Below are 57671 nucleotides of genomic sequence, written 5' to 3' on the forward strand. Positions count from 1 at the left end.
TATACACATCTTATTTAATTTAATAAAATAATAAAACGTAATATGTCAAAAGCAATTTCGCAAGTACCATTAGCGGTAAACGAGCCTGTAAACTCATACGAACCGGGATCTCCGGAAGTTAAAAGCCTGATCGACACTTATAAAAAAATGTGGGCTGAAAAGGTAGAAATCCCAATGATCATCAATGGAAAAGAAGTAAAAACTGATACAAAAGTACAGCTTCAGTCTCCACAGGATCATGCGCATGATTTCGGGTTTTACTATCAGGGTGGTATGCAGCATGTGGATGACGCTATCAACGCGGCATTGGCAGCTAAAAAAGAATGGAATGAACTAGGCTGGGAACAGCGTGCAGCAATTTTCTTAAAGGCAGCTGATCTTTTGGCTGGTCCTTACAGAGATGTAATTAATGCAGCAACAATGATCGGACAGTCTAAGAATGTTCACCAGGCTGAAATTGATTCCGCTTGTGAGTTCATTGACTTCTTAAGATTCAACGTAGAGTTCATGACAGAAATGTATGCTGAGCAGCCGGTTTCTGACAATGGAATCTGGAACCGCGTTGAATACAGACCATTAGAAGGATTCTGTTTTGCAGTAACTCCATTTAACTTTACCGCAATTTCCGGAAACCTTCCAACTTGTATGGCGATGCTAGGAAACGTGGTGGTTTGGAAGCCTTCTGACAAGCAGGTATATTCTGCAAAAGTAATCATGGATGTATTAACAGAAGCGGGTCTTCCTGCAGGGGTTATCAACATGATCTTTACTGATGGTAAAGAAACTGCTGAAAAAGTATTAGCGCACAGAGATTTCGCTGGTCTTCACTTCACAGGTTCTACAAAAGTATTCCAGGGAATGTGGAAAATGATCGGTGATAATATCCATAACTACAGAACATATCCAAGAATTGTTGGCGAAACAGGTGGTAAAGACTTTGTTATTGCTCACCCGTCCGCGAACGTAGAAGCGGTAGCGACTGCATTGGTAAGAGGAGCTTTCGAATATCAGGGACAGAAATGTTCTGCTGCTTCAAGAGCTTATGTACCTAAATCTCTTTGGGCTGATGTGAAAAAAGTAATGGAAGCTCAGATGAGCACCATCAAAATTGGTTCTCCGGAAGATACTTCTAACTTCGTAAATGCTGTAATTGATAAGAATTCTTTTGAAAAATGTAAAGGATATATCGACAGAGCGAACGCTTCAGGTGAAGCTACTGTTGCAATCGGTGGAAAATATGATGATTCTAAAGGATGGTTTGTACACCCAACAGTAATTGAAACTACAAATCCTCACTACGAAAGTATGGTTGAAGAGATCTTCGGCCCAATCTTATCAATCTACGTATACGAAGATCAGGACTGGAAAGAAACGCTGAAACTTGTAGATTCTACTTCTCCTTATTCATTAACAGGTTCTGTATTCTCACAAGACCGTTACGCAATCGCTGAAGCTTATAAAGCTTTAGAAAATGCATCAGGTAACTTCTACATCAACGATAAACCAACGGGTGCAGTAGTAGGACAGCAGCCTTTCGGTGGTGGTAGAGCTTCAGGAACCAACGATAAGGCAGGTTCTAAAATGAATCTTCTAAGATGGGTTTCTGTAAGAAGCGTTAAAGAAACGTTTGTTTCTCCAAAAAACTACAAATATCCATACCTGGGGTAATAATGATAAATGATCATTGATCAATGATTAAGCAGCCTCGGAATTTCGGTTTCGGGGCTTTTTTGTGGGGCTTAGGGTGCGAATACGAGGTGCGGGATTCGGGTTTTGAGAGTTTGAGGGTTATAGCGTTTGAGAATATTAGAGTATGAGCGTATTTTTGGTAATAAAATATTTTTTGGACAACATTAAACATTAAACATTAAACATTAAACTCGAAGCTCGAAGCTCGAAGCTCGCATATCCCGAAACCCCGTATCTCGAAACCCGTATCCCTCCACTAACATCTTTTAACAAACTTTACCGATATTTTACGATTCTTCAGACCCTGTTAGGAATAATTGTTGATTTTTTCATTATTACAACACCACAAAATAGAAGAATATGAAAAAGTTATTGCTAACAGCCGTTGGAATAGGAATATTTGCAGTGAGCTGTGGAACCAAAGAATCGACAATGTCAACAAGTAGCCGGGATTCAGCGGCTGTGGATAATACTCAAAAAAGTATCACGCCCACAACTACTGATACAATGACTACCAAAATGACGAATCCTGATACCATCAAGATGAAAAAGGATTCTATGGCAACGTCTCCTGTTAAATAGTAATGATAACATTCAATCTAAAAATGGAAATCTGCAGATGAAAGCTCTGCAGATTTTTTTATTTTCATTTTAGTAATTTTGAGTTAAAATTTATTTTAGGTTTTGACTAAAGCCACTGGCAGGGTGATTTATCATTAGCCGGGTTAAAACCCAGCCCTATTGAATTTTAATAATAAGATCTTTTATCTTTTATCTTTTATCTTTTATCTTTTATCTTTTATCTTTTATCTTTTATCTTTTATCTTTTATCTTTTATCTTTTAATTAAATCCTTATATTTGAGTAACATCAACAATCAAAATTAACGATTATGAGAAAATTATGGATAGGAGCAGTTCTTGGACTTTTTTTCCTTGGAAGCTGCGCTCAAAACAAAGAAAAAAGAGAGGAATATAAAGATGCCCATGATAAAGATTCTTTAAGAAACAGAATGGGTGATTCTGCTGTAGCGAACTCCATACCTTCCACCGGAACCTCCGATACTTCAAAAGTAAAAACCGACAGCGCGAAAATTAAATAAAATCACAAATCCACAGAAATTCTGTGGATTTGCACTTAAAAAAACTTGACTGAAAAAAAACCGGGCAATCAACCCCGATTATAGGATATGGCAGATATTCTGATGAGAATATTTCCTTATAAATTTAAAAATGGGAATTGCAGTTTCTCTTATGATGATCTTAATTCAGAAATGAAATAAAGTAATAAGCTGTAACAGAATTGTTGTGTACTTTGAAACTGTCACAAAGATATGATAGCAAAGGTTTTCTTTAAAACAATAGGTTGTTCATTTTCATGAAAATAGTAAGATAGAATCGAATAAAAAGCGGTTTTTTAATCATTTTCCGGAAAATGAACATTTTTATCTGATTGGCTTTCAGCATCGAGATATTTGATATATGCAGATGGCGAATAGTCTGTAACCGCTTTAAAGACAGCTGCAAATTTACTGTGTGAAGAGAATCCGCATTCGTCGGCAAGGATACTTATTTTATATTGTCTGTACTTCTCATCATTGATGAGCTTGTCTACAATATAATTGATCCTTAAACGATTTACATAGGTTTTGAAATCTGCATTTTTATGCTGATTGATGACGTAAGACAGATATTTTGTATTGGTGTTCAACTCACCTGCAAGAAAAGACAGAGACATCCCTTTATTGTTATAGAGATCACCTTTCTCAAAATCTTCAAGCAGTTCAAGTAATTTCGATTCGGTCTCGGAGGTCATCAGGGAATCACTCCTTCTCCGGTCTGCTTCAGAGTCTTTTTCATCAATTTCTTCTACAGATATATTGGAAAATTCGGAATCATACGATGGCTTTAAGGGATAATGACTCCTGTTCCCCATCACATTGAGCTGGGCTCTGATGATGTTTCTCAGTTTTGAACGCTGTTCTTTCTGTTTTCTTCTGATAAAAAGAAACAGACCAACCAGTGAAATGAACAGAATAACAATAGCCGCATTCTTTACTCCATTCATCTTCCCGCTTTTTTTGTTAGATTTTCCTTTTGAATTTTCAAAATCTTTGATTGCAAAACTCTGATTTCGCGCTGCAATACTGTCGTAAGCGCGGATATATTTCACCGCATATAATGAAGCTTTAAAATTATCCCCGATTCCTTCATAATAATCATTAATATTGGAATAGACAGCTTTTTTAAGCTTAAGACTCCGGGATGTATCGGCAATTTTTTCCGCTTTTTTAAGATACAGTTCAGCATCTTTCCAGTTTTTCTGCTTCAGACGAATACCTCCTAAACCGTTATATACTAATCCCAGTGTACAGCTTCCGTTTTTCAGCAGACTTTCTGCTTTCCGGTAATAGTCTTCGGAAACGGAATAATCGTTAAGTTTGAAATACACATCTCCCAACAGCTGATAAGAAGCTGCTGCTGTTCTGTTTTCGTTTTGGCTGTTTATTTTTCCAAAATATTTCAGAGAGGATTCAATATGCTGTATGGCATGGGGAAAATTCCCCATCTCCATTTCATAGAAGGCCATTTCCTGATTCAGCAGGCCGGCGGCTTCATTACTTTTCTGAAAATCAACAATCTTACCTGAAGCCTCCAGCCCTTTTACAATGTATTTTTTTGATCTTTCGTATAACCCTACCTGTCTATATTGCCTCGCAAGTAATCTGGTCACCACGGTCATCCATTCCGGATCATTGATCTGATTGATTACCGAATGTGCATTTTCACTGTAACAGATTGCTTTTTTAAGTTCACCTGCATGATGATATAGTTCTGAAGAGAGCACAAGACATTTAATTTTCTCTGAAGGTTTCTGTGCCTTCATATAGAGAGAATCCGCAGTTTTGATGGCTTTGGGTAAATCCTTATAGGCTTTAACGGCAGAGGTCCTCTCACAGATAAGGTCAAAATTATTTTTTTTCTGAGCGAATATAGGGACTGCTGTTGCCAGCAGAAATAAAAATTGCAAAAGACTTTTAGGCATAAAAAAACAAATTATTATTTTGATTTTATAATAATTCATCATTATTTTCACAGGGTGTCTTTTTGTTTTTTACAAAACTAGTGATATTTTATTTTTTATTAAAATATTATATTGAAATTTAATCATTTAACCAAAAACATCTATTTGCATTAATTTTAATAATAAGACTAAAATAATAGATGATTATCTTTAATATAACCTGATGCCTATTTTAAAACCAAAATTGCTTTATAATTATTTTCAATATGAACAGCCCATGTGTCATCATATTTATTACATTTGCAGGGAATAAAAAGTTTTATGAAAAAAATAGCAATACTTTCCTCAATTTTTATAGGAGCTCTTGCATGGGCACAGGGAATTAAATTTGAAGAGGGCAATTTTGCCTCTGTTATGGCCAAAGCAAAAAAAGAAAAAAAACTGGTCTTTATTGACGCATATGCTTCATGGTGTGGACCTTGTAAACTGATGGTTAAAAATATTTTTCCCCTTCAGTCTGTAGGAGATTACTACAATTCTCACTTTATCAATGCTAAAATTGATATGGAAAAAGGAGAAGGAATTGAGCTGGCCAAAAAATATAATGTAAAAGCATTCCCTACTTACCTGTTTATTGACGGAAATGGTGAAGCTGTACACCGAACTTTAGGATATGTGGAAGAAAAAGACTTTATCCAGTTTGCAAAAGACGCAGAAGATCCCAACAAAAGACTTACTTCTCTGAAGCAGCAGTTTGAAAAAGGAGAAAAAGATCCTGAGTTTTTAAAGAATCTTGCAGGTCTTACCATGTATAACGATGCTGAGTTTGCCGGGAAAGTTCTTAACCGCTATTTCCAGCAGAAAACAGGCTTAGACCAGGAAGATATCCAAATGCTTCTTTCAGGAGTACAAACTACAGACAGTCCTTTATACAAAATTTTTCAGGATAAAAAAGCTGATATCGTTAAGTTCTTCCCGGAAGATAAATATGAAAAGTTTGATAAAAATATTAAGCTGAACACGGTTTCTAAAAAAGCCTATAATCCGGATACAAAAAAATGGGATGATAGCTATTTTATGGCTGAAACCCAGAAATTTCTAAGCAAAGAGGAAGCTGACAAGATCTTAAAAAGAATGAAAGCCAACAGAGCTTTAAAGAATAAAGATATTGCAGAGTATGAAAAGCTAATTCTTGATCTTTACAAAGATTATTCAGCGGCTGGTTCTGAAGAACTCAATTCCCTTGCATGGAACTTTTTTGAAAATGTAAGCAATAAAACCTCTCTTGAAAAAGCCATTGCATGGGCACAAGAATCTGTAAAGAAAGATCAGAACTTTGCTAATACTGATACTTTAGCTAATCTTTACAATAAGGTTGGTGATAAGAAAAATGCAAAAATGTGGGCTGAAAAATCTATTGAACTGGCAAAAAGCACAGGACAGGATTCTACAGACACGGAAAAGCTATTGAAGAATCTTTAATAAACCTCCTAATAAAAAATAAAAACCGCAGAACTTCAGTTTTGCGGTTTTTTGTTTTTAAAAAAAGTACTTAATTATTATATACCAGAATCTGCATCTTGGTAAGCATTGCTTCTGTATCACCATTATATCCTGCATAACCAGAAGGAACAAAATTTACTGTCGCAGCTCCGGACCATGCTGCATACTGTACTTTAAAAGTATAAGTTCCCGCCGGGAGGGTTACTGATTTCAAAAATGTTACCGGAACAGGCATACTTTGTAAAGCAGTTACTCCAGGAAAGTTTCCTGCTTTAGAAGCAAAGGCTGACGAAATTTTCGTTCCATTTTGTAAAAGGGCGAAAACACCTTGACTCGAACTACCATCTGTTAATGTTGCATATCCTAAAATAGTAAATAAAAAGGTCTGAGTTCTTCCTGTAGGAACCGTCAAAGTAATTGTTACGCCAGGAACATCAATTGTTGCTCCCTGAGCAGCGGTAGCAGCAGTAGTTCCCTGTACATAGAATGCGCCGTTAATTGTTCCGCTTATTGTATTTAGTGTCTGCCATGAGGGAGCGACTGCAGCCCCATTGGATGTCAAAATCTGACCGGTTGTGCCCGCAGAACCTGCCGTTGTGGCATTTCCTCCTACATTGATTTCATTAACTACTTGTAGAGAACCATTAACGTGCAACGTTTTCTGAGGAGTCGGGGTTTCTATTCCAACTTGGGCCAACGAAAATAAGGGAACTAAAAAAGCCCCAGGTAATAAATAGTTTTTCATGTTTGTTTTTAGAATTTTTAACAGAAATAAAATTACAACAAAAAAACAATCAAATAATTTACGCAACAATGAATATTTTCAATTAAAAATGACAAAACATTTTATAAACTCTATAATTTTTCACACAATGTTAAAAATCAACAAAAAAAATACAACAAATTGATAATCAATAAAAAAATCAGCACCATTATCACAATAAAAAGATACTTAAATCCTCTACCAAATAAAAAACCATAAACTAAAGCTTATGGTTTTTGACTTATTTTTGTCTCGTTATGATATACTAGAATAAAACTAATTGGATATTCTCAATATGGAAACCTGTGTAGATAATGGATAAAGGGTCATTCCTGTTCCTGTACAATTTCCTGACTGCCCTCTTCCCAGCTCAATATTCCATACATAATTGGAAGTAATTCTTGCAGTAAAGGTAATACTTCCTCCATGGTTTGACGAACCACCGGATACGTGAGATGCAGTACTATGTACCCTTTGAGTACCGCTACTCCCAACCGGAAAATCTACAAAATAAGAAGAAAGACTGCAGGATCCATTATTATGGTCTGCTTCATACGTAAAAGTAATCGCATACAACCCCGGAGTAAATGTAATCTGAGAAGCTCCGGCATAAGTAATCCCGCTTCCCGAACTGTTGGCTATCTCCAATACAGGAGCAAGAATCTGTTTTTGCCCAATACCTTGTGTACTTAAAAAATTACCCATAGTAGAATTTAATTGATAAATGGCCGGTCTCGGGATCCCCAGAGTATTCAAAGTGGAAACATTCACAATACTACTCCATTGGGTGCCATCGTTATAATACGGGCCAGGGCTTACATTGTTGGGAGAAGTGCCCGCTGTTGCCGTATTATAAACTATCATACCCGCCACATGTGCACTAAGTGGTGAAGGAGAGTTGGTACTTGTAAGGGCAACCCGTGGAGGTAAAAGCCCTTTGTTTGTCGAAACAATATCCAATGCTGCATTGGAATTCGGATTTGGAGTATTGATACCTATACCTCCCGTTTGAGCAAAAGCACGGGCTGATAATGATAATACTACCATTGATAAAATAATTTTTTTCATCATCTTTTTATAATTTAAACGTTGTTCTTTAAAATTGTGTTTAATATTGACTTCATTGTAATACATACCTGAAGTTCTTTATGTTGATGTAAATTTTAAACAAATCAAAATCAACAGCACAAAGATATTCAATAAAATACATTACTCAAAGTATTTCATTGAATATCAATTAATTAACAAATAATGATTTAAAAAAAACCGTTTAATTTATTAAATGATGAAAAAAATTAAAAATTAAACAAAACACTCCCCCAGGTGAATCCGCTTCCGAATGCTGAAAGAAGTACAAGATCTCCTCTTTTTATTTTTCCCTGCTCGATCGCTTCACTTAAAGCAATGGGAATAGAAGCAGCGGTTGTATTTCCGTATTTCTGAATATTATTAAAGATTTTTTCGTTGGGTAGTCCGAATTTTTCCTGTACAAACTGAGCAATTCTCAGGTTCGCCTGATGTGGAATAAACATGTCAAGATCTTCAACTGTTTTTCCTGCTTTGTTCAATGCTTCCATCATCGTTTCCGGAAATCTTGTTACGGCATGTTTGAATACAAAGTTTCCGTTCATAATAGGATATACTTCTTTATTCGTTACATTTTCAGGATCTTTTCTCATTCTGTCACTCCATCCGAATTTTGAGCCCGGAAACTGAGTACAAAGATCATCTGCATATTTTCCTTCGGAATGCATATTCATCGCTAAAATATCTCCTGAATTTTCATCTTCTGATGCAGAAAGAACAATTGCTCCTGCTCCATCCCCAAAAATAACAGATACTCCCCTTCCTTCGTCAGAAAAATCCAATCCGAAAGAGTGAACTTCAGCACCTACTACAAGAATATTTTTATAAGTACCTGATTTGATAAATGCATTAGCCACACTCATAGAATATACAAATCCTGAACACTGATTTCTTACATCCAATGCTCCGATGGTATCACATCCCAGCATGTCCTGAAGCAATACGCCACATCCTGGAAAATAATAATCCGGTGAAAGTGTGGCAAAAACAATATAATCGATATCTTTTGAGGTAAGACCAGCATTCAGGATCGCTTTTTCTGCGGCTTTAAAGCCTAGATAAGCACTGGTTTCCTGAGCGTCGTACCTGTTTTTTCTATGTCTTCTTTCCTTGATCCCTGTTCTTTCCGTTATCCATTCATCATTAGTATTCATTAGTTTTGCTAAATCATCATTTGTAACAACGTTATCTGGAACATAAAATCCCACCCCTTTTATGGTACTTTTAATCATATAGTTTTTTAATTTTGGCAAAGATAAAACTTATTTAACACATAGTTTTTCAAAATATTAGTATTTTTACTTTATGCCAATTGATACGATATACAGAACCTCCCAGTGCGAATGGGTAGATGTAGAGGCTCCTACTTTAGAAGACCTGAAATTTCTTCATGAAAGATATGAAATCAATAATCTTCTTCTGGAAGATACGATGGATCCTAATCACCTTCCGAAATATGAAGAAGACGGGAATGTAAAATTCTTTTTACTCCGTGAAAGCACAGAGCTGGAAAGAAAAAATCTCAATACCATCAGTGATATCAGCACCAAAATCGGAATTTTTCTGGTGGAAAATACCATCATCACCATCCATAGGATGAAGACCAGAAGCATCACCGAGACTAAGAAAAAAGTTTCTTCGATTCAGCAAGATGTTAGTCCTCAGCAAATCACACTGATGATTGCTATATTGATTATGAAAAGTTTTGATGATGAATCTTTAAGTCTGTTTGAAACAATGGATAATATTGAAAATGAGATTTTCCTTAAAAACACCAATCATACCAGCCAGATCCGCCGTCTTTACAAGCTGAAACGAAAATCCGGATTAAACTCCCGTGTACTGGTAATTTCTACAGATGCTATTGATAAATTTAAATTACTGAATTTACAGGACTCTGAGATTGTCGATTTAAAAGATAAACATAAAGATGTGGTTGCCGATTTTGATCATTTAAATATTCAGATTACCAACCTTATTTCCATGTTCCTGGCACTTTCGGACCAAAAGGCCAATCAGGTGATGAAAGTTCTGGCTATTTATTCGGTGTATTTCTTACCCATCACCTTTATTGCCGGGGTTTATGGGATGAATTTTGATAATATGCCTGAGCTTCATCATAAGTATGGCTATTTTATCACATTGGGAGCTATGGCAACCGTTGTGATCAGTACATTTATTTATGTGAGACGAAGACAGTGGTAATTTAATATAAGGTTGTAAAATCTTTTATTCAACAGAATACCATCAGTTGATTACTTTTTGTCTTTCATCTGAAAACCACCAAAACAAAATACCATGAACCCTGAAAACCTCAACAAAATTCTTGAAGATTCATCTCTTTCACAGACATCCAAAGATAAATTGCTTGCCTTACACGAGCTCATTTCTGCGAAAGAATTCTCTGATCTGCTGGATCAGTCCGGGAATCAGTATGTAGAATTTGTACAGGAAGGCGGTGGTGTCTGGGGAAGCGCGCTGGTAGGCTATCTTTATGGGCTGGAAATATTTGGCATCCGTTTTCTGAAAGTGGCCGGAACGAGTGCAGGAGCGATCAACACCATGCTGATCGCGGCTTGTAAGACCAAAGAAGAAGCTAAAAGTGAGCTAATCAAGGATATTCTTTTCAGCTGGAATTTTGCAGATTTTATGGATGGGAAAACCTATGTAAAGACCACTCTCCATGCCATGCTGAACAACAAAGATTTCTTTAAGATTAATGCAATTATTGCGGTGATCCTCTTCATTATTCTTCTGAGTATTCCCTTTCTCGCTCCTCCCACAACAATACTCAATGCCAAGCTGATGTTTCTGATTCCCTTGATTCCGGCTGTCATTCTTTTTTTCTGTGTTAAAAAGCTGTACAATAATTTCAGGAAGGAAAACAGCGGACTGAATCCCGGAAATGTTTTTCAGAATACCATGCAAAATGCACTGGATCAGTTCGGGATAAAAACAGTTGCCCAGCTCAACAAAAAATTCATTCAGAAAGAGGGTGATCTCAATCTCAACTATCGTTATGGGAACGGGCAGGAATATTATCAGGTGGCTTTGCAGAGCATTGAAAAAATTAAAATCAAAAATCAGGTACATATTGATCAAACCCGATACAGAATTTTCTATGAAAGTGCCGCCAATAATGATTATTATAAAAACAATCCTTTCTACCTTCTGAAATCTGAATATGTAGTTATTACCACTGATATCAATGCGAAAATTAAAGTAGAACTTCCTACAATGGCCAATCTTTACTGGTCTGAAGAGGAATTAAAACACATCAGCCCGGCTGAATTTGTAAGAGCCTCTATGGCGGTTCCTTTTTTCTTTGAGCCTTTTCAGAAGCCCATCGATAAAGACGATGATTCTGTAAAATATGCATGGAGATACTGGATGAATACGAAGCCCGAAGACATCTATCCTGCAGGAATTTTCATTGACGGCGGCAGTATTTCCAACTTCCCTATTGACCTGTTTCATGCCGATGAAGTTTTTTATCCAAGAATGCCTCTTTTCGGAGTTCAACTGACAAGTGATTCTGCTATTCTTTCTGAAAAAGGCAAAACCAGTGAAGAAATTATGAAAACACCCTTCAGCTATGCCGGAAATATCATCAGTACCCTGAAAGGTTTTAATGATAAAACATTCCTAACCAAACATACTTTCTATCGTTCATACAGCATACAAAGTGTAAATTGTGGTACCAGCAGCTGGCTGAATTTCTTTATGAAAAAAGAAGAAAAAGAAGAACTTTTTAACCGAGGGTTTCAGGCTGCCCTTGAATTTCTCAATACATTTGATTGGGAAAAGTACAAATATGAAAGAATGATGCTTACCATGAAGGAGAAAAAAATACTGAAGGAAGAGGATACGCCTACGGTGGGATAAGGTTTTTTAAATTTAAATAATGAATAAGTGAACTGGATTATCAGAAGTACAAAAAAGGTAAAATTCCATACAAATCTTCATGAGGTTTTGAAACCTATATGGAATGATCTTGCCATTTATAAGTGGATTTTGACGGATTTAGATTTTATATCTGATCAGACTCTTTCCATTAATTTTGATGAAGAATATTTTGTGTTGGATCATCCGGAATTTGAACAGCTCTATCAAAGCAATACTCAGATCATTTGGGGGATCATTTCAGCCGTTCCAAATACTATTGAACCCGATACTTCAGCCTTTTCTATCTTATCTGTTGAAGATACAAATGTTTGGGAACCGGATCATTTTTTAATTCAGGAAAGTATCTTAGAAATTGTTGCGTTTGACAGTGGGTATACAATTGTAAAATGTAAGGATCAAAATCTTTCAGATAAGTTTAAAGAGTATTTTCAGGAACAGGCAATAGATCTGCAGAAGTTCAACGAGAAATATAGAACTGGAACATGAAAAAATTGATCTCAGAAAAGTTTCACATTATTATTTTGACAGCTACTGTAATTTTTATCATATTTTGTTTAATTAGTGCCCATTTAGGAATAAACAATATACTCAAAAGCCCAAAATACACCATTGGAGAAGCTATATCAGACTGGCATCACAAAAACAGTAATGGCGTAGGAGTAGATTATAAATATCATGTGAATGGTATTACCTATTCTAAAACGGCTAATGTCTCTTATCAGAAAGGAGATAGGTTCCTGATTATTTTTGATTCTATAAATCCTGATAATTCGGCACTACTTGACATCTACTCTATTGAGAATTATCTCATAGATTTAAAAATTCCCGCAAAGGGTTGGAAATATCAGGATGTTCCCTTTAATATTGATAGTAACACCATAAAGAAATATATTCAGGACTGGAATGTGGAACCTTTTGAATACATACAAAAGTAAGTTGAACTCATTTTAATTCAAGTCCAACTTTACTTTTTATTCTGTTATAAATTATCCAGAAACTCCAGATACATCGGAACGCTTCTGTTGATCCATTCATCGGAAGAATCTCTTTCAATCCCGTAATAGACGAAAGGTTCCTTATAATCGGCTTTTATATAATCAAAAGTCAGTTCATAAGGTCGGAAAAGTTCCTTCATCGTGTATTTGTATTCTCCGGATGTGGAGTATCCTTCTTCATCTATTCCTGCGGTTACAGCCAGTGACATTTTCTTTCCGGCCAATTTGAAACCGCTGTTGCTTCCGTACGCCCAGCCATACAAAACCACCTCATCCAGCCATTGCTTTAAAAGTGGTGGACTGCTGAACCAGTAAAAAGGAAACTGAAATACAATGTTGTCATAAGATTCCATCAGCTTTTGCTCTTCCGCCACATTGATTTTTCCATCAGGGTAAGCTTGATAAAGTTGATGAACCGTATATTTTTCGGGGTATTTTTTTAACTCGTCGATCCATCTTTTATTGATTACAGATTTTTCAATATCAGGATGCGTTACAATCACTAATGTTTTCATTATGCTTAAATTTCTATTACAAAATTACAACACGTTACTTACATTTCGTACATTAGCAACCTATTGTATGGTACTATAAAAAATGTAAGTAATGACTAAAATAAAGGAAACTTCAACCAATTTTGCCAATAAAAAAGCACTTGCTGATGAATGTCCGGAAATCTATGCTTCCAACATTATCGGAGGGCAATGGGCATTGGCCATCTGTTGCTATCTGATCAACGGGAAAATGAGATTCGGGGAACTAAGAAAGAAGCTTCAGACCATTACCGAACGTATGCTTACGCTGCAGCTCCGCAGACTGGAAGAAGACAAAATTATTACCAGAACTGTATATGCAGAAGTTCCTCCAAGAGTAGAATATGAACTTACAGAAATCGGCTATAAATTGAAGCCCGTCATTCTTGAGTTTGAAAAATGGGGTAATGAACATAAACAGATTATGGAAAAGAAATAAAAAGGGTTTGGTTAAAAGATTTTCGCAAAGATCTTACATTAGCGAAGGCAGGCCCCTAAAATGATCTGATCAGTTCAATAGAAATAGACTTTCTTTTTCTATTCTTAATTTCGGAAGCTGGATTCCTGCGGAATGACACAGTGTATGCATAATGGCAACCAATTCTATATGTCATTCCATAGAAATCCAGGCTTATTAATTGAAAGAATAGTTGTATTCTACTTCCCCTCAGCCTCCTTCCACAAAGGCTTTTGAGCCAATACTTTTGCGTGAATCGGACAACTTTTATGATGAGCACCTTGCAGATATCCGGTGCTCATAAGAAATTCGTTTACAATTTCCCCGCCAGTGAATTTGAATGTTTTTTTGAAAAGCTTCATCCATTTCTGCAAAGTCATGGGATGATGATGCTCCAGCCATTTTTCAAAAGAACCAAATTCCTTTTGTAATACAATGATTGTTTTAGCATTTTCGATGGCAGCATTCACTTTTAGTTTATTCCTGATAATTCCCGGATCGCCCAGTAATCTCTCACGGTCTTCTTCTGTATAACCGGCAATTTTCTGAATATCAAATTGGTCATAAGCTTTTCTGAAACTGTCTTCTTTTTTCAGAACCGTTTCCCAGCTCAGCCCTGCCTGATTGATTTCAAGAATGAGTCTTCCAAACAATTCATTATCATCGTGAATAGGAAACCCATAATAATTGTCATGGTAATTTTTATGCAGTTCTTTTCTGCTTTCGGGCTGCATTCCATCTATTGCTAAACAATAACTCATTACAATATATTTTCTGTTGTTACGTAAGATTTTTCGATTTGTAAAGATAAACCGGAAATGTGACAACTGTCCGTCAGTAGTGATTTTTAATTTTTACATTTTAACAGAACAAAATAGTTTTTAGTTAAAAGTTTGCTGAACCCTATTGAAATAAAGTGTAGTTTTGTAATCATGCACAATTCAGGAGTCCATATGAAAACTTATAAAGCGATCATTACGATGCTTATTTTGGTGTTTTCACTATCTCCCTGTTCTGTAAAAAGAAATGTTCTTGATATTTTTGACATTCAGTTTATCAGCGGACTGAATAAGGTAAAAACAACCTCATCAATTTCCTATAGCTGTGATCTGGCATCTGCTTCTTCCGGAATTTCGGTTTCAAAAAACAAAACTCAGAGCCAATACAAAGATTCTTTTTCTTATTTTTTTTCAACAACCGGCAATTCTGCTGAAAAAAGGATTTCTTTCAATAACTACTCGGGGTATTCTACAGGAAACAGCCCTCCGAAATATATTCTATTCAAAAGACTGAAGCTTAATCTGGGTTAAAAATTTTTAAGCCTAATTAAAAAATCAGTTTTTACAATACAATATTAATTTCAATGAAACATATTACAAACAGCCAGTCTTCGGACCTGGCCGGATTATATACTTTATCCCTCCGCATGGTTATCGGATGGACTTACTTTTCAGCATTCTGGCGCAGATTAATCCTTGAAAACAAGCTTATTCCTGATGAAAAGGGATACATTGGGGAAAAATTCAATCATTTCTTACCCAATGCCCTGGGAATAAAACCAGTTATTGAATACCTGGTGACTCATCCCGATGCTTTGCAACGCTCCATGATGATTTTTACCATTATCGAAGCCATTGTTGGATTGTTCATTATCCTGGGATTATTGACCCGCTTAATGAGTATCGGAATTTTCAGTCTTGCGCTCGGAATTTTACTGGGTTCCGGCTGGCTGGGAACAACCTGCCTTGATGAATGGCAAATAGGTGTTTTAGGTGTTGCAGGCGGCTTTGTTTTGTTTCTGACAGGAAGCGGAGCTTATTCTCTGGACAATTATTTCATAAAGAATAACAAAAAATTCACTCAGAAAAGATGGTTTCAATGGTTGGGATCAGGGAGTTTTCCTATTTCAAATCCGAAGGTTTTTGTATTGGGAGCTTCACTCATTATATTTGGATTAACCCTTTTTACCAATCAATATTTTCACGGTGGTGTATGGGGAACACTGCATAATAAATCGGTAAAGCCTAAGCTGGAAATTTCAAACATCTCTCATAATCATTCAAAGTTAAGCTTTGAAGTCTACAGAACAGAAGGTGCTGACGTGTATGGGTCTTTCCTCATCGGTATTCATATTCTCGACAAAAAGGGAAAGATTTTAAAGGAATTTGATCATAAAGAACTCTCCGGAATTTCTAAAGAAAATATTCAAAATCATTATGTCGCCAAAGTGAAACCGGGAAAACACAGTCTGGTAATTCCATTGGGAGCCAAAGCAGATGTGACACTGAATATTGATGATATTTTCCAAAAAAATGATATCCACAGTCTGAAACTGATTGATGTAAGTGGTATTGAGTGGATAGAGAGGGTTGAATAAGGTTTGGGATGCGGGATACGGGGTTTGGGATTCGAGGATTGGAGTTTATTATTTTAACGTTTTATATTTGGACTAAAGCCGTTGGACTATGTATTTCTTATGAATTGGGCTTCCTTCTTGAACTAACGCTCGTAACCTTTCTGGTTATGCTCTGGATTATAGCCCTTTCTTGTTGATTTTTTTTCTACGATTAGAATTCTGTTACAATTAAAATCTGCAGAATCAGCAAAATCTGCGAGATGCTTTATACGCATCAGTCAAACCATAGATATTCATTTACACAAAAAAGCGGACTAAAGTCCGCTTTAATTCATATTTGATATTACTTTTCTGAGACAAAGACATGATAGCTGCAAGAGCTGTCCGGATCAAGCTTAAGTACTTTTATATCCAATAAAACATCCAGTCCCATAGTGTCGCAAACGCCCTGTATGAAAGGTTTTATGACTGGCCACTTCAGCAGACCTGCAATTTGCAGGCTATGAGTGATTTTATGGTAACGGTCTACTCCTTTAATAAGCAATTCGCATTTGTAGTCATTTAATTCTTTAAATTCAAAATTGTATTCGGGACTGGATGTAAAAACTGCTCCTATCAATATTTTGGCAACCGCTGGAATTCCGGGCTGCAGATTAGGTTTTGTTTCAAGATTCCTCAGAGCCATTCTTGATCCGAGGTCGTACATAAAAGTACTGGAAAGCTGTTCAATAGCTTCTGGTCCGTAAAGTTTTCCGATCTGTTTAAGCATACCACCATAAAAAGCTCCCGTAATATCAGACAGACGCTGGGTAAGCTCTGTAAAAGTTCCGGGAAAGAAATCTGCAATAAGCTGAGCCTGATTCATTTCAGGGAGATAGATATCGTTTTTTCTGAAATCTGATAATGCCAGGTAAGTTTCCGGCAGTTGAATTTGATTCATATGTAATACGTTATTAGTGTTTTGAAATCATGGTTTAGTGTAATAATGAAATAGAATACTTCATACAGTTTTCAGATGTTGAAAAATTGTCTTTATGAAATATAAAATAATATAAAGTGTAATTCGATCAGTTAATTTTATTACCCTAGATTCAGATAAAAGACCGACATAATATTCCGAAAAACCCTTTTTTGAAAAAGATTTTAAGAGATGAGGGATTGTATTCATATTTTTTTCATTTGGTACTGTAAAGCTAGAAAAAACAAATAAACTCTCCAATAAGTGATATTATTTTTTGTTTAATAAAATGAAAACTAAAAGTTATTGACTTTTACTATTTTACAGAAGACACAGCATAAAAAAAACCTTCGAAATTCTCGAAGGTTTTTTATTTAAAATTTAGTGCATGGCTTCACTCAAATCTATTTTTTCTTTGCTCTTTCTTTCCTTTACAAGTAAGATAAACGGAATACATATCAGGAATATGATTCCAAGGTAAAGAAAGACGTCCATATAAGATAAAACAGTTGCCTGCTTCGTTACGGATAGATCTAGCATTTTATACGCTGCATTCATTGCGGCATCAGGTGTCATTCCTTTGGCTACAAAATTCGCTTTAAGAGCGGCTAGTCTTTGCTGTACATCAAAACTGTTTTCGTCCAGATGGGAAATTAAGTTATTCCTGTATTTCTGGCCTGCATTGGCAATAAAGGTTGTGATCGCTGCAATCCCGAAAGATCCTCCCAGCTGTCTCATCATCCCTGTAAAAGCGGCTCCCTGGCCAATCTCCTGCCCTTTCAATGTACTTAATGACAAAGAGGTGATTGGAATAAACAACAACCCTAAACCTGCTCCTCTTACGATCAGCATCCAGAAGAAAGCTTCTTTACTGGTATCCGGTGTCAGAATTTTGTATCCCCAGAAACTGTAAACAAAGAAGATAAAGAGTCCTAATGAAACCAGAATCTGCTGTTTTGCTCCTTTTGCCAATAATCTACCAATGATAGGCATCATGAAAGCCGTCGTTAACGCCGCCGGAATCATCAATGCTCCTGACTGAAGTGCCGTCCAACCCAAAATACTCTGAGTATAAAGAGGAACGATGAATGTAGAACCATACAATCCGAATCCAAGCACGAATGACATCATGGTTCCGATTCTTAGATTGCTGTTTTTAAGTACTCTGAGCTCAACGATCGGATATTTAAAGGTAAGTTCCCTCCAAAGGAATAAAATAAATCCCAAAACAGCAGCTACGGTAAACGCTACAATCATTCCGCTGGCAAACCAGTCTTCTTCATGACCTCTTTCCAGAATGAATTGTAATGATCCCACTGTTACTGCCAGTAATGCAATTCCAAGCCAGTCAACATCCGAGACTTTACGTTTTTCTGCATATTTCGGACTTCTTACAAACTGCAGCGTCATCAATGTTGCTGCAATTCCAATCGGAATATTAATATAGAAAATATAGGGCCAGCTGAAATTATCAACGATATACCCTCCAAGTGGCGGACCCAATGTAGGACCGATGATTACTCCCAGACCATAAATCGCCTGAGCCATACTTCTTTTTTCAATCGGATAAGATTCCGTAATGATCGTTTGTGAAGTTACCAGTAAGGCTCCCCCACCGATTCCCTGCATCAATCTGAAAAACACGAGTTCCCAGATATTCGTCGCATTTCCACATAAAAATGAAAATATGGTAAATATAATGATGGATGCCGCAAAGTAATTTCTACGTCCAAACTGTTGGGAAAGCCAGCTCGTCATTGGTACTATAATTACGTTACCAATGGCATAAGCCGTAATTACCCAACCCACTTCAGAAAGTGTAGATCCAAGATTCCCCTTCATTTCATTCAAGGCAACATTAACAATCGTGGAGTCTACAATTTCAAGAAGGGCACAAAGGATAGCCGTAATCGTAATGATTACTCTACGCGCTCCATATTCTACTAATGAATCTTGCATAAGTTTTTTTCGATGTAAAAAATCAATTGTGAATTTTGCTTCGCAAGTGAATGATGAATTGAAAACAGTCTATTTTAAATAGGAGAACAAAACACATTCACTCTTAACAACGAAGTTCATTGATTTTTAACAATTTTAAATATTATTTCAAAGCAACTTCAGCTTTTACGTTCATTCCTGTTCTCAGTCTTTTGGCAATATCTTTATCAAGATTTACAAAATCGATTTTTACAGGAAGTCTCTGAACTACTTTTACGAAGTTACCACTCGCATTATCCGGAGGAAGAATAGAGAAAGTAGCTCCTGTAGCCGGAGAGAAAGAGCTTACTACTCCTTCAAATTCTTTATCAGGGAAAGCATCAATCTCAATTTTCACTTTCTGCCCTTCTACCATTTTATCTACCTGTGTTTCCTTAAAGTTAGCCACCACCCATTTCTGGTCATTTTTAACCAAAGCAAACAACTGTGCACCAGCCTGCAGATACTGACCTGCCTGTGTAGGTACTTTTCCTACATACCCATCTTCAGGGGCAAGGATTACGGTATATGATAAGTTTAATTTTGCATTTTCTACATCTACTTCTCTTTGTTTAGCCACAGATCCTGCCACACTGATTTGTTGTGAACTTGCTGCTGTTTGAGAAGATGCAATGTGAGTCTGCTGAGCAATTTGGTTTCTCTGGTCCACCAAAACCTGTAACTGTCTGTCTGCAGATTGTTTCGCTGCCAAAGCCTGCTCATATTGTTGTTCTGTAATAGAGTGGTCTTTTACAAGATTAGCATATCTCTTCAAATCCTGAGAAGTTTTCCAAACATTTACTTTTGCTGCTTCTATCTGCGCATTAGCCGTAACTACTGCTGCTTCTGAAGAACCGATATTTTTTGAAGTCGCTGTGGTAGTAGCTTCTGCATTGGAGATATTGCTTTTAGCAGTAGATAATGCTGCCTGAGCCTGATCAAGAGCCATTTTCTGATCTCTGTTATCCAAAATCACCAAAGTATCACCTTTCTTTACAAACTGGTTGTCTTTTACTTTTACCTGAGCTACATATCCTGAGATTTTAGAAATTACCGGTGCCATATTGGAAGCAATCTGAGCATCGTCTGTCTCTTCATGATACTGTCCATAAGTAAAGGCTCTGTAACCGTAGATTCCTCCTCCGATTACTACTGCTGCTAAAATGATAGGAAAAACTAAACTTTTTTTCTTTTTAGGTTCAGCTGCCTGTGTATTATTATTTTCCATTTTGGTTTCGATCTGATTATTTAATTGTTAAAGTTCCTGTTGTCTGTAATAGTTTTCTGTATGCCAGTGCAGCATCTGCCTTAGCATTGATCACTCCAACGTTGGCAGCAATCTGTGCCGCGTCTGCATCCAGTAATTCAGTCATGGTTGCAAGGCCGTTGTCGTATTTATTTTTTGTTATTCTGTAATTTTCATTAGCCTGCTCAGCAGATTTTTCAAAAACAGCAATTCTCTTTTTTGAATAATCTGTGTTCTGGTATTCTCTGTTGACATCAAGCTTAATATTATCATTCAGTAATTCATCGGTTGCAGCAAGCTGTTTTTCTCTCGCCTGCGACTGTCTCAATGAAGAATTTTCTTTCCACAGGTTGGACAAGTTGTAAGAAACTCCAATCCCTACATTAACCGCATTGTATACGGTAAGAAACTTAGGAATATCTGCCGCTACATAACCTCCTGTAAAAGCGATGGAAGGAAGGTTTTCTGCTTTTGCTGCTTTTGATCCCAGTTCTGCTGCTTTTCTCTGCTGTGCTAAAGCTTGTAAATCTTTACGGTTTTCTCTGGCTTCAGTAACATAAAAATCAACAGGTTTTACGTCTGATCCTTCTTCAATATAATTTTCATCTACTGCAAGTTCCGTAGTTTCAGGAAGGCCTAATAAAAGGTCCATATTGATGTTGGCAATATTGTAGTTATTCTTAGCTTCCAATAACTGAAGTTCAATATTTGAAGTCTGAAGATTTGCCTTTAATCTATCGTTTCTCGCAATCAAACCGTTGTTTTCCATCTTAAGGAAGGTTTCATCTCTTTTTTGAGAAGCGGCAAGATTTTCTTCAAAAACCTTGATAGACTGGTTCGCTTTAAACAGATTGTTATAAGCCTGGGCAACGTTGTAAGCAATGGCAATTTTATCATTCTCAGTGCTTAGTTTAGAAGCTTCTACCAGATATTTAGCAGACTGAATTCCGTATTTGATTCTTCCACCGCTGTAGATCGGAACACTAAGATTAGCTGAACCGTAAAGTACCTGATGTATTTCAGGTCCGCCAGCTCCACCGGCAAGACCAGGAAGTTTGATATCAACATTCGGTTTTATCGGAAGGTACATATAGCTACCTGACACTTTTAATTCCGGTAGTTGTCTGTTTTTAGCTTCCAAAAGGTCAGCTGTAGCCTCTTCGATCTTGGCTGCATCGATCTTGAGATTCTTGCTGTTCTGGATTCCCAGCTGCACGGCCTCGTCAAGAGAAAGTGTTTTTTTCTCCTGAGCATTTACATTTGCTATTCCTACGAATAGTGATAATGCAATCACTGAGTTATTTATTCTCTTCATAACCTAAAAGGTCTTTTAGTAAATATTTAATATGTTTATTAAGTTCTGTGTAGTATTTTTCATCAAAAGCTTCTTCATCTTCTGTTTCATTCAGGAACTCTTTATACATTTCTTTCGCGTTGAATGCATAAAACAAGGTTCCGCTTACGGTAGAATGCAGGAGATAAATGGGTGGATTTTTGGTGAAAATTCCATTTTTAAGGCCGCTTTCCAATATTTGTGAATACATGGAAAGAAATCCCATTTTGGTTTGCTTCAAAAATTCTACAATCTGAGGATTTTTGGTATGCAGCTGTTCTCTCTGCATAATCCTGTAGAAACATTTTTGAGTCCGGATCTTGTGAGAAAACTGATCGATTACTCTTTCAATCTTCTGCCACTCATTGATGTCTGTTCTTCCCAAAAGATCTTTTGAAAAAAACTGACCTTCATTCATTCTGTATTCCACTAATTTCTCATAAAGTTTTTCCTTAGAGCCAAAATAATATGAGATCATAGAGATGTTTACATTAGCCGCCTTTGCAATTTCCCGGGTAGAGGTTCCTTCGAAACCCTTTTCTGCAAAGAGCTTCTCGGCAGCGAATAATATATTTTCTTCTTTTGAAATCATGCTAGTGTTCTTTTTTCAGGGCGCAAATGTACACAAGTTTCGCTTCAAATCAAACGATTGATTGATTTTTTAATATAGATTTAATTTATTGCAATGAAAAGACATTTTCTATAATAGATGCTAAAACCGAAGGAAAGGAGCTTTTTAATGAAAAATACTTCAGGGAAAGTTGATATTCATTTAATAATTGAGAAAAATTTCAAAGGAAAAATTTTAGTTTTCAACCCCTTTTATATTGAAGTATGCATAATAAAAAAGGGAAAGTAAGAACAAAATGACAATCCTTTTATGGTAAAAAACATAAACTCCGGCTTTACCCGGAGTTCTATTATTTATTTTTATGAATATATCTGGATAGTTTTATTCCAAGATCCGTCCAGACAATTTTGGGATTTCCGTTTCGGGTCAGGTGAAGATCGGCGGTATTAATTTCTTCTAAAATACTCTCAATATTAGCTCCACTGATAAATTTTGAAAAACCGGCCCAATTGAAACCGTTCGCATTGATTTTTTTATACACCAGATTCTCAGACTGGTAATTCTGAAGCAATGCCAGTCTGAAAATTTCAGAACAATAATTCAGGAAGTTCTTCTGCTTCTCCCTGTTCCATCCTGCAATTTCTCTTGCCCAGACAATAATACTTCTGAGATATTCCGGTTTCTTTTTTACCATAAATGCATCTCTCACCCATTGTACAAAAAGCTTTTCAAATTCGTTGCTTTTATCTCCTGAATTCAGCAGTTTTATAGCATCATTAAGATCTCCCTGAGCTTCATGAACAATCTCTCTCACTTTTTCTTCAGAAACGGAGAAATTCTTTTTAAGATGATTTTCGATATCCTCATCATTAATTCTCGGAATTTCTACAATCTGTGTTCTGGAAAGAATAGTAGGAAGAATATCGTTGGTACTTTCGGCCGTAAGAAGAATGACAGTTTTTGCCGGCGGTTCCTCCAAAAATTTCAAAAACTTATTGGAAGCGGCAACATTCATTTTATCTGCTCTCCAGACGATAAGAATTTTGGTTCCTCCTTCATAACTTTTTAAAGAAAACTTCTGGTTCTGGTCATCCACTTCATCTGCAGAAATAAATAGCTGTTTATTCTCTGATTCCAAAAATGCAGTCCAGTCATCATAGCTTGCATAAGGGGAAGCCAGGATCATTTCTCTGAACTCATCAAATTTATTTTTACTTAATGAGTTTTTGTTATCCGTAAAAACCGGAAAACTGAAATGCAGATCCAGATGATTGAGATGATCTACCTTCGCAGCAGCATGCTCATTTTCCTGACTGAAAATTTCCCGTGCATAGGCCAATACCATAGGCAGTGTTCCGTATCCCTCCTTTCCTACAAAAAGTTGGGCATGGCTCACTCTGTTTTCGGCAATGCTTTCTCTAAGAAGTTTTTTCAGATTCGTCTGTCCGGCGATGTTCTCCCAATTCATGTTTCAAAGATAAAAAATCTTATTTCATTTCATAAAATTAAGTCTGCTTAAAATGGATAAAAATATAGATCATCCATTTTGAGTTTCCTTACATCTGTAAAAATACAGGACATAATACAACCATTAAGAAGGATTGAAGAAATAAAGTATAGTTAAGATGAATTATTCTGTTTTTAGCTTAAAGCGAAGCTCCTTACTACTCTTAACACCTACATACAATCTTAATGGTTCAAAAGAAATACATTCTATTATAGGTAATATCAATAATTGAATTAGAATAAAAAATAAATTAAATTTTACACAATTTAATTTCAAACAATACATTTGTAGTGTGAAATTATTCGTAAATTCATTACCATTTCACACCAAATATTAAAATCATAAACCAATGGATACCAACCTGGAACAAAAAATTAAAGGGATATTTCAGCAGCAGAAGGCCTTTTTCAAAACCAATCAGACTAAAGATATTGAATTCAGAAAAGCACAATTAAGAAAATTCCGTGATGTTTTTCTTCAGCATACCGATGCGCTTTGTGAAGCTTTGGATACAGATTTGGGAAAAAGCAGAAAAGAAGCAGAATATGTGGAGATTCAAATAGTGATCAGCGAGCTTGATTATTTGCTGGAAAACATTGATGAATGGGCAAAACCTACTTCTGTACCTTCAAAACCACATCCTTCAGGCGCGGAAGTGGAAAGTAAAATAACCTACCAGCCTTATGGAGTTACTTATATTATCGGACCTTTCAACTATCCTGTTCAATTGACATTCAGTCCGCTTATCGGAGCTTTGATCTCCGGAAATACGGCGATCATAAAACCTTCTGAGAATACACCACATGTTGCACAGGTTCTTGAAGATATTGTCAAAGAATCATTTGATGAATCTTATGTAGCCGTTATTCAGGGTGCTATTGAAGAAAACACCTTATTATTAAGTCTTCCTTTTGATTATATTTTCTTTACTGGAAGCCCCAATGTTGGTAAAATTGTCATGAAAGCCGCTGCAGAACAATTAATTCCGGTTACGCTGGAACTTGGAGGAAAATCTCCTACGATTGTTCATAAGGATGCAGATCTGGATAAAGCGGTAGCCAGAATATCTTACGGAAAATGGATTAATTGCGGACAAACCTGCGTGGCTCCAGACTATATTTATATCCATGAATCTGTAAAAGATGCTTTTATAGAAAAATTCAAAGCTCATTTACATACAGCTTATGAAGGTAGTTCTTTGGGGAAAATCGGGAAGATTGTAAGCCAGAACCAAATTAAACATTTGGCAGGTTACCTGGAAGCAGCTCCGGAAAAAGTAATCTACGGAGGACATTATGATCTTGAAACCCGTCACTTTGAAGCTACTATAATGGATAATGTGAACTGGGATGATCAGGTGATGCAGCAGGAGATTTTCGGCCCTATTCTTCCTGTTATGACCTATAATGATATTGAAGAAGCTCTGGAAGAAATCAATAACCGTCCTAAACCTTTAGCATTATATGTTTTCACGGAAGATCAGGAATTTGCAGAATATGTTTTAAACCATACCACAAGCGGAGATGCTGAGATCAATAGTGCTATTATCCATGTCGGATCGCATTACTTACCTTTTGGAGGGGTGGGAACTTCGGGAATGGGAAAATATCACGGAAAATTCAGTTTTGAGTGTTTCAGCCACAGCCGTTCTGTTCTTCAGGTAAAATAAAAGGATTAATACATAATCATATACACCAGGACTGTTCATCATAGAACAGTCTTTTTTGCAGCACAGAATAGATATTTGTATTACAGAAAATTGGCATTTTTCTTGTAAAGAAAAGCCCTTAACAAACTTTAACCACATATAATTTTTACAATTCATTAATATTTAAGATATTTGCGCATTGTTTTAAAAATAAAGAATGAAAAAAATCTTTGTAGTATCATTCATATCAGTTGGATATTTTCTGAATGCACAGAGTCTAAGCAACTCTCCTTATGCAACTTATGGAATTGGAGATGTGAAATATGATAATACGATCGAAACTGCTTCTATGGGTGGTATATCTACTGCTTTTATTAGTGATTTTACCAGCAGTTTCAATTTTGCCAACCCGGCAAACAACGCCAATTTCGAACTTACGAGTATCAGACTGGAAGCTACCAACGAAAACAATTATTTCAAATCGAACTATAACGATATGAAATCTACAAAGCATTCTACGTATCTTTCCAATATTTCGATTGCCTTTCCATTATCTTCAAAAGTGAAAATGGGAATCTCTTATCAACCCTACAGTTCTAAAAGTTATGACATCGTAACGGAGCAGTTTGCCAGTGATAACACGACCCCACTTTATAAAAACAATTTCAAAGGAAGTGGAACTTTGAATACGGCACAGCTTGCTGTTTCTTATAAGATCAATCAGGAATTATCCGTAGGAGCAAAAGCAAACCTTTATTTTGGAGATCTTAATGACCTTAATGAATTTCGTGCTTACAACAGTAACCTTGGGACTTACGTAGGGGAATATGTTAATGGTTATGAGACGAAAAACAGAGTCAGAAACTTTAATTTTACGCTTGGTACAAGCTACCAGACTTTAAATACACGTACTGATAAGAAGTTCACTGTAGGTGCTACTGCTACTTTTGGTAATACAAGTAATATGACGACTCAGTACACCAACAGTACGTACAGATATTCTGATGCTCAGGAGACGACTAAAGTTAGCGGATCCGAAACAATCATCGAACAAAAAGAAACAAAATCCAAAAACCTTCTTCCATTACAGGCATCTGTAGGGGTTGGATACGGAAGTGAGAACCATTGGTTTGTATCAGGACAGGTAGATTATAAAAAGGGAGAAGATATCTCTTATTTTGGTAAAAGCTTTAGTTTCCAGGATACCTATAGAATTTCTGCCGGTGGATGGTACCTTCCTAACTATAACAACTTCAGAAGCTACTTCTCAAGAGTAATCTATAGATATGGAGCGTTCTATGAAAGAGGAAATCTAAACCTAGAAGGAAACAGTATTAACAAATTCGGTATTTCTGCCGGAGTTATGCTTCCGTTCAAAAACAGTAGTATCACCAGAATGAGTGGTCTTGAAATCGGGTTAGAAGTGGGTAAAAGAGGAACTCTTCAAAACAACCTGATCAATCAGAATTTCGTCAACCTGAGAATCGGCTTCAATTTTGCTGATAAGTGGTTCAGAAAGACTCTTTATAACTAAAATGAACTTTTCAAAAAAAATATCATATAAAAATATAGCATGCCTTTTTAGTTGTGCTATATTTTTTATATTGACATCCTGTGAGGAAGATCTTACCAAAAGAAACGGTAGTCAAAGCAAAAATTTCCCTTCACAGATTATCAACAATGCTAATATTATCCAGCGTGATTCGGGCTTTGTCACTTTAAAAGCCAAAGCACCCATCATTGAAAAATACGAACTGATAGACAGCCCATATGTAGTAGCCAGAAAAGGAATTGACATTGAGTTTTTTGATAAAAAGAAACCGAAGGTTCCGGGAAGAATTACAGCTAAATATGCCCGTATTTTTGAATACAAAAAATTCTACGAAGCCAAAGGGGATGTAAGAATAAAAACCAATGAAGGCCAGAGATTTGCTATGCAGAGTATTTATTGGGATCAGCGAAAAAACAGAATCTATACCAAAGATACGGTGTATGTAACCATGGAGGATGGTTCTACACTGGTAGGAGCCAATGGAATGACTGCCAAGGATGATTTTTCTGAATACACCTTCTATAACAACTCAGGAGATTTCAGTTCAAAAAGAATTTCTGAAAATAAAAAATAATTCAAAAATAATGAAAGCGCTGGCTATTGGATTGATGTCCGGGACAAGCCTGGATGGTCTGGATATCTGTCTTGCTGAATTTGAAAAGCAGGACACGTGGACTTTTAAAATCCTGAAAGCCGAGACACTCTCCTATTCTGAGGATTGGGAAACCCAACTCAGAAACTCCATTCATCTTTCTTCCGAAGACTTGCTGGAACTGCATTCAGCGTATGGTTTTTATCTTGGTCAGCAGGTTAAAGCATTTATTCATCAGCATCAGCTTGAAAACATCGACCTGATTGCTTCTCACGGCCATACGGTTTTTCATCAGCCTAAGAGAAAATTCACCCTGCAGATCGGTGACGGCAGAGCCATAAAGCTGGAAACCGGATTACCTGTTATCTATGATTTCAGAAGTCAGGACGTGTTGATGAAAGGAAACGGAGCTCCTCTGGTTCCTATAGGTGATGAATTACTTTTCTCCGGATACAGCGCCTGCCTGAACCTGGGTGGATTTTCCAATATTTCTTTACGTGCTGAAGGAAAAAGAATTGCCTTTGATATCGCTCCGGTAAATATTGTTCTGAATCATCTAGCCCAACAGCTTCATAAAAATTTTGATGAAAACGGAGCATTGGCAGCAAAAGGAAAAACAGATGAAACTTTACTCCATCAACTTAACGCTTTGGATTTCTATCAAATTTCCCATCCAAAATCATTGGGAATAGAATGGTGTCATCAGCATATATTTCCCCTTCTTGAAAATATTGAAACATCCGATGCACTGGCCACGTTTACAGAACATGCTGCCCAGCAGATTGCCAATGTCATTAATGAGTATTGTATAAAAGACATCCTAATCACCGGAGGAGGTGCTTACAACACCTTTTTAATTGAAAAAATAAGAGCGAAAACACAAGCCGAAGTGATCATCCCCGAAAAAGAAATCATCGATTATAAGGAAGCCCTGATTTTTGCCTTTATGGGCGTTTTAAAGATAAATAACGAGATCAATGTGCTGTCTTCTGCAACTGGAAGTACAGCAGATCATTGTTCGGGAGTGATTGCTTAGAAAAACACTTTCCTGTAAAATAAAAAAACCTTCAAAACTGAAGGTTTTTATTATTTATAAGCTTCGATTTTATCGGTAAGCGTATTGATAAAGTTCTGTAAAGGCTTTTCTACCATCATTTTGATGAATGGATTGAATTTCCCTTCAAATAACATCTGAACTTCAGTCTGGTTTTCACCGATTGGGTTCAATGTAGCTGTTAATGAGAAGTCCAAACTTGAACTTGCAGATCTTAAAACAGCTTTCTGATCATCTACTTCATCAATTTTTAAAGCGATTTCAGGCATTCCCTGTAATCCAAATTTAAATCCGTTATCTCTTGTTTCAAATTTCTGAAGACCATCCGGCATAAAATCTTTATAATTTTCAGGAGATTTCAGCAACTCGGTAAGTTCTTTAGATGATTTATTGACAATAATCTTTCGTCCTTCTAAATTCATTTTTTATTTTTGTATTTAAATTCTTAACTATTACAAATGTATAAAGTTTTTGTCAACGAAAAAAAATTATTACTATCTAAGCATCCTGAAGAACTTGAAAAAAAGCTTGGATACGAAAATTATACAACTTTAGAGATCGCATTGGATCTTCTGGAGAATACCTCTGTACAGGAACTGAATGTATATGGAGAGAATTTGGAAGAAATCTGGCAGGAATTTCAAAAGCTATTCAGAATTATAGAGGCTGCAGGAGGTCTCGTTAATAATCCCGAGGGTAAAATTCTTTTCATCAGAAGACTGGGTAAATGGGATCTTCCCAAAGGTAAAATGGAAAAAGGAGAATCCAGGGAAGAGTCTGCAGTACGGGAAATAGAGGAAGAAACTGGCCTGAGCGATGTTGAACTTTTACAATTCATCAATACCACTTATCATATCTACATTGAAAGAAATGGTGAGAAGATCTTGAAATGCACGCATTGGTTTGAAATGAACTTTGACGGGGAAGACACCTCCAAACCGCAAATAGAAGAAGGTATCACTGAAGTTGCCTGGAAAACGACATCTGAAATTGAAAATGAAGTGTTCCCGAGTACTTTTAAAAATATCAAACTGATCGTAAAAGAATTCTGGGACCTGAAGAAATAACTAATAAGCCTGGAAGTTGGAAGAGTGAAGCTGGAAGTTACGATCCGGCAGCCCTCGTTTCCGATGATCATTGTAACAATGATAATTTATATAAAAAAGAGAATACCCGTTGCTTGTCTTCAAGAACTTCCCTCTCCCAACTTCCAGCTTCCTTACTTTAAATAAAGTCGATCACTTTCTCCAGGGCAATTCCTCTGGATCCTTTTAACAATATGTTTTCAGAATGAATTGGATTCTGTTGTAAATATTCTATTAATGCTGCTGTATTTTCAAAAGCAAAATCTGAAGCATTCACAGCTTTAAAATGTTTACCAACTGTAATAATCTCGTCGAAATGAAGGTCCTGAGCCAGTTTTAAGATGTTCTGATGCTCTTTCTCACTCTCATCCCCCAGTTCCAGCATATCACCGATAATAATGGTTTTGCTGCCTTCAAAACTGATGAAATTATTCAAAGAAGCGCTCATAGAACTTGGATTGGCATTATACGTATCCAGAACCAAAGTTCTCCCCTCTTTTTTCACCACCTGAGATCTCATATTCGTTGGCGTGTAAAGTTCCAACGCATGTTTTATTTTTTCAAAGCTGATTCCGAAATGAAGTCCTAAACTGGCAGCTGCACAAAGATTGGTAAAATTGTACTCTCCTGTCAGTTTTGAAACGGCTTTTACCCCCTGATACGTCAATCCTACAAAATGTTCTGCAGAAAAAGATTCAAAATTATAGTCTGATGTCTCTTTTCCAAAAGTAATTTTAGGTGAATAGTTTTCAATTTTTTCAGCCTGGATAGGATCGTTTTCATTCACAACAATCGTTCTGTTGTTATTTTTAAGATAATCATAAAGCTCAGATTTTCCTTTGATTACTCCTTCAAAACCTCCGAATCCTTCCAGATGAGCTTTTCCAAAATTGGTAATATAACCGAAATCAGGTTGTGAAATGGTACACAGAAATTCAATTTCTTTCTGATGGTTAGCTCCCATTTCAATCACGGCCATTTCATGTTCCGGTTTAATGGAAAGAATGGTCAATGGAACTCCGATATGATTGTTCAGATTTCCGTATGTGTACTGAACATTAAATTTTTCAGAAAGAACAGCGTGAATCAATTCTTTGGTGGTGGTCTTTCCATTACTTCCTGTAAGCCCTATAAAAGGAATAGCCAGCTTGCTTCTATGATAGATGGCCAGTTGTTGTAAAAACTCAAGGGTGGATGGAACATAGAAAATATTTTTATCTCTGTTTTCAAATTCCGGAAGTTCAACAATCACTGCCAGAGCTCCGTCATCAATGGCTTTTTCTGCCAGCGTTGCTGCATTGAAATTCTCACCGGAAAAAGCAAAGAAAATATCATTCTCTGCTATTTTTCTGCTGTCGATGGTTACTTTTGCCGCCTGCAGAAATAAAGGATAAAACTGTTCTATATTCATGTGGAAATATATATATATCTTTTTTTAAAATCGCATGCAATCGCTCAATCTATACGAATGTTTTTAGACTTTTTAGCCAACGCGATTTCATGGTTCAAAAATAAAAAAACCTTCCGAAAGTCCGGAAGGTTTTTTGTAAGTATTTTTTGATAAATATTATCTTCTAGTTCTACTCTTATCGCTGGCTTTAGCATCCTGTGCAACACGGAATCCTACCCAACCATAAGCTCTGTTTTGATTTTTATATCTTCTTTGTCCCGGATCCAGCCAATATGCTGTGTCCTGCCAAGAACCACCTTTTACCACTCTAACCTCGTTAGAAATTCCGGAAGTTCTTTCTTTAGTATCTTTTTGTAGTTTCACTCTACCGCTTCCATCGACAACAAAGCTTGTTTTAGGAGCGTTGTACATATCGAATCCTGAAGCAGAATCAGAAGCTCTGTAATATTCTAAAGAAGACTGTCTGTCACCATCTCTGTAGTTTCTGTAGTCAGCGATAGTTTGTCTTTCGAATTGTCCAGGAAGTCCTCTGTAAACTAATCTTCCATCCGCTAACGTATCATACTTGATAGTACCTTCGTCGATCATTTTATAAGTTCCGTCACCGTTTCTTACGATCGCCTGAGGCATGTTTCCTCTGTAGTAGTTGAAGTCGTTGTAATCTTCATCGATGATAGGTCTGTAAACGTCAGCCGTCCATTCAGAAACGTTTCCGTACATACCGTAGATTCCTAAATCGTTAGATGGATATTGTCTTACGTCAGAAGTCTGAGCTGATCCGTCGTTTTTCCAACCTGCAATACCGGAATAATCACCTCTACCCATTTTGAAGTTTTCAAGGAACATTCCTCTGTCTCTTCCTTTGGTACCTCTTAATCTTTCAATTTGAGGTTTTTTACCCAGATATTGGTTATATTCTCTGTTTTTAGCCATACCTAGAGCTGCATATTCCCATTCTACTTCGGTAGGAAGTCTGAACTTCTGTACCATTGCAGAATTCGGAGCTCTGTTAGCTGCAAGCAATCTCTGGTTTGTAGTTTTCATACCAGTTTTCTGCTGCATTCTTTTCTCGTTGATATATCCCTGCATTTCAGGATCATTCGATTTGAATTTATCCATGTTGAAAGCAGTTCCTCCCTGGTTGTTGGATTCGTTGATATACAAATCTTTGGCAATAATACCAGCCTGCATCAAAGCTTTTTCGTTCGCTCTGTCAGACAGCCATTCACAGTATCTGTTTGCCTGAGTCCAGGAAACTCCTACTACCGGATAGTAATCAAATTCCGGAGAACGCAGATAAGTTTCGTTATAATCGTTTCTTGCTAATTTGTTGTCCCATAATAAGGTATCCGGTAAAGCACCGTTATAGATCTCCTTAAAACTCGGGTCACTTGGTGGGAATACATACTTCAACCATGTAAGGTATTCGCGGTATTCGTAGTTAGTAATTTCAGTTTCTCCGATAAAGAATGAACTTACCTGCATTCTGCGCGGTGTGTTATTCCAATCGTGCATAACATCATCTTTCACTAATCCCATTGTAAAAGTTCCACCTTCTACATATACCATCCCAGGCCAACCCTTCTGCTTCTGTTGCTTTCCTGCAAAAAACCAACCCTGTTTTTCGTTTGGTTTCCAACCTGTTTTGCTGACAAATTTTTTGGTACCGCCACCTTTGCTGGTTCCTGATCCGCCACAGCTGGTTAATGCAAGTGTAGAACTTAATGCTATTAATGAAAACAACTTTAGTTTTTTCATAGTCGATATAAATATTTTCAAAGTACAAAGAAAAAATAAATTATTCAATAAATCAAGTAAACATTTGATTTTTTTGAAAAACGTTAACAAATTAATTTTATTGTATCACAATTTAATTCTAAAATTTTCATTTATTTTGTAATTTAGCAATTTCAATAGTAAACATGAAACGAAAAATTACGATTTTATCTTTAATCGCTTTTGCATCAACACTTTACGCCCAAAGAAACACCATAGAATGGAATGGTTCTAAAATTCAGGATTTTGGTGACACAAAATTAAATCTTCCTAATTTTAAAAATGAAGGTTTTTCTTACAGCCAAAATAATGTTTTTATCGTAAGCAAGCAAAAAATCGGAGAAAAGCAATTAAAAATCTCAGACCTTGTTTGGGAAAGCGTTTCTAACCAGGAATTGTTTGAGCTGGATAAAGGCAGACTTCCGGATTATGATGTAGCAGATGTTTCCTATTATACTTTAGAGGGTGAAAGCTATGCCAGTATTAGTATTGCTTTATTTAAAAATGTAAAAGGGCGTGTTCAGAGATTATCTTCATTTAATGTTTCAGAAGCTTCTTCTTTTATCAATACAACAGGAACGGTTAATAAAATAGGTACCACCGGTAATCCTTTATCAAGTGGAAATTTTTATAAGATAAAGGTAGACAAGTCCGGAGTATTCAAAATCACTTCCCAGTTTTTAAAAGACAACGGAATTAATCCGAGTTCTGTAAATCCTAAAAACTTCAGAATTTATGGAAACGGAGGTGTTATGCTTCCTGAATACAATCAGGATGCAAGATACGGAGCTTTACAGGAAAATGCCATTCAGGTAGTAGGTGAAGATGATGGGGTATGGAATGACAATGACTATGCTCTTTTCTATGCACAAGGTCCGGACGGATATAACCTTTATGATACAGGCAATGGAAATGGCTTTAAAAGACATGATACCCGATTCAGTGAAAGAAGTAATAATGTAAAAAATATCTACGAAGACTTCTCGTATTATTATATCAACTTTGACAAGGGCGCAGGAAAAAGGGTTCCTACTGTAGATGGAAATCTTCCTGGCCAGCTGATTACAAGATATGACAGTTACCAGGTCATTAACAAGGATCAGAAAAACCTGTTAAAAGTAGGAAGAACATGGGTAGAGGATGCTCCTTTCTCCAATGAAAAGACCATAACACTGACTACGAATTCTCCTATACAGGCGAATGACGTAGTACGATACAGAACCCAGGTAGTGGCCTATAATTCCCAGCAGAATACGATAGATTTTAAAATCAACAATTTAAATCCACACCCGCTGCAGGTAATTCCTACGGATACTTCTTCCTATCAGTATACTTTTTATCCTGTAACGTACACAGGAACATTAACAAATCTTACCGGAAATCAGTTTACATTGGTTTATAATCCTGACATTTCCAAAAATCCTAATGGAACATTCTATTTTGATTATCTGGAAGTTCAGTATAAGGAAAACCTTGCATTCAATGGTTCACAAATGAACTTCAGGGATTATTCAATTGTAAGTGGAAGCAATACAGACTATGGTTTCAGCATCAGTAATGCCAATAATATAGAACAGGTATGGGATGTAACAGACATTACCAATGCTAACAGAAGAGTGAATAAAGCAGGAGCCGGTTCTTTCAACTTTGCCTATACTGCTGCTGATCAGAATTTCAATAATGAATTTGTAGCTTTCCGTGCTGATGCAGCTTTCAGCCCGCAGTTTGTAGGAAGAATTTCCAATCAGAATTTATCTGCAATACAAAACGTAGACTATCTTATCCTTACCGTTCCCGAAATGATGGGCCAGGCACAGAGAATTGCCAACTATCATCAAACGAAGAATAACTATAAAGTAGAAATTGTTGACATCAATAAAATCTATGAGGAATACGGCAGTGGAAGCAAAGATCTTACTGCGATAAGAGATTTCGTAAGCAAACTCAATACTCCTCTGGGAAGACTTCAGTATGTATTTATTCTTGGGGACACTTCATACGATTATAAAAACAGAGTTCCGAACAACTCAAATGTTGTTTCCAGCTACCAGAGTGAGCAGTCTTCAGATTATGTATCCTCTTTTGTGACGGATGATTATATTGTGATGACCAAGCCGCAAACCGCATTATTAATTGAAAACAATTTACCAGACCTGCCTGTTGGTAGAATTCCTGCCGCCAATGTAAGTGAAGCCGGAGATATGATCAACAAAACGCTGGCTTATTATAATTCTCTTCAGGGACAGTCGAGTCCTTTCGGAGACTGGCGTATGAGGCTTGACTTTGTGGTAGATGATAATAATGAAGGAGGCGGGCCATTTCATAATGTAATGAACGCATCCCTTGCCAGCATATTTGAACAACCGGGCCAGCAGGAACTTAAAGAGTATAATGTTAAAAAATTATACATGGATGCCTTTACCGCTCAGAGTACATCCGGAGGACGAAGATATCCGCAGGTAAACCAGGCCATTTCCAACGCTATCGGAAACAGTTTGTATCTATTCTATTTCGGACACGGAGGAATCAACGGATGGGCGCAGGAAAGAGTACTTACCAGTACAGAAGTTCAGAATGCCAACAATTTTTCCAATGTATACAGCAGATTCCCGTTTGTATCTACCATCACTTGTGAGTTTACATTATGGGACGAACCTTCAACCAATTCTGTAGGTGAGCAGTTTATTAAAATGAAACAGGGAGGTGTTTCTACCATGATTACTTCCAGCCGTGCTATCGGAGTTGATTATGGACGTGATTTTACCAATACTCTTACTCAGAATATTTTTAAATTAACCAATGATGACTTCAATACATTGGGGAATGCTCAATTGATTGCTAAAAAACAAAAGGGTCCAAACAGTAACCACTTAAAAGTAAACTTATTGGGTGACCCGGCAATGAAATTAAGCAGACCTCAAAGACTTCTTGTTATTGATAATATTGAAACTCCGGTTCCCGGATTGATCAGAGGTTTGGATTTTGTGAAAATTAAAGGACACATCAATAATCCGAACGGAACCCTGAACAATACCTTCAACGGAAAAGTCAGCATCAATATTTTTGATAAGAGATTAAATAAGAAAACACTTAATAACAGTGGAATTTTAACTCCGGTTTTAGAATATACTGAAGAAGGAAGTGCGATTGTAAAATCTGCAGGAACTGCGGTAAACGGAGTTTTCACTGCTGAATTTTATGTTCCTAAAGACATTAACTATGCTGTAGGACAAGGAAGAATACTAGCCTATGCTGACAACAAAGCAACAGATGTTTTCAATAACCAGGCAGTACAGGTAGGTGATATTAATCCTAATGGAATCAATGATAATCAACCTCCAAAAGTAAAGCTGTATATGAACAACACCAACTTTGCAGATGGTGGAATCACCAATCAGAATCCTATGCTTCTTGCGTGTCTTACCGATGACACAGGAATCAACTCAACAGGATCCGGTGTAGGACATGATATTACAGTATATCTTGATGGTCAGATTATCAATACTGTTGTTTTAAATGATTTTTATGCTCCCGGAGAAGGAAACGGATGCTTAAATCCTAGTCTTGCCGAATACCAGAAAGGAAATGTAACCTACCCTTTCAGAAATCTGGCAATAGGGCAACATCAATTAACATTTAAAGTTTGGGATATAAACAATAATTCGACAACTGCTACGTTAAATTTTGAAGTTAAAGATGAGTCTGACCAACACCTGACGATCAACCGTCCGCTGAACTGGCCAAATCCATTTACCAATAAAACCTATATTCAGTTTGAACACAACTGTGATGATATTCTGGATGTGAACGTACAGATTTATACAATAACCGGAAGATTGGTAAGAACTTTATCGCAGCCGGTGGTTGCAGAACCGTTCCTGCAGGGCTATAGAACCCCACGCCAGGCCATAGAATGGGACGGAAGAGATGATTTTGGAGCTACAGTAGCAAAAGGTACGTATATTTTTAAGATATTTGCAAAAAGTCAAAATCAAGAAAAATGCAAAGGAAGTGCTACAGCTGTAGAAAAAATGGTACTTTTGAAATAATTAAACAGAACAATAGATAATAATATTAATAAAAAACTGATAATATATAAAAGACAACATATGAATTTAACTACTAAACTGCTATTAGGATTTGGTTTGAGTGCTGGTTTTTTAGGCTATTCGCAAGATTTAGGTAAAGTAAACCCAGTTCTTACCGGAGCTCCTTTCTTAAGAATTGCACCTGATGCAAGATCGGGAGGTATGGGAGATCAAGGGGTGGTAACCTCTCCGGATGCATTTTCCCAATTCTGGAATGCGGCTAAATACCCTTTCAGCAGGACAAGTTCTTCCGTAGGTCTTAACTATACGCCTTACATGGGAAAACTTACCAATGATGTATTCTTATTATATGCTTCGTTCCATAAGTTTTTAGGGCAGGAAGAAAGATCTACAATCTCCGCGAGTATCTATTATTTCAATATGGGACAGGTAGACCTGACTCAATTGGTGGGTACGGAAATCGCTTCTATGGGTACATCAAAACCAAACGAATTCTCCATTGACGTTGCCTATGCTTTGAAACTTTCTGATTCATTCTCCGGAGCTGTTACCGGTAGATTTATCCGTTCAGACTTAGCCGGAGGATTCAATACAGATACAACACTTAAAGCTGCAAACAGTTTTGCAGTAGACGTTTCAGGATACTATACCTCTCCAAGATTCTCAAGTATTGGTGGATATGATGGTAAAGTGAATGCAGGTCTGGCTATTCAGAACTTAGGTCCGAAACTGGATTATACAGGAAATGAAGAATCAAGATCTTATCTTCCTACGATGGCAAGATTAGGGGTTGGATACGATATGTACCTGGATGATATGAACAGAATCGGAATTTCTGTGGAAGGTTCAAAACTATTGGTTCCTGGATCTGAATATGCAGGAATAGACCCGAATACAAGACAGCCTATTTATCAGATCCCGAATGTAGGACCAATGGCTGGTATCGGAAAATCTTTCAAAAATAAAAACAGTATCATGTACAGTGGTGCTTTAGAATATTCTTATGACAATGCATTTTCTGTAAGAGGAGGTTACTTCCATGAAAGTGAAGAGCAGGGAGCAAGACAGTTTGCTACTGCGGGGGTTGGGTTAAGATACCGTTCTTTCGGACTTGATCTTTCTTACCTGATCAACATGTCTAAGATCAACAGTGCTTTGGATAACACGCTACGTTTCGGTCTTACATGGAACATTGGAGAAGAAACCTCCAACAACGACCGTTAATAAAAGCAACAGCTCTATAAAAGAAGCCTCATACATTGTATTGAGGCTTTTTATGTCAATGGTCACTCGTCAATGCGCTCTGCTTGTCAATTTATTTTCACACTAAACCATTACCATTCACTTTGCAAAGCAAAAATTCACTATTGACCTTTAAATAATGCCATAGTATAATCAAGGAGCTTTCCGTCGCCATACTCTCCATGTCCGGTAACTACAATTTTCACATCCGGATATTCTTTTTTTACTTTTTCAACGGTATTGGGCCAGGCAGAAACATTAGCATCCCCCAAATATCCTTTGCCCGCCTCCAGCTCTTTTAATAAACAGCCTCCAAATAAAATATTCTCACTAGGAAAATAGCCTACAGCATTATCTTTTGTATGTCCTTCGCCAAAAAATTTTGTCACAACAGCGTTGTCTCCCACTTTTAAAATAACAGAATCATTAAAACTGTTTTCAGGAATAACAAAATTATTTTCTTTAGCTAATTCGATGGTTTTAGCATACGCATAAGAGGGGATATTATGTTTATGAAAAGCCATCAATCCTCCTAAACTATCATCATGAAAATGGGTGGGAATAACAGCCTTAACTTTTGCATCGAGCTTTTCATTAATCCATTGTATCAGCTCTTCTGAACTTTTATCGTTGGTAGTTGTATCAAAAACAACGGTTTCATGATGATCTTTTACAATCAATCCATTACACGGTACATTCCCGAAATCATTGGTTTGTTTAAAGGAAGTATGAATAAAAGAATTTTCCGAAATCTGAGTAATGATCAGGGCTTTTGATTCATATATTTTCTTTGCTTTAAAACTGTTTTTGCCCTGTGAGCTACAGCTTACGATAATCATAGAAAACAAAATAGCCAATATATTTTTACTGATGAATTTCATAAAATAATTATTTATAACTGATTTAAGCTAAGGTAAGGATTCATGGAACAAGATTTGTTAGCTGTTGTGTTAAAAAATGACTAATACGAGCTGTGAATCACTGGTATGTTTCTTCTGTCAGTTTATTTTAAATAATAGTAAAGACTAATTAAATAAAATATAACATTAAGTCGAGAAAAGTCTTTTTTTTATGGCGATTTTCTTAATTTCAATAGCTATTTTTGTAATATGAACTATTCGGCGGAACTAAAAAAATTTGTAACCAGTCAGTATGTATATTCTGCCATCAGAATTACATTAGCTACTGTTCTGCCTTGTTTAGTCCTTGCCCACTTCGGGATTTTGAAAGAATACTTCCTTTTCCCACTGGGAACCAGCTTTGTAGCTCTTACCGACCAGCCCGGTCCTTTTATCCGAAGAAGAAATGCCCTTACTTTTGCGATCTGCTGTTTTGTTTTTGTAGCACTCATTGCCAGCCTTGTAATGAATATCAAAGTACTGGTCATTCTGGAGGTGATTGTCTTCGGGATGTTTTTCTCCCTTATTGGCGTTTATGGTCAGAGATTAGCAGCCGTCGGCTCATTATCCCTTGTGGTACTGGCGATCTTTATTGACGGGCATCTTACGGGAAGTAATATCTTTAAAAGTTTATTGATATTTGCTTCCGGCTGTATATGGTTTCTGCTTATATTTCTTATTGTAACCACCATTCGTCCTTATAAGCTGGCAAGCCAGATGATTGGTGAAAATTATCTTCAGCTGGCTGAGTTTTTAAAGATTAAAGCCAATTATTATCAGAAAAATCCGGATTTTAATAAGCTGACCACTCAGGTTATTGCCAAGCAGATTGAAATAAAAAATCTTCAGGAAGATACCAGAGAAACGGTTTTTAAAACCAGAACCATCGTTAATGAATCTACGACAACCAGTCGTTTATTAATGCTGATGTTCCTGAACTCGATGGACCTTCATGAAAAACTGATGACTTCTGAAAGTGACTACCAGAAACTGCAGCAGAGTTTTGAAGAAAGTATGATCCTGGTGAATATCCATGATTATCTTAACCTGTTAGCTGAGGAAATCACCAATATCGGTATCGCCCTTCAAAGTGGTACCAGAGCAAAGCCAATGTTTAACCTGGAACAGGAATTAAAAAGCTTAAATTATAATTATTTCGAACTCAGAAATAAACAGCTGTCACCGGACAACCTGGAAAATTTCATGATTCTGCGCCAGATCCTGATGCGAATCTATGAAATCACAAAAGAAATTAACGAGATCTATAAGGTATTTTCGCAGGATATCAAACTGGCAAAAAGTTTATCCACCGGGTTAGACCTTAAAAAGTTTATGCCGAATGAGCCTAAACTGAATGCTAAGGTGTTAAGAAATAATATTTCCTTATCATCTTCCCATTTCCGTCATGCTATAAGAATTACAACAGCTTTGCTATTGGGATATGTTTTTTCGATGTTTGATTTTCTGGGACTGGGACACACGTATTGGATCTTAATTACCATTACAGCGATCTTAAAACCCGCTTATTCCATCACTAAACAGAGAAACCTTCTGCGTCTCTATGGAACGATTGCAGGGGCAAGTATTGCGTATGCGATTCTCCATTTTGTACATATAAACGGTGTTTTATTTGCGATTCTTCTGATCAGCATGATCATGTGCTTCAGCTTTCTGAAAGGAAGGTATTTCTGGGCGGTATTATTCATGACGATTTATGTTTTCCTCAGCTTTAATTTTTTAAATCCGGGGAAAGTTAATATTATTTTTAAAGACAGGATCCTGGATACCGCTATTGCCGGAATCATTGCTTTTGCAGTATCCTATATTGTATTGCCGGTTTGGGAACATACCCAAAATCTGGATCTGATGAAAAAGTCTGCCGCAGACAACCTTATCTATTTCCAGAGTGTGATTTCCAAATTCTTACAGGGAAATTTCGACCTTGAAGATTATAAGGTAAAACGAAAAAATGCCATCATTTCTTTGGCTAACCTTTCCGATAATTTCCAGAGAATGATTTCTGATCCTAAAAATCAGCAGAAAAAACTGGAAGTGGTTCATCAGTTTGTGGCAACTTCTCATCTGATTACTGCCTATACAGCTTCCCTATCCCAATATGCAAAAAGTAATGAACAGTATCCTGAAATAGATGCTGAAAGCTGGAGCAGAAAGATTGAGGCAGAAATGCAGCAGACCTCTACCCTTCTCAACGGAAATGATATTAATGAAACCCTGAAAATGGAAAGCCGCCTTGAACCGGAAGATTCATCCATTGAAGATATGCTTCTGAAAAGAAAGACTGAGATTGAGGAAAACGAAATTGTAGACCGAAGAGATCCTGATAAAATTTCACATTTAACGGAGCTTAAAAATATCCACGATATCCTGGAGCTGATCTATGATGTCGCAAAGGAGCAGAGAAAGGTGATTGAAAAATATAAAAACGAAACAGAGCCTACTCCTCCACAATCGTAAAGCAGTAATCGTCAAAAAACTCTACTCTGGCTTTGAATTCATCGGAAAATTCATCGTCATATACCCTACAGCTTATTTTATGAAGATGCTTCAGCTCAAAAGGCTTTACTTCATAATTTTTCTTTAATGACCAGTATTTTGAATGATGGATTTTGTACATACTCTCCTTCACACTCCATATAATAGTATAGAAAGTATCCGCTTTGTCTTCCGGAATAAATCCACGCTCATTTTCATAGGTGAATTTATCAATTACCCTTAAAATTTTAGGATTGAATTTTTCAACATCAATTCCTATTTTATTTTTAGAGATAGCAATGGCTGCAAAAGGAAAAGAATGCGTAATGGAAATCTCCGCATCCTTGGGAGAAAGAAAAGGTTCTCTTTCTTTATACAAAATTTTAGAATTTGGTTTCAATCCTTTCAGGAGCTTACGCACCATCAGGACTTCCAGTAATTTTTTAGGATGATAATCCTTTACCTTCTCAGCATTTTCAGGCTCCAGAAGCTGATTGATATCAAGCTCTTCACTTTCATCGTACTTCCAAACCAGAATGGTGGCGTTATCATCTGAAAAATCTCTGTAGAGGGGCATTCTTTTTTTATTGGACAAAAATAGTGAAAAGATGCGGAAGTTGAAAGGAATAGAAGATGGGAGCTGGAAGATGGAAGTTACTATTCGTGGTAAAAAGAATTTTCAGACTGAAAAATCCGTTGAGAAAAAAAAACTCTTTGTTTCCTTAATCTTTAGAAACCTCCAGCTTCCCTCTCCCAGCTTCCAGCTTAATTATTTAGATTGATGATTCGCATCATTTCTATGCTCCACAATTTCCAGATTGCCATCCACAAAATAAGCACTTCCGAATCCGTTGACATAAGATCCTTTTACCGGCTGCAGGGCAATTAAAATAAAATCTCCCATTTCGGAAATTACATCTACAACTTTACCATGATTTTCTTTAAGTTTCACCACTACAGTATTCCATACTTCAGAATCTCTTTCAATCTGAGAAGTTGTTGCTTCAAGGGTTAGACGTTCGCGGGCATAGATCTGTTTGGTTGCCGATTCATCTTCAATAAACATAATGGATGTTTTTCTTCCGTCAGCAAGGTTTTTAGTATGTTTTGCCATAAAAGATACCAGAATATAGAATGTCTGATCTACCTGTACAAAAGGAGCATAACTTGAGTTAGGATTTCCTTCGGTATCTACAGTAGCTAAAATAATACTTTTGGATGCATTGATCAACTCCTGTACTTTTGGAGCAACGGGTTTGATTTTCTTTTCCGTATGAGTTTGATTCATAATATATTTATTTATCAGCTAAAATTAACTATTTATATTAAGACTAAATAATATTAACTCATGTTTAATCTCATAAAACTGAACTCGGTGTGCCGTTTTTATATCTTAATTATAAATCGTAATTTTGCCTTTCGTTATCAATTGAATTTAAAAACTATTCATTACATATGAGTACTACAACACAATACGTTCCTTATAAAGTTAAGGACATCTCCCTTGCAGAATGGGGTAGAAAAGAAATTACCCTTGCAGAAGCAGAAATGCCAGGTTTGATGGCTATCCGTGAAGAATACGGACCATCTCAGCCACTGAAAGGAGCAAGAATCGCCGGATGTCTTCACATGACAATCCAAACGGCTGTGCTTATCGAGACTCTTGTAGCTTTAGGAGCTGAAGTTACATGGTCATCTTGTAATATTTTCTCTACACAGGATCACGCTGCTGCTGCTATTGCTGCTGCAGGAATTCCGGTGTATGCATGGAAAGGTTTAAATGAAGAGGAATTTGACTGGTGTATTGAGCAGACTTTATTCTTTGGTGAAGACAGAAAGCCATTAAACATGATTTTGGATGATGGTGGAGATTTAACAAACATGGTTTTTGATAAATATCCTGAGTTCACAAAAGATATCAAAGGTCTTTCTGAAGAAACCACTACAGGGGTTCACAGACTTTATGAAAGAATGAAGAACGGAACTTTAGTAATGCCTGCCATCAACGTAAATGATTCTGTTACTAAATCTAAATTCGACAACAAATACGGATGTAAAGAATCTGCTGTAGATGCAGTAAGAAGAGCTACAGACGTAATGCTGGCTGGAAAAAGAGTGGTAGTTTGCGGATACGGAGACGTAGGTAAAGGTACTGCTGCTTCATTCAGAGGAGCTGGCTCTATCGTTACTGTTACGGAAATTGACCCGATCTGTGCACTTCAGGCTGCTATGGACGGATATGAAGTAAAAAGATTAGACACTGTGGTAGACAATGCTGATATCATCATCACTACAACAGGTAACTTCAATATTGTAAGAGGAGAGCACTTCCTTAAAATGAAAGATAAAGCGATCGTTTGTAACATTGGTCACTTCGATAATGAAATCGATATGGCCTGGTTAAACAAAAACTACGGTCAGACTAAATCTGAAGTGAAGCCTCAGGTAGATATCTATACAATTGAAGGAAAAGAAGTAATCATCCTTGCAGAAGGTAGATTGGTAAACTTAGGATGTGCTACAGGTCACCCAAGTTTCGTAATGTCCAACTCTTTCTCTAACCAGACGTTGGCTCAGATCGAATTATGGAACAACTCTGCTGCTTATGGAAACGAAGTATACATGCTTCCTAAGCACCTGGATGAAAAAGTAGCTGCTTTACACCTTAAGAAATTAAGCGTAGAGCTTGAAACTCTTTCTCCTGAGCAGGCTGAGTACATCGGAGTAGACGTAAAAGGGCCATTCAAGCCTGAGTACTACAGATACTAAGATCTCAACAAAACATGATATGATCCCACTATTTCTAAGATAGTGGGATTTTTTTATGCGGAAAAATAAAGCATTCGTTATTTTTGTCCCCTAAAAAAATAACATGAAAAAATTCTTATTTCTGGGACTCATGAGTTCTGTGGTATTCTTTAACAGCTGCAGCAGTAATGATGACAATGAAGGAAACAATACCTCTAAGGTATTATTGAGCAAAGTCACTATAGTTTATTATGACAATCCGGCTCAGCCGCAGACAAGCATACAGACGCTGGAATATAATAATCAGGGTGAACTTATCAAAACATCAACAGCTTTAGGATCTTCCAAGTTTGAATACAGTAACGGAAAACCAACTAAAACCACTTATTATAAACCAGATGGTACGGTAGACTATTATTCAGATTATACTTACAACGGAGATCTTCTTACCACGGTTAAGGCCATCTATACTAATAATCCGGATTACAACAGAACCATTACTTTTAATTATAACACCAACGGACAGGTAATTTCTTCATCTCTTTGTCAGTCACCAGCCTGCTCCAACCCCATCATTGATACTTTTACTTATGATGGAAACAATATTTCAACAGAAATTTCAGAAGGTGGAGGATCCAGCTACAATACTAAAGTTGTTTACTCTTACGATGATAAACCCAACCCGTACATCAATATCAACAAATACATAAAAATTATGATGGGAGGAGCCTATGCGGTAAGTCAAAACAATTATCTTGTAGAAAAGATAAGCTTTAAAAGTAATGGAACCTGGACACAAAACCAAACCCGAACTTCCACAATCCAATACAACAGCGCTGGTTATCCTACTCAGGTCATTTCAAAAGAGGCCAACGGAAACCTTTCCGCACAGTATACTTACGAATATATTACTCAATAATAGATAAGCTCTCCAAATTGGAGAGTTTTTTATAAATTAAATATTTTTTGTTCCCATTCATATGGCTATTTTTACCAATAATGGATATATTTAGCCTTTATTTAATAAAAACTTTTAATACATGAAAAACCAATTATTTATCGGGTTGATGAGTTCATTTTTATTCGTCAGTTGCAGTAGCAATAATGACGAAAATAATGAACCCAATCCTTCTGATTCTCAAATATTATTAAGTAAAGTCACTACAGTTTATTATACAAGTCCCTCCGGGCCGCACACCAGCATTACAAAATTAGATTATAACAGTCAGAAACAATTATTTAAAATTATATCAGAAAACACTACCTCTGTTTTGGAATATGATAATGCCGGCAAGCCTTCAAAAATTACTTACCAGAAAGCAGATGGTACCGTAGCTTATTATAAAACCTGTACTTATAATGGTGATCAGCTTACTACGATTAAAACAATGTATCCCGATACTCATTATAACACGACAATGACGTATACCAATGGTAAAGTTGCTGCCACTTCCACTTGTGAGTCTTCCAGTTGTCCAATCCCGTCTACCATGTCATATACTTATAGTGGTGATAATGTTTCGGAAGAAATCTCGGTCAGTGATGGTATTGGTGGTCCACATACTAATAAAAAAGAATTTTCATATGATAATAAGGTAAATCCCAATTCTTTGATGGGCAAATATTTTAGAATGATTATGGGAGGAGCAGAGTTTTTAAGTCAGAATAATTATACCACAGTAAAAATAAGTGGCAAAGATGGCACCGGAAACTGGAGCCAAATTATGAATTTTACCTATCAGATAGAATATAATAGTAATCAATTACCAACTCAGGTTATGGTAAAACTGGATAATACTGATTATGCAAAATATACTTACGAATATATCACTCAGTAAAGCAAAGCTCTCCATTTTGGGGAGTTTTTTTATGAGCTGATTCCCGCTATCCGCTCATACTCCTCACGCCAGGCTAGCCTACCATCAACCCTCTACTCTTCTGCTTATGTTCCGGGGTAACCGCTGCTATCGGGGCTAGGGAGGAAATTATAAATGATAAATGATGAATGATGAGTGATGAGTGATGAATTATGGATAGGGGTTGTATTATTCAATAGGAACGGGTTATTATCCTGAGCATAACCAGAAAGGTTACGAACGTTAGTTCAAGAAGGGAGCCCGTTTTACATTAAATAAAAATACATCCATCGGCTTTAGCCGAAACATAAACTTACTCCACATAGCAATTCAGTATTTTTCCCATATTTTCCCTTTGCCAGAGCTCTATTTATAAAAAATGAATATCTTAGCCCTCTTAAATAAAACATTAAACTATGAAAAAACAAAGAGTATCGAATGCATTCGTCGCTGCATCGTGGGTAGCATTGGGAGCGGGAATGATTGGCTTTATTGTGGGTCTTGCAAGAGCAGAAATGCTGCTGAATGAGAAGGGATATTATTTCACCATCCTTCTTTATGGTTTATTTGCTGTGGTGTCTTTACAGAAAGCAGTACGTGACAAATTAGAAAACATTCAGGTAACAGATATTTATTATGGAATCTGCTGGTTTGCTACATTATCATCTATTGTCTTACTGGCCATAGGACTTTGGAATGCCACCATCCTTCCAAGCGAAAAAGGTTTTTATGCCTTTGCCTTTCTACTGGCACTCTTCGGAGCCATCGCAGTTCAGAAAAACACCCGTGATAATATGCTTCAGGAATAAAGTAAACTCTCCAAAACGGAGAGTTTTTTATTTAAAAAATTTCATTAAAATTTATAAATTACTACAAACTTTACATTTAAGTTAAAAATATATTAAGTTTTTTACTATTTTAGTAGTGCTTATTTCACAAACTAATGACATGTACAAAAAACTCTTATTTTTTACTTTATCTATTGTATTATTTCAGTTTTCAAAAGCACAAAATGAATTCATCACCATCTGGAAAACCCAAAGTTCCCCACTCATTAAATTTCCCGGGAGAGGAACCAATTTCAAAGTCTACTGGGAAGAAGTAGGATATCCTCAGCATAACGGGACGATCAATAATGTAACTTCCACTACTGAATTTATTATCAACACAGGAACACCTTTCAATCCTACTCCATCTCAGGCAAGCTACAGAATTAAAATCAGTGACGGCAACGGAAGCTTTGACCAGGTGAGATTCTTCGACAATACATTAACTCCCACCTATAACGCTTCAGACCGTTCAAAAATCACTCAGATTACCCAGTGGGGAAATATAAAATGGAAAAGCTTTGACAATGCTTTTGTGTACTGTGATAATATGGACGTAACAGCCACAGATATCCCAGACCTCAGCATGGTCATCAGCATGCGCCAGATGTTTTATTTATGTATTTCACTCGTCGGAAATCCTTCTTTCAACACGTGGAATACCTCCACCATCACAGATATGTATTATATGTTTGGTGACAATTATCTCTTCAACCAGCCACTGGGAGATTGGGATACTTCGAATGTTACAGATATGTCTTATATGTTCGACTATACAGGATTCAACCAATCTTTGAGTAAATGGAACACGGCAAAAGTTACTACCATGGAACATATGTTTCATGATTCAGAAAATTTCAACCAGGATCTTCAAAACTGGAATACCAGCAATGTCACCAATATGAATGAAATGTTCCGTGACACCGCTTTTAACCAAAATATCGGAAAATGGAATTTAAGTTCATTAACAACAGCTACCGGCATGTTTCTCAATTCCGCCATGAGCTGCCTCAATTATGATAAAACACTTTTTGGATGGAGCCAGAGTTCCTCAACACCTGATAATATTGATTTATCAAGTGCTTCTCCATTAATTTATTCTCATGCTGATGCAGTAGCTGCAAGAAATTACTTAATCAATAATAAAGGCTGGACTATCTCGGGCGATGTTTACAACGGACTCTGCAACCAGACCCTTTCAACTTCTGAAAAGGATATAAACAACAACGCCGCCATTTATCCCAATCCGGCAAGGGAGATGATTTATCTGAAAAATATTCCACATCCTGTAAGTTTTATCATCACCGATATGAGTGGAAGAACTATGGTGAAAGAGAACCTGAAAAACGACAAAATTCCTGTCCACCTTTTAACTCCGGGCAATTATATTTTACAGATTATGACAAAGAGTTCAACAATTTCATTTCCATTCATAAAAAAATAAACCTCAACAAAACAAATAACCATAAAACGATAAACATGATTTTAAAGAAAATTCCAATACTCATTTTTCTTTTGCTGATCTTCCTGGCAAAGGCACAAAATGAATTTATCACAGTATGGAAACCCAGTCTTACACCACCTAACTATCCTTATGCAGGAATTCCTGTCAACTCAAACAATAATCAGATCTGGTTTCCGGGAATAGGAACAAATTATCAGATCTATTGGGAAGAAATTGGCTACCCATCACATAATGCCACTTTAACGAATGTAACTTCTGCCTATCAGCTTCTGATCGATTTCGGAGTTCCACAAAATCCCAATCCTGCAGATGCTACCTACCGTTTGAAAGTAAGCAATGGAAACGGAAATTTTCACCAGATAAGATTTGCCGACTGGGATATGTTCAATGATAACGGAATTGTAGGTGATGTTCATAAAATACTGTTGATAGAACAATGGGGAAATATTCAGTGGTCCTCTATGGAACAGGCATTTCAGGCATGCAAAGAGTTAGATTTTACGGCAACAGATGTTCCCGATCTGAAAGAGGTAACAGATATGTCCCATATGTTTTTAGGGTGTTATAGCTTAGTGGGAAATTCCAGTATCAATACCTGGAATATTTCCAATGTAACAACGCTGCTGGGAACATTTTCAGGATGTTTTGTATTCAACCAGCCGGTTGGAGACTGGAACACGTCCAACGTTACCATGATGGGGATAACATTCTCTGCGGCCAAACTTTTCAACCAGCCACTGGCCAATTGGGATACTTCTAAAGTGACTGCTACCGCCGCTATGTTTAGTGGAGCGACTCAGTTTAACCAACCTATCGGGAATTGGGATATGTCCAGTAATCTTGATGCAGAATTCATGTTTTCGCATGCCATCAATTTCAATCAACCACTCGGTAACTGGAATACAACACAAATCATCGAAATGAATAATATGTTTTTGAGCGCAAAAGTTTTTAATCAGGACATCAGCAGCTGGGATACTCAAAATGTCAAATTTATGCAGGGTATGTTTTATAATGCAGAAAACTTCAACAGTAATATTTCCAATTGGGACACCAGAAAAGTAGAATGGATGTCTGAGATGTTCAGAGGGGCAAAAAGCTTCAATCAGGATATAGGAAAATGGAATGTAAGTTCAGTAAAAAGTATGAACGACATGTTCAATGATGCCATTATTTTCAACCAAAATCTGGGAAAGTGGAATCTCAGTTCATTATTGTATGCATCCAATATGTTTAAAAATTCTGCATTAAACTGCCAGAACTACGACAGCACTTTGTATGGCTGGAGCCTGAACCCTTCTACTCCCAATAATATCAATCTATCCTCTGCTTCTCCTCTTACGTATTCCCATAATGTAGCAGTGACAGCGAGAAATCATCTGATCAACAATAAAGGCTGGACGATCAGCGGAGATACCTATAACGGAGAATGTCAATCTTTCCTTGGAACTTCTCATGTAAAAGTGAAAGGTGAACTTAGTATTTATCCCAACCCTGCCAGTCATAGTATTTATGTAAAAAATTCCGCTGCTAAAGACTTTAAAATTATCGACATGAGCGGAAGAATTGTTTTGAGCGGAAATCTGACAGATGGGCAGATCGACATCCAGACATTAACGTCCGGGAATTATATTTTGCAACTGTATTCAAAAGAAGAGATCCAAAACTTAAAATTTATCAAAAAATAACTATACAACTAATACCTATAAATAATAAACATGATTTTAAAAAAGATTCCTACACTTATTTTTCTCATGCTGGCCTTCATTGCGAAAGCTCAGAATGAATTCATTACCATCTGGAAACCTGCATCTACCGTATTGCCAGCAGTAAATGTAGATGCTCCCTACCAGGCAACGACTCAGCAGATATGGTTTCCCGGAATTGGTGACAATTATGATATTTACTGGGAGGAAGTAGGCTATCCGCAGCACAATGGTTCCCTTCTCGATGTAACTTCCACAAAACAGGTTCTTATTGACTTCGGGACGTCAATCGCAGAAAAAAATGATGCCAAATACAGGGTAAAAGTTACAAACGGAAATGGAACTTTCAGGCAGATAAAATTTGGAACGCCTCAATTATTTCCTGGTCCTGAGCAAGTCATTCCTATCTGGCAGATCAATGGAAGTTCAGATAAAATATTAGAAATAGAACAATGGGGTAATATTTCTTGGACTACCATGGAGAGTGCCTTCAGTCTATGCAGGCTTATGCAGCTTACAGCAACAGATACTCCCAATCTTAATAATGTGGAGGATGCATCTTTCATGTTTTATGGCACCACCAGCTTTACAGGCGCCAGCTCTATGCAAAACTGGGATACTTCGAAAATTAAGAATTTCAGTTTTATGCTGTCTCTTTTATTCGATGTAAATCCATCTTCTGCCGTAATAGAGCAATTCAATTCACCTTATCTGGACAGCTGGAATATGTCTTCGGCCACCAACCTCAGCTATATGTTGGGAAACAGAACAGTTTTTAACCAGACTCTCAATAGCTGGGATGTCTCAAAGGTTACCGATATGAGCTGGATGTTTGGCCAATGTTTAAGTTTCAATCAACGACTGGATAACTGGGATACTTCAAGCTTGGAGGACATGCATTTTATGTTTCATATGATTCCTGTTTTCAATCAGCCGTTAAACTGGAATACTTCCAAAGTGACCAATATGTCCCATGTATTTCATGGCTGTACAACCTTTAACCAGTCCTTAGACAATTGGGATATGACAAAAGTGACCAGAATAGATCAGATGCTTAATATTGCCTCAGGTTTCAATCAGTCACTGGGAAACTGGAACTTAGCTTCTCTTACCAGTGGTACTGGCGCTTTAACACTGGCAGGCCTTAATTGTGAAAATTACAGCAAAACCCTTATGGGATGGGCAGACAACCCCAATACAGCCAACAATGTTTCATTGGGTTTTGTACAGGGATTAAAATATGCTCCCAACGTATCGGACAAAAGGGATGTTCTCATCAATAAAGGCTGGTCTATAGTAGGTGATACTCCTGGAAGCTGCTTATTATCTTCATCAGATATAAAGCTGAATAAAAAACCTCTGCTTTACCCTAATCCTGCTGTTGATGATATTCATATTGAAGGATTAAGTGATATAAAAAATTATAAAATTTATGATGCCAGCGGAAGACTGGTAAAGGAAGGTAATCCCAATAATGATATTATCAATGTAAGCTCCCTGCCTAAAGGAAATTATATGATACAACTGATCATGAAAGAAAAAACAATTTCTTCAAAATTCATTAAGAAATAACTATAAAACCTCAATATGACATTGAAAAATTTTTTGACAGGACTTTTTATTTTCCTGTTGTGTACAGTAAAAGCCCAGAATGAATTTATCACTATCTGGAAGCCTGCTTCTACAGTATTACAGCCTGTCACTGTAAGTGCTCCCTACCAGGCAAGTTCTCAGCAAATATGGTTTCCCGGAATTGGTGAAAACTATGATATTTATTGGGAAGAGGTAGACTATCCCCAGCACAATGGTTCTCTTACCAATATAACCTCTACCAAACAGGTTCTTATTGATTTTGGTACATCAATCGCAGAAAAGAATGATGCAAAATACAGAGTAAAAGTGAGTAACGGGAACGGAGTTTTTCAACACATAAAATTTGGAGACGTACAGGAGGTTCAGCTTCCGGATCAGATTTTTCCGGTGTGGCAGATCAACGGAAGTGCGGATAAAATACTGGAAATAGAACAATGGGGAAATATTGCCTGGACAACAATGAACAGTGCTTTCAGCCAATGTAAACTGGTTCAGCTCACTGCAACTGATATTCCGGATCTTAGTAATGTTGAAGATGCTTCTTATATGTTTTACGGCGCAAAGACCTTTACAGGCGCAAGCTCCATGCAAAACTGGAATACTTCTAAGATTAAGAAATTCAGATTTATGTTTGCTATTATCTTTGACAGTATCAATAACTCGCTTCCCGATCAGTTCAATCCTCCTTATTTTAATAGCTGGAATATGTCATCAGCAACTGATCTCAGTTTTATGTTTGGAGGAAGAGGGATCTTTAACCAGACCTTAAACAACTGGGACGTTTCGAATGTCACTGATATGAAATGGATGTTTGCTCTTTGTCCAAACTATAATCAGCCTATGGATAACTGGGATACCTCAAGTCTGGAAGACATCCGTTTTATGTTCCATTTTGATTCCGGTTTCAATCAATCGTTAAATAATTGGAATACTTCTAAAATTACCAATATGGCCCATGCTATTCATGGCTGCACGGCCTATAGTCATTCCCTTGAAAACTGGGATATGACCAAGGTTACCAGAATAGACCAGATTCTTAAGGAAACACCCAACTTTAATCATTCCCTGGCTAGCTGGAATCTTACCAGCGTTAATAATGGAGCCCAGGCTTTGATGCAAACAGGAATAGATTGTGAAAATTTTAGTAAAACACTTGCAGGATGGGCAGATAATCCTGATACTGCCAATAATGTTGATTTAGATATTGTAACCCCTTTGACTTATGCTTCCAATGCAGTAGATAAAAGGAATATTCTCATCAGTAAAGGTTGGACGATGTCGGGTGATACAGTAGGAAACTGTTTACTGTCTTCATCAGAAGTCAAGCTGAATAAAAAACTTTCACTATATCCCAATCCCGCTGTGGATGATATTCATATTGAAGGACTAAGTGACATTAAAAAGTACAGAATTTTTGATGCAAGTGGAAGACTTGTACTGGAAGGAAACCCCAATAGGGATATGATTAATGTAGGATCTTTACCAAAAGGGAATTATATTTTGCAGCTGGTTCTGAAAGAAAAAACAATCTCTTCAAAATTCATTAAAAAATAAAAGCAAAAAGCCTCGCTGAAAAGTGAGGCTTTTATTTTGAGTTCAAAACTCAACTATTTATCAAAATGATTAGGATGCTGGGCTTTGATATCATCTACCGTTCCCAGTACTTTATCTTTTAAAGAATCCTGATATTTCTGAAGCTTAGCAGCTACTTCCTCATTACCGCTTCCCAGGATTTTTGCTGCTAAAATACCTGCGTTCAGAGCTCCGTTCAATGCTACCGTAGCTACCGGAATTCCTCCAGGCATCTGAAGAATAGACAATACAGAATCCCATCCGTCTATAGAATTACTGGACAAAATAGGAACTCCGATTACCGGAAGTGTTGTACAGCTTGCCACCATTCCCGGAAGATGTGCTGCTCCTCCTGCTCCTGCTACAATGACCTTCAGCCCTCTTTCCTGAGCAGTTTTTGCATAATCGAACATTCTTTCCGGAGTTCTGTGTGCTGAAACTACAGTTAATTCATAAGGGATATCAAGGCTTTTAAGAAAATTTGCAGCCTGTTCCATGATCGGCAGATCACTCTGACTGCCCATAATAATTCCTACCATCTTCAATTTTATTAGATGTTCAAAGATAAAAAATAAAAATGTAAAGAGGAAAGACTACAAAAAATCCGGGAAACGGTTTATGATTATAATTCCTGAAATAATTTAATCTTTCAATGAATCTTCCATTTAAAATGTAAAGAATTAATATAGTTATTTTTGGCTCATATTTTTCATCTGTACTCTTATAAATTACAGCATCTGTATCCATAAAAATCGCTGGAAAAATAGATATATTTGCTGTTACACCACATTAAAATTGAAAGATTATAAACTTACACTGGCTGTATGTACCGTTGCAATTGTCTGGGGTACTACCTTTTTATCAATAAGGGTTGCGGTAGAAACAATACCCGCCTGGTTTGTAGCAGGAATACGTCAATTCCTTGCCGCGATTATCATGTTCCTTATTCTTACCTATAGAAAAGAATTCAAATGGATAGGCTGGACAAGCCTGAAATACCAGTTTATCTTCTCTTTATTAATGCTTGTAATTGCAAACGGAATGACCACAGTAGCGGAAGAGGAAGTCACCAGCAGCCTTACTTCACTGATAAGTGCCTGCTCTCCTATTCTGGTATTTTTCGGAAGCATGGCTCTAGGTCTGCAGAAATTCAGCTGGCGGGCTTTTACAGGCGTAGTTCTGTGTTTCAGCGGAATCCTTTTTATTTTCTGGGATGGCATTAATGATCTAAAAAACCCGGATTATGCACGGGGAATATTATTTTTATTCATTGCCATTGCGGGATGGGCTTCAGGAACTATTTTTACCAAAAAGCTCAATATTCAAAGCGGAAATATTTCACTTAACCTCTTTTACCAGTTTGCCTTTGCAGGAATTATCCAGATAATTTTTGCCTTCCTTTTTTCAGAAAACTACAACTTCGGAAACTGGAGCCTGAAAAGTATTTTTGCGATGCTTTATTTATCATGCTTCGGCTCTGTAGCTGCATTTTTTGCTTTTCATTATGCATTGACCAAAGTTTCTCCGGTTCAGGTATCCATCCTGGCTTATATTAATACGGTAATTTCCATTTTTTTAAGCTGGCTGATTCTGGATGAAAAAATTTCTGCCAAATTCATCATTGCTGCAGTACTTATTATTGTAGGGGTATTTGTTATCAATTACAATCCTGCCATGTTTAAAAAGCAGAGAATCGAGTCGTAAATCAAAAAATAATCTCAATCCCTTTATTCCGCTGTTTTTTAATGTATTAAATATAATTAAAATCAGATCTGTTTCAGTTAGGTTTTGTATTTCCTTCATTTTTCTTATCTTGTATACTCCAACCGATACAATATGCTGAAAAACACATTTTTTTTATTTCTGACCGCCTCTTTCCTTTTGATGAGCTGTGACTACAAAGAGAAAGAAAAGAACCTGACAGACAGGGAGAAACAATTATTAGAGAAGGAAAAATTATTCGCCAAGAAAGAATCCGAGTACCAGTCGCTTCTGAAAATGAGGGACAGTATTTTTGCCAAAAAAGATTCATTAGTGATTACGGCAGCATGGCCTGCAGAAATTTCCGGGCCATGGAACGGTAAAGTAATCTGTACAGAATCCAACTGCAGCGAATATGCAGTAGGCGACCAACGTACCGATATCTGGGAATTCGATAATGATTCTACCCAGCCCATTACCAAAATCATCAATAACAATAATCTGGTAAGGCTGTATACAGGAAAGTTTGAAAACAATGAGATCAGACTGTCTTTCAAAACCGATTCTACAGCCAAAAAGAATGTAGAAATGAGCGTTCTTCTTAATGATATTTCGGACAACAAGATCAAAGGAACCAGAACCATCACTTCTGATGGCTGTACCGCCAAGTTCTCTGTTGAATTAGTACGTTCCACAAAATAAACACTTATGATTTTACTGAGTATACACAACCTGAGTCTTCCTATAGAAGATCCGGTACTGAAGTTCCTGTTGGTACTGGTCATCATCCTTGCAGCACCATTGCTGCTTAATAAAATTAAAGTTCCACACCTTTTAGGACTTATCATTGCCGGGGCCATTATCGGTCCGAACGGATTCAATGTATTGTCCAGAGACAGCAGTATAGTGGTAACCGGAACCACCGGACTTCTTTACATTATGTTTCTGGCCGGCCTTGAAATTGATATGGGAGATTTTAAAAAGAACAAGTGGAAAAGTCTCACCTTTGGTATCTATACCTTTACCGTCCCTTTTGTATTGGGGTATCTTGGTGGATATTACCTTCTTCACTTTTCAATGCTGACGTCTATCCTTTTTGCCAGTCTTTTTTCATCCCATACTCTTATTGCCTATCCCTTAGTGAGTAAGTTGGGAATTGCGAAAAATAAAGCAGTTAATATCACTGTCGGAGGTACAATGATCACAGATATTCTTGCGTTATTGGTACTTGCCGTGATTGTGGGAATGTCTCAGGGAGATGTAGGAACAGAATTTTGGGTTAAACTATCGGTCTCTTTTGTAGTTTTTGCGCTTATTGTACTTATTGTATTCCCTATTATAGGCCGTTGGTTTTTCAAAAGAGTGGATGATAAAATTTCGCAGTATATTTTTGTACTGGTTATGATTTACCTGGCAGCCATGCTGGCTGAGCTGGCTGGTGTAGAAGCCATTATCGGGGCATTCTTTGCAGGATTAGCTTTAAACAGACTTATTCCTCACACCTCTTCTCTGATGAACAGAGTTGAGTTTGTAGGAAATGCCATCTTTATTCCTTTTTTCCTGATCAGTGTAGGAATGCTGATTGATTTTAAAGTTTTCTTTAAAAGCTGGGAAACCCTGGAAGTGGCAGCAATCATGCTGGTAGCCTCTATCGGAGGAAAATACCTTTCTGCTGTAGCCACTCAGAAAACATTCAGACTGACCAAAGAGGAAGGGAAACTGATCTTCGGATTGAGTTCTGCTTCTGCAGCAGCAACCCTGGCTTCTGTAATGGTAGGATATAACATCATCCTTTCGGAAACTGAAACCGGAGAGCCCGTAAGATTACTGAATGAGCATGTCTTGAACGGAAGTATTTTACTGATCCTTATTTCGTGTACCATCTCCTCTTTCATATCTATGGCAAGTGCCCAGAAGATTGCGGAGAGTGACAATGAAGATACCGTTTCCGGAAATACCCATGAGGAAGAAAACATTCTATTGGCCATCAATCATGAAGCTACAGTGGAAAGAATGGTCAACTTAGGAATCCTGATCAAAGCACATTCCAATACAGAAGATCTTTTTGCTTTAAATGTTATCAATGAAGATAAAAATGAATCTTCAGTAAAGAATGCGGAGAAACTTCTCCATCAGGCAGCAGATGCAGCAGCAGCCGCAGATGTAAAATTACAGGCATTAAAAAGATATGATAACGACGTCATCAATGGAGTAAATAATGTGATTAAAGAACAGAAAATTACAGATCTTATTATCGGACTGGAAGATGAAAAAGGGTTCTCTCCTTCTTTTGTGTATAACCTTTACAATGGTTATCTGCAGAATGATGATGTGAATGTGCTGGTTTACCATGCTGCACAGCCACTTTCCACGATTAAAAAATATGCCGTGATGATTCCTGAAAACGCTCACCAGGAAGCAGGATTCTTCCATGCATTGCTGAGAGTCTGGAATATTGCCCGAAATTCCGGTGCTACAGTTGTTTTCTATGCTCCTGAA

50 protein-coding genes (1 of these 50 cut by a window edge) are annotated in these 57671 nt (G+C 36.9%); 31 read left to right on the plus strand and 19 right to left on the minus strand.

What is annotated here, in order from left to right; translation table 11 throughout:
- Positions 1–42 precede the first annotated feature (42 nt).
- The 3 genes from pruA (at position 43) to RAH34_RS00320 (ending at position 2790) form a co-directional block, all read left to right on the plus strand.
- Positions 43–1668, plus strand: coding sequence for an L-glutamate gamma-semialdehyde dehydrogenase (pruA, locus tag RAH34_RS00310; protein WP_306594779.1), 1626 nt, complete (start codon positions 43–45; stop codon positions 1666–1668).
- A gap of 453 nt (positions 1669–2121) precedes the next feature.
- The gene (locus tag RAH34_RS00315) at positions 2122–2271 is read left to right on the plus strand and encodes a hypothetical protein (protein WP_228411898.1); all 150 of its coding nucleotides are present in this window, start codon (positions 2122–2124) and stop codon (positions 2269–2271) included.
- 309 nt (positions 2272–2580) lie between these two features.
- Positions 2581–2790, plus strand: coding sequence for a hypothetical protein (locus RAH34_RS00320; RefSeq protein ID WP_306594780.1), 210 nt, complete (start codon positions 2581–2583; stop codon positions 2788–2790).
- 314 nt (positions 2791–3104) lie between these two features.
- On the opposite strand, the gene RAH34_RS00325 is transcribed toward RAH34_RS00320, so the two are convergent.
- Positions 3105–4733, minus strand: coding sequence for an AraC family transcriptional regulator (locus RAH34_RS00325; RefSeq protein WP_306594781.1), 1629 nt, complete (start codon positions 4731–4733; stop codon positions 3105–3107).
- A 300-nt stretch (positions 4734–5033) separates the two neighbouring features.
- On the opposite strand from RAH34_RS00325, the gene RAH34_RS00330 reads away from it, so the two are divergent.
- The gene (locus tag RAH34_RS00330) at positions 5034–6194 is read left to right on the plus strand and encodes a thioredoxin family protein (RefSeq protein ID WP_306594782.1); all 1161 of its coding nucleotides are present in this window, start codon (positions 5034–5036) and stop codon (positions 6192–6194) included.
- Positions 6195–6264: 70 nt separating this feature from the next.
- Here RAH34_RS00330 and RAH34_RS00335 read toward each other — a convergent pair whose 3' ends face one another.
- The 3 genes from RAH34_RS00335 to RAH34_RS00345 all read right to left on the minus strand — a co-directional run bounded on the left by RAH34_RS00335 (position 6265) and on the right by RAH34_RS00345 (position 9296).
- Positions 6265–6960 (minus strand): hypothetical protein, encoded by a 696-nt coding sequence (locus RAH34_RS00335; RefSeq protein ID WP_306594783.1) that lies wholly within the window; start codon positions 6958–6960, stop codon positions 6265–6267.
- A 294-nt stretch (positions 6961–7254) separates the two neighbouring features.
- A complete protein-coding gene (locus RAH34_RS00340) occupies positions 7255–8049 on the minus strand; it encodes a hypothetical protein (protein ID WP_162800837.1) in 795 nt (264 codons plus the stop codon).
- 224 nt (positions 8050–8273) lie between these two features.
- The gene (locus RAH34_RS00345) at positions 8274–9296 is read right to left on the minus strand and encodes a 3-oxoacyl-ACP synthase III family protein (protein WP_306594784.1); all 1023 of its coding nucleotides are present in this window, start codon (positions 9294–9296) and stop codon (positions 8274–8276) included.
- A gap of 73 nt (positions 9297–9369) precedes the next feature.
- On the opposite strand from RAH34_RS00345, the gene RAH34_RS00350 reads away from it, so the two are divergent.
- The 4 genes from RAH34_RS00350 to RAH34_RS00365 all read left to right on the plus strand — a co-directional run bounded on the left by RAH34_RS00350 (position 9370) and on the right by RAH34_RS00365 (position 12905).
- Positions 9370–10269 (plus strand): CorA family divalent cation transporter, encoded by a 900-nt coding sequence (locus RAH34_RS00350; RefSeq protein ID WP_114819160.1) that lies wholly within the window; start codon positions 9370–9372, stop codon positions 10267–10269.
- 93 nt (positions 10270–10362) lie between these two features.
- On the plus strand, positions 10363–11949 hold the full coding sequence (locus RAH34_RS00355) for a patatin-like phospholipase family protein (RefSeq protein ID WP_306594785.1): 1587 nt from the start codon (positions 10363–10365) through the stop codon (positions 11947–11949).
- A 27-nt stretch (positions 11950–11976) separates the two neighbouring features.
- On the plus strand, positions 11977–12456 hold the full coding sequence (locus RAH34_RS00360; RefSeq protein WP_306594786.1) for a hypothetical protein: 480 nt from the start codon (positions 11977–11979) through the stop codon (positions 12454–12456).
- Positions 12453–12905: a hypothetical protein gene (locus RAH34_RS00365; protein WP_306594787.1), complete on the plus strand. Its 453-nt coding sequence runs from the start codon at positions 12453–12455 to the stop codon at positions 12903–12905. The genes RAH34_RS00360 and RAH34_RS00365 overlap by 4 nt, the downstream gene beginning before the upstream one ends.
- 44 nt (positions 12906–12949) lie before the next feature.
- On the opposite strand, the gene RAH34_RS00370 is transcribed toward RAH34_RS00365, so the two are convergent.
- Positions 12950–13480, minus strand: a complete 531-nt coding sequence (locus RAH34_RS00370; protein WP_114819156.1) for an NAD(P)H-dependent oxidoreductase — start codon at positions 13478–13480, stop codon at positions 12950–12952.
- Positions 13481–13571: 91 nt separating this feature from the next.
- Between RAH34_RS00370 and RAH34_RS00375 the strand changes: the two genes are divergently transcribed.
- Positions 13572–13937: a helix-turn-helix domain-containing protein gene (locus RAH34_RS00375; RefSeq protein WP_306594788.1), complete on the plus strand. Its 366-nt coding sequence runs from the start codon at positions 13572–13574 to the stop codon at positions 13935–13937.
- A gap of 218 nt (positions 13938–14155) precedes the next feature.
- Here the strand turns inward: RAH34_RS00375 and RAH34_RS00380 are convergent, their stop codons facing one another.
- Complete coding sequence (locus RAH34_RS00380) at positions 14156–14716, minus strand: DNA-3-methyladenine glycosylase I (protein ID WP_306594789.1); 561 nt, start codon at positions 14714–14716, stop codon at positions 14156–14158.
- A gap of 192 nt (positions 14717–14908) precedes the next feature.
- On the opposite strand from RAH34_RS00380, the gene RAH34_RS00385 reads away from it, so the two are divergent.
- The gene (locus tag RAH34_RS00385; protein ID WP_162800844.1) at positions 14909–15265 is read left to right on the plus strand and encodes a hypothetical protein; all 357 of its coding nucleotides are present in this window, start codon (positions 14909–14911) and stop codon (positions 15263–15265) included.
- Positions 15266–15318: 53 nt separating this feature from the next.
- Positions 15319–16332 carry a TQO small subunit DoxD gene (locus tag RAH34_RS00390; RefSeq protein ID WP_114819152.1) on the plus strand — a complete coding sequence of 338 codons (1014 nt, stop codon included), beginning with the start codon at positions 15319–15321 and terminating at the stop codon, positions 16330–16332.
- 322 nt (positions 16333–16654) lie between these two features.
- Here RAH34_RS00390 and RAH34_RS00395 read toward each other — a convergent pair whose 3' ends face one another.
- From RAH34_RS00395 to RAH34_RS00420, 6 genes are all read right to left on the minus strand, one after another.
- Positions 16655–17251 carry a hypothetical protein gene (locus RAH34_RS00395; RefSeq protein ID WP_114819151.1) on the minus strand — a complete coding sequence of 199 codons (597 nt, stop codon included), beginning with the start codon at positions 17249–17251 and terminating at the stop codon, positions 16655–16657.
- A gap of 399 nt (positions 17252–17650) precedes the next feature.
- Complete coding sequence (locus tag RAH34_RS00400; protein WP_114819150.1) at positions 17651–19228, minus strand: DHA2 family efflux MFS transporter permease subunit; 1578 nt, start codon at positions 19226–19228, stop codon at positions 17651–17653.
- Positions 19229–19370: 142 nt separating this feature from the next.
- Positions 19371–20474 carry an HlyD family secretion protein gene (locus tag RAH34_RS00405; protein ID WP_114819149.1) on the minus strand — a complete coding sequence of 368 codons (1104 nt, stop codon included), beginning with the start codon at positions 20472–20474 and terminating at the stop codon, positions 19371–19373.
- Between the two features lie 16 nt (positions 20475–20490).
- The gene (locus tag RAH34_RS00410) at positions 20491–21807 is read right to left on the minus strand and encodes a TolC family protein (RefSeq protein ID WP_114819148.1); all 1317 of its coding nucleotides are present in this window, start codon (positions 21805–21807) and stop codon (positions 20491–20493) included.
- A complete protein-coding gene (locus tag RAH34_RS00415; protein ID WP_114819147.1) occupies positions 21791–22417 on the minus strand; it encodes a TetR/AcrR family transcriptional regulator in 627 nt (208 codons plus the stop codon). Before RAH34_RS00415 ends, RAH34_RS00410 begins: the two co-directional genes overlap by 17 nt.
- A gap of 328 nt (positions 22418–22745) precedes the next feature.
- A complete protein-coding gene (locus tag RAH34_RS00420; protein ID WP_114819146.1) occupies positions 22746–23864 on the minus strand; it encodes a DNA polymerase III subunit delta' in 1119 nt (372 codons plus the stop codon).
- Between the two features lie 388 nt (positions 23865–24252).
- On the opposite strand from RAH34_RS00420, the gene mdlD reads away from it, so the two are divergent.
- The 4 genes from mdlD (at position 24253) to RAH34_RS00440 (ending at position 28731) form a co-directional block, all read left to right on the plus strand.
- Positions 24253–25572 carry an NAD(P)-dependent benzaldehyde dehydrogenase MdlD gene (gene mdlD / locus RAH34_RS00425; protein ID WP_306594790.1) on the plus strand — a complete coding sequence of 440 codons (1320 nt, stop codon included), beginning with the start codon at positions 24253–24255 and terminating at the stop codon, positions 25570–25572.
- Between the two features lie 196 nt (positions 25573–25768).
- A complete protein-coding gene (locus RAH34_RS00430) occupies positions 25769–27085 on the plus strand; it encodes a hypothetical protein (RefSeq protein ID WP_114819144.1) in 1317 nt (438 codons plus the stop codon).
- 1 nt (position 27086) lies between these two features.
- On the plus strand, positions 27087–27677 hold the full coding sequence (lptC, locus tag RAH34_RS00435) for an LPS export ABC transporter periplasmic protein LptC (RefSeq protein WP_047421210.1): 591 nt from the start codon (positions 27087–27089) through the stop codon (positions 27675–27677).
- Positions 27678–27687: 10 nt separating this feature from the next.
- Positions 27688–28731 (plus strand): anhydro-N-acetylmuramic acid kinase, encoded by a 1044-nt coding sequence (locus tag RAH34_RS00440; protein ID WP_306594792.1) that lies wholly within the window; start codon positions 27688–27690, stop codon positions 28729–28731.
- A gap of 50 nt (positions 28732–28781) precedes the next feature.
- Here RAH34_RS00440 and RAH34_RS00445 read toward each other — a convergent pair whose 3' ends face one another.
- Positions 28782–29171, minus strand: coding sequence for an SRPBCC family protein (locus RAH34_RS00445; RefSeq protein WP_306594793.1), 390 nt, complete (start codon positions 29169–29171; stop codon positions 28782–28784).
- 36 nt (positions 29172–29207) lie between these two features.
- Here RAH34_RS00445 and RAH34_RS00450 point away from each other — a divergent pair, with 36 nt between their 5' ends.
- Positions 29208–29816 carry an NUDIX hydrolase gene (locus RAH34_RS00450; protein WP_114819143.1) on the plus strand — a complete coding sequence of 203 codons (609 nt, stop codon included), beginning with the start codon at positions 29208–29210 and terminating at the stop codon, positions 29814–29816.
- Positions 29817–29973: 157 nt separating this feature from the next.
- Here RAH34_RS00450 and murF read toward each other — a convergent pair whose 3' ends face one another.
- Both murF and gldJ read right to left on the minus strand, forming a co-directional pair.
- Positions 29974–31245 carry a UDP-N-acetylmuramoyl-tripeptide--D-alanyl-D-alanine ligase gene (murF, locus tag RAH34_RS00455; RefSeq protein WP_306594794.1) on the minus strand — a complete coding sequence of 424 codons (1272 nt, stop codon included), beginning with the start codon at positions 31243–31245 and terminating at the stop codon, positions 29974–29976.
- Between the two features lie 156 nt (positions 31246–31401).
- Entirely contained in the window at positions 31402–33003 is a 1602-nt protein-coding gene (gldJ, locus tag RAH34_RS00460) for a gliding motility lipoprotein GldJ (protein ID WP_114819141.1), read from the minus strand.
- A 164-nt stretch (positions 33004–33167) separates the two neighbouring features.
- On the opposite strand from gldJ, the gene porU reads away from it, so the two are divergent.
- Both porU and porV read left to right on the plus strand, forming a co-directional pair.
- Positions 33168–37070 carry a type IX secretion system sortase PorU gene (gene porU, locus RAH34_RS00465; RefSeq protein WP_306594796.1) on the plus strand — a complete coding sequence of 1301 codons (3903 nt, stop codon included), beginning with the start codon at positions 33168–33170 and terminating at the stop codon, positions 37068–37070.
- Positions 37071–37130: 60 nt separating this feature from the next.
- Positions 37131–38294, plus strand: a complete 1164-nt coding sequence (gene porV, locus RAH34_RS00470; RefSeq protein WP_114819139.1) for a type IX secretion system outer membrane channel protein PorV — start codon at positions 37131–37133, stop codon at positions 38292–38294.
- 140 nt (positions 38295–38434) lie between these two features.
- Here porV and blaCHM read toward each other — a convergent pair whose 3' ends face one another.
- Positions 38435–39193, minus strand: coding sequence for a CHM family subclass B1 metallo-beta-lactamase (gene blaCHM / locus RAH34_RS00475; RefSeq protein ID WP_306594797.1), 759 nt, complete (start codon positions 39191–39193; stop codon positions 38435–38437).
- 228 nt (positions 39194–39421) lie between these two features.
- Between blaCHM and RAH34_RS00480 the strand changes: the two genes are divergently transcribed.
- Positions 39422–41686 carry an FUSC family membrane protein gene (locus RAH34_RS00480; protein ID WP_114819137.1) on the plus strand — a complete coding sequence of 755 codons (2265 nt, stop codon included), beginning with the start codon at positions 39422–39424 and terminating at the stop codon, positions 41684–41686.
- Here the strand turns inward: RAH34_RS00480 and RAH34_RS00485 are convergent.
- The gene (locus RAH34_RS00485; protein WP_114819136.1) at positions 41667–42281 is read right to left on the minus strand and encodes a 4'-phosphopantetheinyl transferase family protein; all 615 of its coding nucleotides are present in this window, start codon (positions 42279–42281) and stop codon (positions 41667–41669) included. The genes RAH34_RS00480 and RAH34_RS00485 overlap by 20 nt on opposite strands.
- A gap of 31 nt (positions 42282–42312) precedes the next feature.
- On the opposite strand from RAH34_RS00485, the gene RAH34_RS00490 reads away from it, so the two are divergent.
- Positions 42313–42486, plus strand: a complete 174-nt coding sequence (locus RAH34_RS00490; protein WP_306594798.1) for a hypothetical protein — start codon at positions 42313–42315, stop codon at positions 42484–42486.
- Here RAH34_RS00490 and RAH34_RS00495 read toward each other — a convergent pair.
- A complete protein-coding gene (locus RAH34_RS00495; protein ID WP_306594800.1) occupies positions 42474–42992 on the minus strand; it encodes a pyridoxamine 5'-phosphate oxidase family protein in 519 nt (172 codons plus the stop codon). The genes RAH34_RS00490 and RAH34_RS00495 overlap by 13 nt on opposite strands.
- Positions 42993–43159: 167 nt before the next feature.
- Between RAH34_RS00495 and ahcY the strand changes: the two genes are divergently transcribed.
- The 8 genes from ahcY to RAH34_RS00535 all read left to right on the plus strand — a co-directional run bounded on the left by ahcY (position 43160) and on the right by RAH34_RS00535 (position 53453).
- Positions 43160–44473 (plus strand): adenosylhomocysteinase, encoded by a 1314-nt coding sequence (gene ahcY, locus RAH34_RS00500; protein ID WP_034699895.1) that lies wholly within the window; start codon positions 43160–43162, stop codon positions 44471–44473.
- Positions 44474–44576: 103 nt separating this feature from the next.
- On the plus strand, positions 44577–45371 hold the full coding sequence (locus tag RAH34_RS00505) for a hypothetical protein (protein WP_306594801.1): 795 nt from the start codon (positions 44577–44579) through the stop codon (positions 45369–45371).
- A 121-nt stretch (positions 45372–45492) separates the two neighbouring features.
- Entirely contained in the window at positions 45493–46290 is a 798-nt protein-coding gene (locus RAH34_RS00510; RefSeq protein ID WP_306594802.1) for a hypothetical protein, read from the plus strand.
- A 434-nt stretch (positions 46291–46724) separates the two neighbouring features.
- Entirely contained in the window at positions 46725–47117 is a 393-nt protein-coding gene (gene yiaA / locus RAH34_RS00515; RefSeq protein WP_047434004.1) for an inner membrane protein YiaA, read from the plus strand.
- Between the two features lie 139 nt (positions 47118–47256).
- On the plus strand, positions 47257–48579 hold the full coding sequence (locus RAH34_RS00520; RefSeq protein ID WP_306594803.1) for a BspA family leucine-rich repeat surface protein: 1323 nt from the start codon (positions 47257–47259) through the stop codon (positions 48577–48579).
- 35 nt (positions 48580–48614) lie between these two features.
- Positions 48615–50288, plus strand: coding sequence for a BspA family leucine-rich repeat surface protein (locus tag RAH34_RS00525; RefSeq protein ID WP_306594804.1), 1674 nt, complete (start codon positions 48615–48617; stop codon positions 50286–50288).
- A 30-nt stretch (positions 50289–50318) separates the two neighbouring features.
- On the plus strand, positions 50319–51878 hold the full coding sequence (locus RAH34_RS00530) for a BspA family leucine-rich repeat surface protein (RefSeq protein ID WP_306594805.1): 1560 nt from the start codon (positions 50319–50321) through the stop codon (positions 51876–51878).
- 15 nt (positions 51879–51893) lie between these two features.
- Complete coding sequence (locus tag RAH34_RS00535; RefSeq protein WP_306594806.1) at positions 51894–53453, plus strand: BspA family leucine-rich repeat surface protein; 1560 nt, start codon at positions 51894–51896, stop codon at positions 53451–53453.
- A 53-nt stretch (positions 53454–53506) separates the two neighbouring features.
- Here the strand turns inward: RAH34_RS00535 and purE are convergent, their stop codons facing one another.
- Positions 53507–54010 (minus strand): 5-(carboxyamino)imidazole ribonucleotide mutase, encoded by a 504-nt coding sequence (gene purE, locus RAH34_RS00540; RefSeq protein WP_034699885.1) that lies wholly within the window; start codon positions 54008–54010, stop codon positions 53507–53509.
- 256 nt (positions 54011–54266) lie between these two features.
- Between purE and RAH34_RS00545 the strand changes: the two genes are divergently transcribed.
- From RAH34_RS00545 to RAH34_RS00555, 3 genes are all read left to right on the plus strand, one after another.
- Positions 54267–55175 carry a DMT family transporter gene (locus RAH34_RS00545; RefSeq protein ID WP_306594807.1) on the plus strand — a complete coding sequence of 303 codons (909 nt, stop codon included), beginning with the start codon at positions 54267–54269 and terminating at the stop codon, positions 55173–55175.
- A 132-nt stretch (positions 55176–55307) separates the two neighbouring features.
- Complete coding sequence (locus tag RAH34_RS00550; RefSeq protein ID WP_306594808.1) at positions 55308–55874, plus strand: hypothetical protein; 567 nt, start codon at positions 55308–55310, stop codon at positions 55872–55874.
- A 6-nt stretch (positions 55875–55880) separates the two neighbouring features.
- A protein-coding gene (locus RAH34_RS00555) for a cation:proton antiporter (protein WP_306594809.1) crosses the window boundary here: on the plus strand, positions 55881–57671 show its 5' portion. 333 nt of this gene lie beyond the right edge of the window; 1791 of the gene's 2124 nt are visible here — the first part of the coding sequence; its start codon is at positions 55881–55883; its stop codon lies off the right edge, out of view.

The sequence above is a fragment of the Chryseobacterium sp. WLY505 genome (genome assembly GCF_030846215.1).
Taxonomy (GTDB): domain Bacteria; phylum Bacteroidota; class Bacteroidia; order Flavobacteriales; family Weeksellaceae; genus Chryseobacterium.

Coding starts and splice junctions, on each gene's coding strand:
- RAH34_RS00330 (WP_306594782.1), top strand. CDS start 5,034: ATGAAAAAAATAGCAATACTTTCCTCAATTTTTATAGGAGCTCTTGCA.
- RAH34_RS00550 (WP_306594808.1), top strand. CDS start 55,308: ATGCTGAAAAACACATTTTTTTTATTTCTGACCGCCTCTTTCCTTTTG.
- RAH34_RS00350 (WP_114819160.1), top strand. CDS start 9,370: ATGCCAATTGATACGATATACAGAACCTCCCAGTGCGAATGGGTAGAT.
- gldJ (WP_114819141.1), bottom strand. CDS start 33,003: ATGAAAAAACTAAAGTTGTTTTCATTAATAGCATTAAGTTCTACACTT.
- pruA (WP_306594779.1), top strand. CDS start 43: ATGTCAAAAGCAATTTCGCAAGTACCATTAGCGGTAAACGAGCCTGTA.
- RAH34_RS00385 (WP_162800844.1), top strand. CDS start 14,909: ATGAAAACTTATAAAGCGATCATTACGATGCTTATTTTGGTGTTTTCA.
- RAH34_RS00415 (WP_114819147.1), bottom strand. CDS start 22,417: ATGATTTCAAAAGAAGAAAATATATTATTCGCTGCCGAGAAGCTCTTT.
- RAH34_RS00525 (WP_306594804.1), top strand. CDS start 48,615: ATGATTTTAAAGAAAATTCCAATACTCATTTTTCTTTTGCTGATCTTC.
- RAH34_RS00535 (WP_306594806.1), top strand. CDS start 51,894: ATGACATTGAAAAATTTTTTGACAGGACTTTTTATTTTCCTGTTGTGT.
- RAH34_RS00395 (WP_114819151.1), bottom strand. CDS start 17,251: ATGAATCAAATTCAACTGCCGGAAACTTACCTGGCATTATCAGATTTC.
- lptC (WP_047421210.1), top strand. CDS start 27,087: ATGAACTTTTCAAAAAAAATATCATATAAAAATATAGCATGCCTTTTT.
- RAH34_RS00365 (WP_306594787.1), top strand. CDS start 12,453: ATGAAAAAATTGATCTCAGAAAAGTTTCACATTATTATTTTGACAGCT.
- yiaA (WP_047434004.1), top strand. CDS start 46,725: ATGAAAAAACAAAGAGTATCGAATGCATTCGTCGCTGCATCGTGGGTA.
- RAH34_RS00315 (WP_228411898.1), top strand. CDS start 2,122: ATGTCAACAAGTAGCCGGGATTCAGCGGCTGTGGATAATACTCAAAAA.
- purE (WP_034699885.1), bottom strand. CDS start 54,010: ATGGTAGGAATTATTATGGGCAGTCAGAGTGATCTGCCGATCATGGAA.
- RAH34_RS00345 (WP_306594784.1), bottom strand. CDS start 9,296: ATGATTAAAAGTACCATAAAAGGGGTGGGATTTTATGTTCCAGATAAC.
- porU (WP_306594796.1), top strand. CDS start 33,168: ATGAAACGAAAAATTACGATTTTATCTTTAATCGCTTTTGCATCAACA.
- RAH34_RS00440 (WP_306594792.1), top strand. CDS start 27,688: ATGAAAGCGCTGGCTATTGGATTGATGTCCGGGACAAGCCTGGATGGT.
- RAH34_RS00420 (WP_114819146.1), bottom strand. CDS start 23,864: ATGAATTGGGAGAACATCGCCGGACAGACGAATCTGAAAAAACTTCTT.
- RAH34_RS00400 (WP_114819150.1), bottom strand. CDS start 19,228: ATGCAAGATTCATTAGTAGAATATGGAGCGCGTAGAGTAATCATTACG.
- ahcY (WP_034699895.1), top strand. CDS start 43,160: ATGAGTACTACAACACAATACGTTCCTTATAAAGTTAAGGACATCTCC.
- RAH34_RS00485 (WP_114819136.1), bottom strand. CDS start 42,281: ATGCCCCTCTACAGAGATTTTTCAGATGATAACGCCACCATTCTGGTT.
- RAH34_RS00490 (WP_306594798.1), top strand. CDS start 42,313: ATGCGGAAGTTGAAAGGAATAGAAGATGGGAGCTGGAAGATGGAAGTT.
- RAH34_RS00340 (WP_162800837.1), bottom strand. CDS start 8,049: ATGATGAAAAAAATTATTTTATCAATGGTAGTATTATCATTATCAGCC.
- RAH34_RS00370 (WP_114819156.1), bottom strand. CDS start 13,480: ATGAAAACATTAGTGATTGTAACGCATCCTGATATTGAAAAATCTGTA.
- murF (WP_306594794.1), bottom strand. CDS start 31,245: ATGAATATAGAACAGTTTTATCCTTTATTTCTGCAGGCGGCAAAAGTA.
- RAH34_RS00320 (WP_306594780.1), top strand. CDS start 2,581: ATGAGAAAATTATGGATAGGAGCAGTTCTTGGACTTTTTTTCCTTGGA.
- RAH34_RS00375 (WP_306594788.1), top strand. CDS start 13,572: ATGACTAAAATAAAGGAAACTTCAACCAATTTTGCCAATAAAAAAGCA.
- RAH34_RS00380 (WP_306594789.1), bottom strand. CDS start 14,716: ATGAGTTATTGTTTAGCAATAGATGGAATGCAGCCCGAAAGCAGAAAA.
- RAH34_RS00520 (WP_306594803.1), top strand. CDS start 47,257: ATGTACAAAAAACTCTTATTTTTTACTTTATCTATTGTATTATTTCAG.
- RAH34_RS00390 (WP_114819152.1), top strand. CDS start 15,319: ATGAAACATATTACAAACAGCCAGTCTTCGGACCTGGCCGGATTATAT.
- blaCHM (WP_306594797.1), bottom strand. CDS start 39,193: ATGAAATTCATCAGTAAAAATATATTGGCTATTTTGTTTTCTATGATT.
- RAH34_RS00410 (WP_114819148.1), bottom strand. CDS start 21,807: ATGAAGAGAATAAATAACTCAGTGATTGCATTATCACTATTCGTAGGA.
- RAH34_RS00450 (WP_114819143.1), top strand. CDS start 29,208: ATGTATAAAGTTTTTGTCAACGAAAAAAAATTATTACTATCTAAGCAT.
- RAH34_RS00505 (WP_306594801.1), top strand. CDS start 44,577: ATGAAAAAATTCTTATTTCTGGGACTCATGAGTTCTGTGGTATTCTTT.
- RAH34_RS00495 (WP_306594800.1), bottom strand. CDS start 42,992: ATGAATCAAACTCATACGGAAAAGAAAATCAAACCCGTTGCTCCAAAA.
- RAH34_RS00355 (WP_306594785.1), top strand. CDS start 10,363: ATGAACCCTGAAAACCTCAACAAAATTCTTGAAGATTCATCTCTTTCA.
- RAH34_RS00510 (WP_306594802.1), top strand. CDS start 45,493: ATGAAAAACCAATTATTTATCGGGTTGATGAGTTCATTTTTATTCGTC.
- RAH34_RS00445 (WP_306594793.1), bottom strand. CDS start 29,171: ATGAATTTAGAAGGACGAAAGATTATTGTCAATAAATCATCTAAAGAA.
- RAH34_RS00405 (WP_114819149.1), bottom strand. CDS start 20,474: ATGGAAAATAATAATACACAGGCAGCTGAACCTAAAAAGAAAAAAAGT.
- RAH34_RS00530 (WP_306594805.1), top strand. CDS start 50,319: ATGATTTTAAAAAAGATTCCTACACTTATTTTTCTCATGCTGGCCTTC.
- RAH34_RS00335 (WP_306594783.1), bottom strand. CDS start 6,960: ATGAAAAACTATTTATTACCTGGGGCTTTTTTAGTTCCCTTATTTTCG.
- mdlD (WP_306594790.1), top strand. CDS start 24,253: ATGGATACCAACCTGGAACAAAAAATTAAAGGGATATTTCAGCAGCAG.
- RAH34_RS00430 (WP_114819144.1), top strand. CDS start 25,769: ATGAAAAAAATCTTTGTAGTATCATTCATATCAGTTGGATATTTTCTG.
- RAH34_RS00325 (WP_306594781.1), bottom strand. CDS start 4,733: ATGCCTAAAAGTCTTTTGCAATTTTTATTTCTGCTGGCAACAGCAGTC.
- porV (WP_114819139.1), top strand. CDS start 37,131: ATGAATTTAACTACTAAACTGCTATTAGGATTTGGTTTGAGTGCTGGT.
- RAH34_RS00480 (WP_114819137.1), top strand. CDS start 39,422: ATGAACTATTCGGCGGAACTAAAAAAATTTGTAACCAGTCAGTATGTA.